Origin of the sequence: Streptomyces sp. NPDC056987 (assembly GCF_042673865.1) — a bacterium.
Lineage (GTDB): Bacteria > Actinomycetota > Actinomycetes > Streptomycetales > Streptomycetaceae > Streptomyces.
The window spans coordinates 1-55,889 of record NZ_JBHURV010000053.1; the positions used below are offsets into that span (position 1 = coordinate 1).

Here is a 55,889-nt window from a genome sequence, read left to right on the forward strand (position 1 = left end):
CCGCAGCGACCTCATAGACGGCTGCCTCGCCGAGACCGGCCTGACCATCAGACCCACCTGAGCAACCCAGCGACATCACGAGTTCAACCTCAGTAGCCACCTGGACCGGGACCTGCCCCACCTGCCGACAACCCACACCATGACAGCCCTACGACACCACCTAACAAAGCCCTACTAGCCGACTGCTGCCCGGGGTTACTCCTGAGAGGCGTTCGGGTCGCGCAGCGGGCGCACGGGCCGTCGCCTTGCGCCTGCGCCCCCCTTTCGGGAGCCGTGGGCGCCTGCGAGTCCTCTTGCGACCGGCTACTGCTACTGCCCGTTGAGCCCCAAAAGGATCCGGGCGTACTGTTCACGGTCGATTTCTGTGATGAACGTGGGGTGGCGGGTCGCCGTGCCCAGATCGCGCCAGATCCTCTGGGCCGGGCTGGATTCAGCGAACCGGCTCGCGCCGCCGACGTCGAGCAGTTTGTCGACGGCGTGACGGATGTGTCGTGCGGCGATGCCGGCGTCGATACGGATGCGGGCGACGGCGAGGGAGCTCATCTGCGCTCCCGTGCGGGTGGCCAGGTCGACGGCACGGGCAGACCGCGCCGCGTGGAGGACCGCGCTGTCGATGAGCAGGGCGGCGTCGGCGATGTTCGCCTGAACGCCCGGGGCGTCGATCGCCCGCGCGTGCAGTTTCACCGAAGAGGCCAGAGGCCTGCCCTCAGCCAGTTTCGCCACGACGTGGTCGTACACCGCCATGCCCATCCCCAGCACCGGTGCGGCCAGCGCGCCGGCCAGGCCCTGCGGCCTGGGCACGGGTGCCAGCGCCTGAGTGTTGTCCCGGGCCGCGGTTGCGGCCTGGGACATCAGCACAACCTGTTCCTTGGGTACGAAGACCTCCTCGGCACGGATCGTGTCGCTGCCCGTGCCGCGCATCCCCGTCATGTGCCAAGTGTCCTCAACCGACAGCTCACTCATCGGGACCAGTGCGACACCGCGGTCCGGGGCGGGCCCCTCCGCCTGGGCTACGACGTCGAGGATCGCCCACGTGGCATGGTGCGCGCCCGAAGCCCAGCCCCAACGACCGGTGAGCACGTACCCGCCGTCAGTCTCACGCACGGGTACGGCGCCGGTGGACGAGCCGCACACGGTCGCGTCGGGGTCCTGGCTCCAGACGCGGTGCCGCACCTCGTCGGGGTAAAGCCACAGGGCGATGGCCGCGCTGTAGTACACCACCAGCACCCAGGAGGTCGACGGGCAGCCTCGGCCCACTTCCGCGGCGATGGCAGTCGCCGCACGCGCGCCCACCTGGTGGCCTCCGTAAGCCTGGGGCGTGGCGAGGCGTAGGAGACCCGCATTGCGCAGGGCATCGATGTTGTCCTCGGGAAGCCTGCCCATGGCATCCGCCTTCTCCGCGTTGGCGCTCAGGGCAGGTATCAGCGACGTCGCCGCCGAGACGAGTCGCGCCTCCTCGGCCGTGAGGTCGAAGACAAGCGGGTCCAGCCGATCGTTGAGGGCGGCGGAGTGACCTGTCGTCTCCCCTTGCCCGAGCGTGCTGTTGGCCATGGTGAGCCCTTCCAGTACGTACTACTGACGATGTTCTGTGCACAGCTGTCCAGATGGCGTCGGAACGACGGCATCGAGAAACTGCATCCCGTTTCTGGAACTCGGTTCCGTGATCGGAGTGTAGTACCGTTGGGGTATGGCTGGGCAAGCGGTACAGGACGGGCACCGGCCCGGGGCGCGTGAGCTCGCACGGCGAGCCCTGAAGGCACAGGTGCGCGAGATGGCACTGGACCTGTTTTTGGAGAACGGCTACGAGCAGACCACGATTGATGACATCTGCGCCGTCGCCGGCATTTCGCGCAGCACCTTCTTCCGCTCCTTTCCGTCCAAGGAAGACGTCTTCGTGAGCACCACCTCGGCCGCCCCCGAGGAGCTACTGGATGCCCTGCGGCAACGGCCCGACGACGAGACTCCGTGGACCGCACTGCGCCATGCGATGGATCCGCTCATCGCGCACTACGCCGCCCAGTCCGAACGCGCGCGGCAGCTGGCCGAGATCGCCAGAACCGTTCCCGCACTCGCGACGCTCCATCAGCACAAGCTGAAGAGACTGCAGCAAGTGCTGGCACCCGAGGTCGCCCGGCGCCTTGGCGCGGATCCGGACGACGCAACCGACCCCCGGCCCCACGCTCTGATCGCGTCCGCTTACGCCTGCCTCGAAACCGCCGTCGAAGTCTGGATCGCCGGCCGTGGCACACACCAACTGGCGCCACTCCTCCACCGTGCGATGGCTGCCGTCGACTGACACTCCGTAATCCTTCAGTCGGTACAGCACGGCCCCCTGCAGTCGGCTCCAGACTCCTGGCTTCGAGCAGATCAGGAACCGGCGGTGAGCCGTCGACTTCGATGTCCCGAAGCCCGGCGGAGGTTGGTGCCAGGCACACGCGCTCACCGGGACGTAGACGATCGCCACATACAGGGTCTTATCAGGTGTGTCCTGTGTTCCGCCGCCGTGCGACCGCGCCCTGGACGGAGGGATCAGCGGCTTCGTGATTTCCGACGGCCCGTCCGGAACGATCCAACTCCAACCCCTCAGAGCCCTGTTGATGCCAACATCCGCCTCACCACGTAGGACACGGTCTGGCACGAGTACGGCAGCCTTCAAGCGGCGCTTGGAGGCGCTCGCCCGGCAGGTCAACACGCTCTCGCCGTCCGGTCCTGGCCACGACCTGTCACGGACTCAGATACTGCGATGAAGGCTTGTACGAGGGGATGGTTGTCTCCTCGGCGGGTTGCCATGAAGATCAGGCTCATTGTGGGAGGTCCGTCGAGTTCAAGACGTCGGGCGCCTGCGGGAAGCAGCGTCGTGACGCTGTAGGGGGCGACGGTGACACCAAGGCCAGCAGCGACGAACATGATGATGGTGTGCCAGTTCGAGCACTCTTGCGCGACCTCGACGTCGATGCCGGCGTCCCGTAACGGCTGTGTGTTCACGTCGAACGCCTGGGCTCCTGCTGAACGCGGGAACAGGATCAGCGGGTCAGCGGCCAGCGCCGTTGCTTCCACATGATCAGCCCTTGCGGCGGGGTGATCTGTGGGGATGAAGCTTCCCCGTGATCTTGGACACTCGATGGTTATGCCGCGAGGGTGTGTCGGTGCCGTTGCCGGGTTTCGGTCGGGGTGAGGTAGCCGAAGACCTTGTGTCTGCGCAGTCGGCGGCGGTTGTAGAACGTCTCGATGAAGTCGAAGACGTCGGCACGGGCGGTGGCCCGGTCGGGCCAGATTCGGGTGCCGATCTCTTCTTTGAGTAGGGCCCAGAAGCTCTCCGCGGCGGCGTTGTCGAAGCAGGATCCGGTACGTCCGCAGCTCTGGCGAAGGCTCAACTCGGTTATTCGGTACCGGAATCGGGTCGAGGTGTACTCGCTGCCGCAGTCGCTGTGGATCACGCAGCCGGGTTGCAGCGCACCGCGGCCGTGGGCCATGTCGAGTGCATCGACGACGAGCTCGGCGCGGTGGTGGTCGGCCATCGAGTAGCCGACGACCTCGCGGGTGGCCAGGTCCAGCCGGCAGGCGAGGTAGAGCCAGCCCTCGCCAGTCGGCAGCGCGGTGATGTCGCCGACCAGCTTCGTGCCGGGCACCTCGGCGTGGAAGTCGCGGCCGATCAGGTCCGGGGCCGGCCTGGCCTTCCTGTCCGGCCTTGTCAGCGAACGGCCCTTGCGGCGGGTCACGCCCTGGATGCCGTGCTCGCTCATGAGGCGGGCGACCCGTTTGCGGTTCACCCGCTGTCCCAGCCGCCGCAGTTCGGCATGGACGCGCGGGACGCCATAGGTCTGGCGCGAGCCGACGTGGATCACGGTGATCTCGTGCACCAGGGTCTGGTCGGCGGCCCGGCGTGCGGCCCGGTTCTTCGCCGTGGCGAGCCAGGCGTAGAACGAGGAACGGGCCACCTTGAGCAGGCGGCAGAGGAAAGCGACGCCGTGGGTGGTCTTCTCCGCCTCGATGAACGCGTACGTCTCGTTCACCGATCGCTCTCCTGCGCGAAGAAGACCGCGGCTTTTCGCAGGACCTCGATCGTCTTGGCCTGTTCGGCGTTCTGCCGTCGCAGCCGCTTGAGCTCCTCGCGCCCGGCGGTCGTGAGCTCTCCCGGGGCGCCCTCGCCACGGTCCGCCCTGGCCTGGCGGTACCAGCCGCGCAGGGACTCCGAGCTGATGCCGAGCTCCCGGGCGACGGCGGGGACCGTCTTGCCCGTGGAGTCGACGAGCGCGATGGCGTCCCTCTTGAACTCCGCGGTGTACCGCTTCGTGTACTTGCTTCCCACCTGGTGCTACTTCCTCTGGAACCTCAGGTCCCAGTCTCCAGGTGTCCACGATCAAGGGGAAGGTTCAGACAGGCTAGCGGCCTGCAACGCGGCAACGGGTCCCAAGCGCATCGGTCAGCCGGGCCGCCGTCCGCAACTCCATATTCCTGAGCGTCTGGTTCGTCAGCCCCTCCCGTGCTCGTAGCCTCACCATCAGAACGTCAAGAACCGGGCAAGTCGCCCTCGCGCATCAGCGGTCCCCGAGCCCAGACAAATTAAGCAACAGAGTCGGCCTCGGCACCAAAGGCACCTGAGTACTCAAGGCCCTCCAGGACAGCTGGTGTTCACCCGGCCGATTCACGCGTTTGCCCAGGAACTGGTGCTCACGTAATCGTGGAACCCGCCGTTCGGGAGTGCGGCCGCCGTAGGCAGCCGCACTCTCCGGATCAAGTCGTGCCGTCAGGCGCGGTTTGTCGGAACTGTAGACATCACTACTGAACTCCCTGTGACGGGTTGGTGATCTGGGCTTCGAGGTCGGCCATGCGGCGATCCTGGAAGCGCAGGTTCGAGCGGGCAGCCTTGAGTCGCTCGTCGAGGGTGCGGTTATCGGTGGTGAGCTGGCGGACTCGCTGTTTGAGGGTGGTGTTCTCGGTGGTGATCCGCTGGATGGCACCCTCGGTCCATTCGGCCTCCAAGTCGTAGACCTCATCCACCATCGCGGCCGAGGCCCAGCCGCCGGCGTCCCGGGCGATGAGCAGGTTGCCGTCGGCGGCGTCGAGAACCGCGGACGTGAACGAGTGCCGGAAGGCATGGGGCTTGACCGGCCCCAGTCCGGCGCGTTTCCCGGCCCTGCCGAGCATCCGCCGGGCCCCGACCGGCACCCACGGCCGCCCGGTATCGGCGCCGTACAGCTGGACCAGGAGCATGCCGTACCCGGCGCCGCCCAGGTACTCGGTGGTGACGTACTCGAAGTAGGTGTGCACCATCGCCGGGCTGACCCGCTTGATCAGCCCGCCGGTCACCGTGCCCCGCTCGATCTGCCACCGGTGCTTGGTCTTGGCCTCGGCCCGGTTCGGATTACCGGGCCGGTGGCAGACATTCAAGTGAGGAGCACGGCACTCGCCGCAAGCCGCGTTCTCCCGCAGGTGCAGGTCAACCAGGTGAAGTCCGCAGAGCTCGCCGATGCGAAGCCCCCCGTCGGCGAGCCAGGTGACCACCAACCGGTCCCGGGCGGCGTTCACCGTCTCCAGCAACCTCTCCCGGGCGCCGTCCGGAAGCATCTTCGGATGCCGGCGGTGCGGCCCCTTCGGCGCCAGCGGGTTGGTGGGCAGCAACGACTTCACATGCCCGAGGAACAAACGGCGCCGGTCCACCCGCGACGGCAGCCGGGACGTGCCGAGCTTCTTACCGAGCTCCCCGTTCACACCGACGGAGGACTGGTGCAGGTAGAAGCCCTTCAGGCAAGCCGCCGCGGTCGACAGCGCCGGAGCGGCTGTAGGGGCGCCTGCCGACCCGCCACGGCTCGCCCAGCAGCATGCGGACTCTGCACCCACCAGGCCCATGTACCGTTCCAGGTCTCGCAGTTGGACTGCGGCGAAGGCCAGACACACCCGCTCCAGCCACCGCAGATGGTCCACCAGCAGATACGCGCACGTCCTCTGCGTTCCCGAACTTTGAGGTCGGGGATGCCGGGGATCGGTTCACCCCCGCTCGAGCGGAGGTCACCCGTGACAGTGAGCAGACCTACACGAGGTTCCGTCTGACAGCCAATCACCCACTGCGGGCATCGCCTGGCAAGAAAAGCCACGACCAAGCCAACGCGACGATCACTGGCGTCCAGGCCCCAGGTGACCGGCCCCAAGGTTTACCAGGTCAGCCGCACCCAGTGCCCCTTTGGTTCGGACCGCAAGGGTCGGGGGCCAAGTCGTGCGTCACCGCGGTCGCTGCCTCTCCCCCGGCTGCCAACCGAACAGTCACCGTACGACAGGGCACAACCCCACCAAGATCCGGACCATGCCCGGGCCACCCACCCATATTCAACCCAGCAGACCGGCATCCTTGCTGGCCAGAAGGGTGTACTGCCTGTACCACCAGCAGACGAAAAATCTGCTGGTGTCGTACTCGCCGAAGAAGCTGGGCCTCTTCTAAGGGCGCGAAAAAGGGCGCCTGCACAGGACAGTTACCCGTCAGGCGCCCTCTGCTCTGCCCGGCCCGGCGCGCACACTCTGCGGGGTCGACGCCGGAGGCCAACCAGAACGAGATGCCGGCGTGGCGCAGGTCGTATGGACGCTTCGCCAGGTTAAGAGCGTGTTCGTCAAGCGTTAGCCTTGGGACTCATCTGATCGCCAGTGCTCATAAGTCCGCGACCTCGCTGCCGATAGCGCCCCTGAACGTTCAAGGGAGCTCACCTCGAAGATATGGGGAGACACCGGGGCTCCCCGTTCCCTTGAAAACCGTTCGTGGGGGCTTGCTTCACGCCTGGAACGCCGGGCGCCGCCGCGGCATCCGTGGCGGCCCCCGGGTGTACGGGCGGGAGGCTCAGCCGTTGTCGGGGTTCTTGCCCACCAGTTGGCTCAGGAGCTCAATGATCTGGGCCTGGTTCCGGTCGATCTTCTGATCCCTGCGTTCCAGCCGCTCGTCCAGGCGGGCAACGTGCTCGCTGACGTTCCCGACCTTCTGATCGAGGTTGCCGACCTGGAGGCGGACCGCGGTCAGGTCGCTCTTGACGATGCCGAACTCACGGTCGTTCTTCTGCGCCGCGTCTTCGGAGCGGCGGGTCAGCGCGGCAATCTCGCTCTGAGCGATGGGGCCTTCAGGCACGGTCTCGGCTCCCGGAAGTCGTGTAGCGGCCAAGCCGCACACCGATTGCCGCAGAGCCCGCAGACCAGCGGTAGCCACTCCAAAATCACCCGGCCGTGGCCGGTGGCCTTACGACTGAGGACGGAGAAACAGCTCTGCCCCGGCAGCCGCTGTGCCATGGTCCGGGGGCGTACCATCCGCGCGTGGCGAAAGAGCAGAGACCCGAGGTGCCCGCGCATCTGATCGAACTCCGGCGTGCGTCGAACTCTGCGCGCCGGACAGCGACGCGTGAGGCGTACACCCCGGAGGGCTGACGGCCGTGGCGAGACGCGGCAGACAAGGTTCAGGTGGCCGTGACCGAGCACGCCGCGGAGGCCAAGGTGTCGCGGTACGAGCTGGAGATGGAGACGAAGCGGCTCGCCCGGCAGACCGACGAAGCGAGCCACATGTAGACGACGCGGGTCGGCGATCACGGAGGCGCCGGTCGTCACGACCCGGCAGCGAGGCGAGGAACTCCTCACGGATCGGTGTGATGATGGAGGCAGGCACGACGGACACGAACCCTCCCGATGAGCACAGAGTGCAGACAACTTCATGATCATCCGTGGCCGCCGTGCCGTCCGTCTCGACGTGTCATCGCCCAGGGGTGGACGCTCGAAGGAGATGGCCGCGGAGGTCAGCCCGCGTATACGGTGCCGCGCTCGACGAAGCACAGCGGGTTGCCCCAGGGGTCATCGGCGTAGAACGACCGCTCGCCCCACGGGCGGACGACGATGGCCCCGGCGCTCTGGTCGTGGACGAGGTCCGTGGCCAGGCAGCCGAGGACCTTGGCGCGGGCGAAGACGGCTTCGAGATCCTCGACGGTGAAGTACAGGGCCTTCGCCGCGGTGTGCGGAGTTCCATTGGCCGAGACATCCATGACTGACAGGGTGACGGGCCCGCAGTCGAAGTAGGAGCGAGCTCCGGCCTGCCGGTGGCCTTTGATGCCGAACAGCTCGCTGTAGAAGGCGATGGCCTGATCGAGGTCGCCGACCTCGACGCTGAGGCGGAAGAGCTGAGGAGTGTCGGGCCGGGTGACCGGTGCGGTGGCAGCTGCCATGTCAGGGGGTTTCCTTCGTAGGGTCGGGCGTGATGGAGAAGTGCGCGAGCCAGTCGCGTACGAGGTCCAGGCGCTTGCGTTCGAGGTGGTAGATCCGCATGCGGCCGTCGCGTGCGCTGCTGAGCAGGCCAGCGGCTTCGAGGATCTGCAGGTGGCGGGTGGTCGTCTGCCAGGCGTGTGAGAACACCGCGGCGATCTCGCCGGCGGCCATCGATCCGCCGTTGAAGTAGATGGTGAGCAGCACCCGTCGGCGCGCCGGGTGTGCCAGCGCACTGAACACCGCCTCGTACGCATCCGCATGGCGGCCGGACTCATCGGCCATCTCCCACCCATCCCGCTGAATGTTCAGAAACCAATATTCAGCGTACATGCTGAATATTTGGGTCGTCAAAGGCGGGCGGAGAGCACAGCAAGCGCCTCCCGTATCCGATAACCCCAACTCACCGCCTACTGGCGGACGCTCTAAGCTCACGTTCCTCCGAGGTGAGCCGGACAGATGCAGAGGTGTACCACGTCGCCTTCCTCACCCTGTCGCAGGCGGGGACGATGGCCGATGGTCGACGGCTTGCCCGGGCCGCCCTCGACGTCTTCGCCGACGACCCGACGTGGTGCTCGGACGTCATCCGCTCCCGGGGACGATCTCCCTTCACCTACGACACCGCCGCCGGCCTCACCGGCCCCGGCGTGCCGACCGCCGTAGCCGCCAGAAGCGCCGCTCGCGCGATGGCCCGTGCGGCCGCCGTCCCGCACCGTGGTGACGAGGAGTGGTACGGGGCGGCAGGGATCATGGTCGAGGTGATCTGGCATGCGGGCAGGGCCGCCGGGGTGCCGCCGCTGGAGGGCCGCCAAACCTGTCAGGACCACCTTCGGGACTTTCATGGACGGTGAGATCCCCCAGGCCACAGGCGCGGTTCCTCACAGGGTGACCGCTGTCGCTGTCAGTGGCCGGCGCTCTGGCCACCGTCCACATGCAGGATCTCGCCCGTGACGAAGGATGCCTGCTCCAGATACCGGATGGCCTGGACGACGTCGTCGACTTCTTCCATCCGCCCGAGCGGGTGGCGGGCGGCGAGCTCGGGCGTCGCGTCGGGGTTCATCGGGGTGCGCACCACGCCCAGCGAGACGGTGTTGACCCGGATGCCGTGCGCCGCGTACTCGATCGCCAGTTCCCTGGTGACGGCGTTCAGCCCGCCTTTGGTGAGTGATGCCAGCGCGCAGGGTACCCGCGAATTCGGCTGGTCGACCAGAGAGGTGGAGATGTTCACCAGGTGACCGCCTCCCTCGCGGCGGGAGAGCATGGCGCCGAGGGCGCTGCGCGAGACGCTGAAGAAGCCGCGTAGGTTCACGCCGACCATCAGGTCGAAATCCGCGTCGGTGTACTCGGTGAACGGCTTGCCGATGTAGACGCCGGCGCTGTTGACCACGGTGTCGATCCGGCCGAACCCGTCCATCGCCGCCGCCACGATCCGCGCGCCGGCGCCGGACTCGGCCAGATCGTCGTTGAAGGCGAGCACCTGCGGGTCCTCGGACTGCGGCATGGAACGGCTGGTGGCCACGACCGCGTACCCGAGGTCGCGGTAGGCAGTGACGACGGCAGAGCCGATGCCCCCGTCGGCACCGGTGATGATCGCGACCTTCTGGGCGGTGCCCGCACCCGTCGTGTCCTTCATGCTTCACTTCCTTCACCTGACCAGCGGGAATCAGGCCGGTGACGGTTCTGGTACCCCCCGGGACCCGCCGGCCCCTCGGCGATGGCTCACTCGGCAGGTGACCTGACCCCGTCCCACCCCGCCCCGGGACGGGGTCACTTGAGGATTTCCAGCATCCGCTCTCCCAGGACCGCGGCCGAAGCCGGGTTCTGCCCGGTGACCAGGTTGCGGTCCTGGACGATGTACGGCTCCCACATCGGGCCGCGGCTGAAGTTGACCCCGACCTTCTCCTGGACGTCGGTCTCCAGCAGCCACGTCACCCTGGAGGCCAGCCCCACGCCCTCTTCTTCCTCGTTGGTGAAGCAGGTGATGTTGTAGTCCTTGAACGGCGACTCGCCATGGATCCTGGTGGCCAGCAACGAGGCAGGGCCGTGGCAGACGATGAACAGCGGGTTGCCCGAGGTCAGCTGCCACGTCAACAGCCGCCCCATGTCGGCGTCGAACGCCAGGTCCGACATGGGACCGTGACCGCCCGGTACGTACACCGCGTCGTAGTCCTCCAGGCGCACGTCCGAAAGCTGCAGTGGCCGGCGCATCACCTCCGCGGAACGGATGATGGCCTCCAGCTCAAGGGCGCTGTCGTTGCCGCCGACCATCTCGGGGCGCAGGCTCATCATGTCGACGGTCGGGGTTACACCTTTCGGCGTCGCGACGGTTACGGCGTGACCCGCGTCCGTGAGGATCTTGTACGGGTTCGCGAACTCCTCGGCCCAATATCCCGTCGCGTACCTCGTGCCGTCCTTCAGTACCCAGTAGGTGGCTCCGCTGACGAGAAACAGTACTTTCGCCATGGCAAGGATTTCCTCTCGGATGACATGAGACCGGTCCACTCCGCGGAATTTCCCCCTTCTGCAACCTTATGCACGTCTGCCTGCCCGCCGCCCCCGGACGCTCTGCGAGGCGATCCGGTCACATGTCCAGGACCACGTCGGCAGGTGGCGTCGAACAGCAGATGAGGGCGCTTCCCTCGGCCGGGAGGTCCACGGGCTCCGGGGAGTAGTCGACATCGCTCAGGCCCAAGAGCGCGCCGGGCGGGGCGAGGCCACCATCCTGCGAGGGAAGGTCATCGCGGAGCTGAGCTTCGGCTTCTGGCGCTTCCTGCTGGCGCGCCGGTACAAGACCCGCCTGTGGCCCGACCTCGCGGGCGCCTTCCCCTCACGCCCCCACCGTGCCCTGCCCACGGTGGAAGACCCGGTCAAGAGGCTGCACAAGTTCCGCAACCGCATCGCCCACCACGAAGGCATCTGGCTCCTGCCGCTCGAAGCACGCCGGGACGACATCCAGGCCGTGCTGGGCTTCATAGCACCGGCCGCCGCGACGCGGGTCGCCGACGCCTCCCGCATCGACGACGTCCTCACCCGCCGCCCCTGACGCCTAGCCTGTTCTTTGTCTACCAAGATCTTCCGGGCTTGCCGATGGCCTTGAGGGTTTCGGGGCGTTTGGCGGTCTTGCCGACGTCGTAGCGGGGTGCCCGGTGTTTGTTCTTGGCGCCGGGTGGCCGTCCGGGGCCAGCGCCTCGGGGTGTGGGAACGCGGGCCGGGCAGGCGAGGTGAGCGCGGATGTTCCTGAACCCCCGGCGGACCTGGGCCGGGGTGAGCCGGTCAGGTGCGGTGGGTCGCTCCCAGGGTCTGCGGAGGTCCGCGGCGAGCGGGCGGGCGAGCCGGAGCTGGGTGTGAGCGACGATCAAAATCCAGGTCCAGCGGTCCGCTGCCTCGGGCGTGCGGAGTTTCGGGGTGGTCCAGCCCAGGGTCTGCTTCGCGAACCGGAAGGTGTATTCCCGGCTTCGGCAGCCGCATCACACGGTCGGAGCGGACCCGGCCGACCAGCTCGACCAGCAGGTCGCGCAGGACCCAGGCCAGGCGGGTGACGTCGTAGCCGGCATCGCTCACGATCACGATGCCCGGATCCCCGGCCTGCCACTGACCGCAGGTGATGAGCCGTTCGACGACACCACGGAGCTGTGCGGCTGTGACCGCGGTCGCGTCGTCCACCGGGCCGAGCCGCACCGCGTCCAGGATCGCGGTCCAGGACGTGGCACCCGGCTCCAAAACGGCGACGAAGGAACAGGGCCAGCCCTGGATGACCTGCGACGCCGTCTTCGCGCGCCCGTAGACGTGACAGATCAGCCGGTCGGCCGAGCACGGCGCGTCCGAGCGGAGCCACGGTGACACGTCGACCGCCAGGACCGGGCGCCCGGCGTCGAACCGCGGCAGTGGCAGCCCGGCCAGCACTGCCCGCAGCCGACCGACGTCGAGCCGACCGTGGTTCAAGCCTCCGTGCATCGCTCCGTGCCCACGACGATGCTCGGGCAACAGCGTCAGGTCCACCGGGGACTTCACCGCACCGTCCGCACACAGCACCGCGTCGGTGAGTTCGAACAACTCGTCACGCCGGGCGGTCAGACACTCGTAGAAGCTCGCCCCGGAAGCGTGACGCTTCCGCGAACGCTTCCCTCCGGACAGCATCAGGCAGCAGACTCACCCTCACGGCCTTCGTCGTGATCACGTGCACCTTGGTCGGAGCACATGATCAGACGAAGGCCGCCCCCACGTCCGGCGAACCCCCAGGTGAGCTATCCCGTTCGAAGCTACGGCGAAACCGGCTTCACCGGCGAGCTCACCTCCGTCGCCACGCGGGAGACGGTCCCGAAGGCGATGCTGCGGCGCCGTCTGCTGCTGGTGCTGTTCGCGCCGGGCACGAGCATGCATCCAGCGGGTCGCGGCCACCGGCGGACACGGCGAGAGCGAGGCCGTCCCCGGCTCCAGGGTGGTCACGGTGGTCGCGAGCCGGCTGACGACGGAGACCTGCGCGTCGACCGAAGAACCGCCTTACCACCCGCGCCCTGCGAGACGGACGCACCTACGATCGATCTGGCATATGAGTTCCAGAACAGTGATCGGGGAAACAGATGGAGCTGCGGCATCTCAAGTACTTCGTCTCGGTGGCGGAGAGCCTGAACTTCACCAGGGCAGCGGCGCGGAACTTCGTGGCGCAGTCCGCGCTCAGCGGGCAGATCGCGGGGCTGGAGCGGGAGCTGGGTGTGCCGCTCTTCCACCGCAATTCGCGTTCGGTCTCGCTGACCGAGGCGGGCCGGGTGCTGCTGCCGCTGGCGCAGCGGATCCTCGCGGACGTCGACATCGCGCGTATGGAAGTAGAGGCCCTGGCGGGTCTGCGCCGTGGAACGCTGCGGCTCGGGCTGATCCAGACGCCGGCGACATCCGTCGACGTCATCGATGTCATGGGAGAGTTCCACCGCCGTCATCCCGGTATCGAATTCGCGATCAGCGATGCGCCGTCCGGCCGCATGGTGGCTGCGGTCGCTGCCGGGACCCTGGATGTCGCCGTGGTGGGGATGGAAGCATCCGAGCTTCCGCAGGGTGTGGAGAGCCTGCCTCTGGCGGTCGAGCCGCTGGTGGCTGTCGTCGCGGCGGACAGCCCGCTGGCCGGACGTGGGCTGGTTGGCATTCCGGAACTGGTCGACGGCGTTCAGTTCATCCACTTCGCCCGCGAGTCCGGGCTGCGCCGCCGGGTCGAGGCCGCCTTCGCGCGCGCCGGGATTCCTCCGGTCGGCTCGTTCGAGATGGGGCAGATCCACGACATGATCCGGCTCGCGGCGCGCGGCGTAGCCGTCACGATCGTTCCGCATACGGACGCGCTTGAGGCGGAGCGGACCGGGGACACGCCGTTCTCGGTGGTACCGCTCGCGGACCACGATGCGGTCCACCCTGTCAGCCTCGTGTACATGCCGGCCCGCCTGTCCTCCGCGGCCGCGGCGTTCGTCGAGGAGTTCCGCATCCGTCCGCTCCCGACCCCTTCGTGAATCCGGGCTCGGCAATCGGTTGAACCGATCGATGCGAACGATTACACATCTTGGACATATTGATGGCCGAGGAGAACACTCGAACATGCCGAACGAGCGGCACCCCGCCCCCGGATCGCGCGGGGCCACGCACCACAGGCGTTACCTCCTCCGACCCGGGGACGGCACGCCACGAAAGGAATCACCATGGCCGTCCGCCGTATCGAGAACCGCGATCTGCTGGCCACCGTCTGGACCTGGTCCGGAGACGCCGCCCCCGCACGCGTCGAATCGAGCCCCGTGGACATCCGCACCCGCTTGGACGCCGTGCAGGCCGCGGGCTGGAAGGGCGTGGGATTCGTCCACGCCGACCTCATGAAGATCGTCGACCGCATCGGCCTCGGCGCGCTGAAGAACCTCCTCGACGACCACGGCATCGAGACCGTCGAGCTTGAGTTCATCAGCGATTGGTGGGCAGAGGGCGCACCGCGACAGGCGTCCGATGCGGTCCGCAAGGATCTCTTCGCCGCCGCCGCGGTGCTGGGGACCAAGACCATCAAGGTCGGCGCCGAGCTCGACGATTTCCGTTCCGTCCCGGGCGGGGTCTCCCGTGAGCGGTTCATGGGGTCGCTCGACGCCCTGGCGAGCGACGCGGGGCGCCACGGCCTGCGCGTGGCGCTGGAGCCCATGCCCATGGCGAACGTGCGCACCATCGAGGACGGCGCGCAGATGATGCGCGAGATCGGCAACCCGCACGCGGGTCTCGTCGTGGACGCCTGGCACGTCGCCCGCGCCGGCAGCTCTTATCAGGGCATGGTCGACGTCCTGCCCATGGAGCACGTCTTCGTCGTGGAACTCGACGACGCCGACGCACAGGTCGTCGGCACGCTGTGGGAGGACACCATCGACCGGCGCCGGATGCCCGGCGACGGGGCCCTGGACACGGCCGCCTTCATCGCAGCCATGCACGACGCCGGCTGGCGGGGCCACTGGGGCGTGGAGATCATCTCCGAGGAGTTGCGGAGGACGCCCGTCGCCGAAGGGGTCCGTGAGGTCTTCGGCAAGACCGCCGCAGCCTTCGATGCCGCCGAGGACGTCCCGGCTTTCCGCACCTCCCGCAACGCGTAAGGACCCACCTCATGATCACCACCTATCGCGTGGGCTACATAGTCGGCAGCCTCTCGTCCGTCTCGATCAACCGCCGTCTGGCGCTCGCCCTGGAGAAGCTCGCGCCCGAGGCGGGCCTCGTACTGCACGAGATCTCCATCGCCGAGCTGCCGTTCTACAGCCAGGACTACGAGGCACCCGACGCCGAATTCCCCGGCGCCGCGGCCGAGTACCGGGATGCCGTCACCAAAGCGGACGGCATCCTCATCGTCACTCCCGAGTACAACCGGTCGATCCCCGGAGTGCTCAAGAACGCGCTCGACTGGGCGAGCCGGCCGAAGGGGAGGGCCCCGCTGAGCGGCAAACCGTCCTATGCCGTCGGCGCTTCCATCGGCGCGATCGGCACCGCCGTCGCTCAACAGCATCTCCGCTCAATCCTGTCGTTCCTCGCCTCCCCGGAGCTCGCCCAGCCCGAGGTGTATCTGCACGCGAAGCCGGGCCTCATCGCCGAGGACGGGACCATCACGGTCGAGGCGACACGGGACTTCCTCCTGCACGCGCTCATGGCATTCCGTCAGCACATCGCTCACACCCTGCACGACCACTGAATCAACAATCCCCTGCCCGTGCCCGAATCCGCTGTTCAGACAGCCGGGACACCTTCAGCCCCGACCTGGCGGCTGGCAGCCGACAACGACGACCGCCAGGCGCACAAAGCGCGCAGAACAGGTCACGCCTGCGGGCAAGCCGGAAGGATCCGCAGTGCGTCCGGGAGGTCGTGGAACGGATTCCCGCTCGGCTTGTCCATCCCGGAGAGGACCCTGATGGCAGTGAGCTACTTCGCATCGTTCGGCGGAGGTCTTTTGATCGGCGCACTGTACGCAGCTGCCCGGCTCCCTTCACCCGCGCCGCCCCTGACCGCCCTCGCCGGACTGTTCGCGATGGGCACCGCCTACTCGCTCCTGGAGATGCTCGCATGACAGGTCCACGCCCAGCGGCCTGGCGACAGCAAGTCATCCCCCTCCTCACCGCACTCCTGGCCGGTGGCCTGACGGGGAGCGTCTACTGGCTTATCCACGTCGAAACACCTGCACCGCCATGGATCGCGCTCACCGGACTCCTCGGGATGATCACGGGGGAAACAGCCATCAAGGCCGCACGACGCACAGTTCGGAGCGATACAACACCTACGGGGAACGCACAGCACAGCGACAAGGTCTTCTGACGCGGCAGGCGTAGCCGAAGCCCCTCACGCTGAACACGACATCCGCGCCGGGGAACGGTCAAAGGCCTCAGAGGCAGTGGCAGCCCGTTGCGTAGAGGAGGAGAAAGAGGGCGGATATGCCGGTCAGAGTGAAGCTGGCAATGGTCAGGGCGGCGAGGCCCCGACGGCGCCCCTTCGCAGGTGTGCGGAAGTCTGCCAGGCACCGCGGGCGGGAACGAGGCTGAGCAGGCCGGCCCCCGCGATGGTCAATGGGGGCTCCGGGGTGCTGGATGCATCCCGAGCTGTTGCGGGGGCGGGAGAGTTCCGGGCGATGACGAAGGCCGCGTAGCTCAGCCTCCCGGCTGGTCACGCCACGCCGAAGCGCTGCATCGTCAGGAAGAGGGGGTCTACGGCTGCCCTTCGGATGAGGGGCGGAGCTCGCGGCGGCGAGTGAGCTCCTTGGCCAGCTCGATCCGGGAACGGTGCGGGCCCCCCCGGGGGCGGTGCACCGGGCATCGACGGGCTGAGCGCAGTCGAGGCATGTGACCTCGTACACCCGCCACGGCCGCTACGCGCGCTGCCGCTCTTTACGCTCCTCGATGATCGGCCGCATCCGCTCGTCGTGGGGCACGCCCTGTACCTCATCGGCAGTGGTGTCCACGAGGCACGGCAGCCAGTTGCCGGCACCACAGCGGGGACAGCCCTGGTCTGGTCCGGCTGGGACACCGGAGCGTTTCCTCCAGGCTTCGACCTGCGCCCGCCGCTGCGGACTGATGGCGTCGACCGTGCGCGCTGCGTGAAGGAGTTCAAGAACCTTTGCATAGAAAAGGTCCGGGTCCATGTACTGAGGGGAGCCGTCGAGGTCGTCGAGGAGGGTGTTCAGGTGTTTCTTCCTGGCCGTCGCGACGGTGGTGAGGTAATCGGTGGCTGCCGTGATCACATGGTTCACTGACTCGGAACTGTCATCCTTGGTAGCCGCCTTGGCCAGTTGCAGGAGCCTGCGGACCTTTCCGTGATGCTGGTCGGCCACGGCCCGTTCCAGGCTGGCGAACAACTGCTGCCGGTCGGCAATCTGCTTCTCGGCCCAGAGACGCCCAGAGCGCACGGCGGCATCCATCTTTTCCTGTACGCGCGGGCTTACCCAGGTGAGGCTGGTGGCCTCGTTGCACACCGACTCTGCTAAGGCGATGGAATCGGTCCGGCGAGCGTAGAGCAGCTTGCGGATCAGTTCCTGCGCCCGCGTGTCCTGCGCCGAATCCTGCTTCTTGCCTGGCGTCCACTTCGGTACCGGGGGCGCGCTGCGAGCATGAATGAGCCGTTGGACCGCTGGTGTCGACAGGCCACGGCTGGTGATCTCGCAGTCCTCCAGGCCGAACCATTCGGTGGGCCGGGCGAACGCCTCGGTTCCGATTCGGACCGTCGAGGAGCGAGAGGGCACCGGAGTAGTCCGGTGTCTGAAGCGCGGGCAGCCGCTGGCTGTTCCACCTCAGCCGGGAACTGCACCGCGCGCCTGGTCACCGTCACGGAGAACTCCGGCGCGCCCTCACCGACCTGTGGTGACCTCCACCGGTGGGTGAGCCAGGCCGGCTTGCTGCCGTAGGTTCTGCTCCCAGCAGGTTTCACGGCGTCACCGTACGGCGGTCCGGCGTTCCCAGCCGTGGGGTCCGTACCGCCAGCCGAGGACGGCAGCGAGCGTTACGAGGGCGTTGTGGAAGTGGCGGCCACCGTGTTCCCAGCGCCAGACCCGGCGCCGCTGCCGACCGGTGAGCGGGGCGGGCGGAGCTGTGCCGAGATCCAGTACGCGCAGGGGACCAGTCGGCGGCGCGCTGGGGGCATATCCGGGCCGGCTCATCAGTCCTCCTTGCCCACGACCGGAATCGCGCAGGTCGGTGGCGATGTCGCTGTACGAGGCGCTGCGGCTGCGCCTTCTGGCAGCCGCCGATCTTCCGGCATTTCGCCGTAGCGGGCGATGCGGATGGGAAAACGGAGAGTCGGTGTCCCGCGAGGAGCGGACACGGCGCGCTCCTCGCCGCGTTAGCGAACCGGTTAGCGGAACTCAAGTTTCAGGCTGTGTGCCCTGTAGTCGACACCGAGATCACGGCAGTCACCCCGGGTTGTCTGACCGACACGGACCCACTCTGTGTACATACCCGGGTCAGGGCTCCACGGATGATCGCAGCGAGCCGACAACCGATACTCGCCCGTGCCACTGGTGCACTTGCCGTTGGCGAAACGGTCGTTGTTGCCGTCTGTCCACGTACTGCAGTTACCAGGAGCTGCCTGTGCTGCGCCGCCCGAGGTGAATACCAGACCGCTCGCGAGCATCGTTGCACTCGCGAGCATCGCAATCTTCTTCATCTGTATCCTTTTCTAGGGTCCGTTGCCGTTGAAGGGTCGTCCTTCCCATTTGCCCTTCGATTGCAATGCGGCACGTCGCCGACTATTCGATTTCGCACTCTGCTCTGTCTCAACATAGGGAGTGCTTGATACACCGCCGTGGCAACCTGGATGGAATCACCCATACGGTCTACCCCTGATGTAGGCCCGCGGCAGCACCACACCCCGGGCCCGAAGTTTGGGCCCCGCAGTTTGACGAGTATTGAACTACGACCATTTCTGAGCCCGGCGCCCGCTGAACCACACGGTTTCGAGGCCGTCCTCGCCTCTGCCGCTCTCGACGCCCGAGGCCATCGGCGCCGTGGCCCCAGCACCAGGGCTAGGTGTATTGACCCGCGGGGTTGTTGACGCGGGTGATGGCTGCGGTGGTGTGAGGTCCCCCCGAGATGCGGAGTGCGTTGACAGAGAGTCAGATGGTTCTCATGAGAGGAACATCGACCATGGCCGCTCCCAGAAGGTACTCGCTGGAGTTGCGTGAGCGTGCGGTGCGGATGTACCGCACCTCCGGCCCGAAGCCGCAGATCAAGAAGCTTGCTGTCGATCTCGGCGTGCATCCGGAGGCCCTGCGCGGCTGGATCCGTCAGGCCGAGGCGGACGCCGGAGAGCGGGATGACCGGCTGACCACCGATGAACGCGCCGAACTCGCCGCGCTGCGCGAGGAGAACGTCCAGCTCAAGCGGGCGAACGAAGTCCTGCGGACGGATTCGGCGTTTTTCGCGGCGCAGCTCGACCCGACCCGGCCCAGGTGCGGGTGCTCGTCGACGAGCACCCGCACCTGGGAGTCGAGTGCGTACTCCGGGAACTCTCCATCGCCTCCTCGACGTACTACCGCTGGCGTCGTGCCGAGCGCGAGCCATGCGAACGCCGGCGCCAGGACGTGGAACTCACCGAGCAGATCAAGGAGATCCACGCCGACTCGGGCAAGATCTACGGCTCGCCGCGCGTGCACGCCGTGCTCAAGCGCGAGGGCGTCCACGTGGGGGCGCAAACGGGTCGAGCGCCTGATGTGCGAGGCCGGGATCGCGGGCATCAGCCCACGCCGAAGCGCCTCCACACGCCGCGATCCCAAGGCCACACTCGCCCCGGATCTGGTCGAGCCCGGCACACTCGTCCACCACGCCGACCACGGCTCTCAGTACACGTCTGTGAAGCTGACAACTCGCTTGGTGCGAGCAGGAGTTCACGCGTCCATGGGCTCAGTCGGGGACTCCTACGACAACGCCCTCGCGGAGAATCTGTGGATGCTGATCAAGACGGAGTGCATCCGCGGGCGCGCCTTCGCCGCCCGGGCCGAGGTGAACCTCGCGCTGTTCGAGTACATCGACGGCTTCTATAACTCCCGGCGCATCCAGAAGCGGCTCGGCTACCTCAGTCCGGTCGAGTTCGAGGAGAAACACTACGCCGACCGGGCATCGGCCGAACGAACCTGAAACCCCGTCAACCCGCCCTGACCAGCTGATCAGCAACTCCCGCACAACGGGGAACCTCAGTTCGCCAGGTCAGCCGCACCCAGTGCCCCTTTGGTTCGGTTCGCAAGGGGCCGGGGGCCAAGTCGTGCGTCTCCGCGGTCGCTGCCTCTCCCCCGGCTGCCAACCGAACAGTCACAGTACGACAGGCACAGCCCCACCAAGATCCGGACCATGCCCGGGCCACCCACCCGTATTCAACCCATCGGACCGGCATCCTTGCTGGCCAGATGGCCGTACTGCCTGTACCACCAGCAGATGAAAACCCCCTCGTGTCGTATGCGCCGAAGAAGCTGGGCCTCTTCTAGACGCCTGCGAAGAGGCGCCTGACCTGGGTTTCCACCCGTCAGGCGCCCTTCGCTGAGCCCGCTCACGACCGGTCCCGGCCTGCAAGCAGCCACTCGTTCATGGAATGCTCGGCGAGGCGGCGGTTCGCCTGCTTTCGAAGGCCGTCAAGGAACTTGGCGTAGGTGCGAAAGAGCGCCTCGATGCTCTGGCCGACGCGGCGGGCGCACTCGGTCGGGTCCACTCGGTCGGGTCCACTCCCGAGTAGAGCCAGAACGAGATCCCGGCGTGCCGGAGATCGTAAGGTCGCTCGGCCAGGCGGGAAGTGCGCGCAGGGGCTCTCCGTCCGAGAAGGGGGGCCTTGCTCTGTCGTTCCTGCGTCTCCTCGTACCACTCGGGTGGGTTCTCCTTGAATTTGCGGTGCGGTGGCATCACCACACGGCCTCCGGTCCGGGCTCCCGGCCTCTGGTAGCCGGCGCCGGCGAATCCCCTCACGGGTCCGTTGTCCAGCCCGACCCGGCCCAGCTGCCGGGCATGGGTGGTGTCCGCGCCGCCGGCCGACTCGGCCGACGGGTTTGGTCCAAGGCCCCACCTCGGGCCCTCGCTCGCGCTCCGGCCCCGCAAGCGGTTCCGCGAGAAAACCGTGCTGATCGCGGACAGCGCGCCCTGGCACCCACCCGGACCACAGCACACTCTTCGGCCGCGCCCGCTCCCGCCCATGACGGTGTTCCCCATGCACAGCACCGTTTCAGCGGTTCTTCAGCGCGTATTGGGAGCCTCTTCCACGCAGCCTGGCTCGGTGGTTTCACCCCTCGACGCCGGGCCGCTGCCCGGGCCTTCTGCCGTGCCCTATGCCGGCCGATCATTCGAACTCGGGTCTTGCCACCGCAGGGTCGTCACCACCGCCTGAAGGAGCACACCTTGGACGCGCCAGTTCCAGCCTCCCGCCGTACTCTGCTCGGACTCGCCGCCGCGGGTGCCGTGGGTGGCACACTCGCCGCCACTCCCCTGCCGGCGTTCGCGGTGTCCCGGTCCGCAGGCGGCCCGCTGCCGCGCACCCTCTCCGTCACCGCCCCGGGCGTGTACCCGGAGGGCGTCGCCTGGGATCCGCGGCGGAAGGCGTTCCTCGTCGGGTCGAGCGCGCAGGGCACGATCTCGGTGGTCAGGGCGGACGGTTCGGTGACTCTGCTGGTCGCCCCGTTCGCCCAGGCCTCGGTGCTCGGCATCACGGTGGACGCCGCCCGTAACCGGGTGCTGGCCGCCTACACCGACTACTTCTTCCGGCTGCTCGGCATGGTGGACCCTTCACGGCCCCCGGTGTCCGGGGTCGGTGTCTTCGACCTGGCCACCGGTGCCGTACAGCATCTGGTCGACCTGTCCGCCGGTCAGCCGGAGCCGCGCGCCAACGACGTCACCGTCGACGAGGACGGCACCATCTACGTCACCGACACCGGGGTCGACACGGTCAGCGTGGTGAGCCGCGACGGCCAGGTGATCCAGGTGATCCAGGACGACCGCTTCGTCACCTCCGACACGGGGCCGAACGGGATCGTCCACCACCCCGCGGGTTTCCTCCTCATGGGCAAGTACGACGGCGGCCGGCTCTTCCGCATCGACCGTCCCCGGTCGGCGCGGCCGGTGGTCGGCGAGGTCCGCCTCGACCGTGCGCCGCTCTCCCTCGACGGTCTCGCGCTGCGCCCGGACGGCTCGCTGGTCGGCGCGGTGAACGACCTGTCGCTGTCCGGTGGACGCGCGGGCCGGGACGCCGTCGTGGTGCTGCGGTCCACCGACAAGTGGCGTACCGCGCGCACGGTGGAGGACCGGTCCTGGCCCACCGAGGACCCCACGACCATCGCCGTGACCCCGTACGGCGACTACGTGGTCAGCGGCGGGCTCCGGGAGATCCTCACCGGAGTCCCCTCCACCACGCCGGGCCAGTTCCACCTGCGTCGCCGCTGACGGCCCGCCGACGCCCCGACCGGAGTCCGCGTGCACGGCTCTGCACGCGGTGCTCCGTACACACCGCTCCGTATCCATGGCACATACGGCCCTGCCCGCGGCGTTCGCCGCGTACGGCTCCGTACCCACCTCACCCGCTCAGACCTCCCGGGAGCTCCCCCCATGTCACCCGTTGCCCATGACGCCCCGCCGCCCGAAACGGCCCCGCCCCGCAGCCTGTTCACCGCCCTTGCCCGGCTGACCGGGGCCCGGGCCCGGCTGCTGCTCGTCCTCACCGTGATCCTCCTGGCCGGGGCCGTCGTCCTGGGCAGCGGGGTGGCCGACCGGCTGCGCAGCGGTGGCAGCGGCGGCGTCGTCGACCCCGCCTCGGAGTCCTCGCACGCCGCGGACATCCTGGAGGGGGAGTTCCCCGGCGCCCGCCCCAACCTCGTCCTGCTGGCCCGGGCGGGCAGCGGGGTCGACGACGTCGGCACAGCACGTCAGGGAAGGGAACTCGCCGCCCGCCTCGCCGACGAGAAGGGCATCACCGGGGTCACCTCCTACTGGGACACCGGGGCACCGGCGCTGCGCTCCGAGGACGGCCACGAGGCCCTGGTGGTGGCCCGGCTCACCGGGGACGAACTGGAGGCCGAGCGCACGCTGGAGGAGCGGATCACCGGGCACTTCGACGGACGGCAGGGCGACCTCACCGTCCGGATCGGGGGCAGCGTCGCCGTCCAGCACGAGCAGCAGACCCTCATCGGCGAGGACCTGCTGCGTGCCGAGGCCATCGCGCTGCCGATCACGCTGATCATCCTCATGATCGTGTTCGGCAGCGCCGTCGCCGCCCTGCTCCCGCTGGGCATCGGCATCATCGCGATCCTCGGCACCAACGCGGTGCTGCGCGTCCTGACGTCCTTCACCGACGTCTCCGTCTTCGCCACCAACCTCACCACCGCACTGGGCCTCGGCCTCGCCATCGACTACGCGCTGCTGATCGTGCGCCGCTACCGGGAGGAACTCGGACATGGCCGGGACATGCCCGGCGCGCTCGCTGTCACCCTCAACACCGCGGGGCGGACCGTGCTGTTCTCGGCCGCCACGGTCGCCGTCTCGCTCGCCGCGATGCTGGTCTTCCCGCTGTACTTCCTGCGCTCCCTCGCGTACGCGGGGATCAGCGTGGTGGTCCTGGCGGCCGTGGCGGCCCTGGTCGTCCTGCCCGCGCTGCTCGCCGTCCTGGGCCGCCGGATCGACGCGCTGGACGTCCGCAAGCTGTTCCGGCGCCGCTCCCGCGAGCAGCGGCGGCCCACCGAGGCCGGGGCGGGCTGGGCCCGGCTGGCGCGGTGGGTGATGCGGCGCGCGCCCCTGGTGGCCACCGGCACCCTCGCCGGCCTGCTGCTGCTCGGCGCGCCCTTCCTGAACGTCGACTTCGGCACCGCCGACTACCGCCAGCTCCCCTCGTCGGCCGAGCCCCGGGTGGTGCAGCAGCACATCAAGGACGGCTTCCAGGGCAACCCCACCGGAGTGATCGAGGTCGTCACCGAGCAGGCGGCCTCCGCTGAACTCGGCGGATACGCAGAGGAGTTGTCCCGGCTTCCCGGGGTGCTGCGGGTGGACGCCCCGACGGGCCGCTACACCGGGGGCAAGGCCTCCGGGCCCGCGCAGCCCGGCCGTACCTCCGGCGCCGTCTCGTACCTCACGGTGGTGCCCGCCGCGGAGGCGGTCTCCGACCAGGGCAAGGACCTGGTACGGGACGTACGGGCGGTGGACGCGGCGTTCCCCACGTACACCTCCGGGACGACCGCGGCCATGATCGACAGCCAGGCGGCCATCGGACGAGGCCTGCCCTGGGCCCTCGGCATCATCGTGCTCGCCACGCTGGTGCTGGTGTTCCTGCTCACCGGCAGTGTGCTGGTGCCGGTCCAGGCGGTGCTGCTCAACGCGCTCAGCCTGACCGCGATGCTGGGGGCCGTGGTGTGGGTCTTCCAGGACGGGAACCTGTCGGGGCTGCTGGGCTTCACCCCGACCGGGAGCATCGAGACGGCGCTGCCTGTGCTGATGTTCTGCCTCGCCTTCGGACTCTCCATGGACTACGGGGTCTTCCTGCTCTCCCGGATCAAGGAGGAACACGAGCGCGTACTCGACCACAAGGCCGCCGTGGTGGAGGGCATCCGCAGCACCGGGGGCGTCATCACCGCCGCCGCGCTCGTCCTCTCCGTCGTCATGGTGGCCATCGGCACATCCCGGATCACCAACACGAAGATGCTCGGACTAGGGGTCGCCCTGGCGATCCTCATGGACGCGATGGTGATCCGCACACTGCTCGTGCCCGCGGTACTGACGCTCACCGGCCGGGCGACCTGGTGGGCACCCGGGCCGCTGCGCCGACTGCACGCGCGGTTCGGCATCAGCGAGGGCGGCTCGGAGCACCCTGCGCCTGTGGCGGACGCGACCGGCACGCCGGACGCGGCAGCGGCGAAGCGGGAGGAACCCGCGCCCGCGGTCGGCGCGGTGCGCGGGAAGGCAGCCGACTGACGGCTGCGGCAAGGCCAGTTCGGGATGCGGGAGGACCCCAACAGGTCCTCCCGCACCTGCTTCGGCGGGTGCACTCGTCCTGGCGGGGAGCAGCGGCTTTGGTACGGCGCAAGTCCTCGTCGTTAGCGTCCGGAGCACCACGTCAGGCGGACGCCGGAGCAACCCGGAGCACCTCTGGGCAAGGGGGGTTCGATGACAGCCAATCAACCGTTCAGGCCACGGTCGCGGTCGGTACGCCGCGTCGTGCCGGGAGAAGGGAACGACATGGCCTTCGACACGATCGTCGTCGACTACGGGGGCGTGCTGACGAACCCCCTCGTGGACACCTTCGTCGCTTTCGCCGAACTGGCCGGGATCGACGCGGGCGACCTCGCCCAGGCACTCCTGGCGTCGACGGAACGCCACGGGGAGACACCGATGGCGGCACTGGAGACCGGCGCGATCACGGAGCGCCGGATGGCGGACCGCATCCTGGCCGAACTCCCCGAGGACGCGGGCCGCATCCTGGCGGACGGGCGGAGCTTCGGCGAGCTGTGGTTCCGCGGCCGGCGCCCCAACGAGCCGTTCCTGGAGTTCCTGCGCGGCCTGCGCGGCGACGGGTACCGGCTCGCCCTGCTCACCAACAACGTCCGCGAGTGGGAACCGCTGTGGCGCGCCCAGCTCCCCGTCGACGAGCTCTTCGACGTCGTCGTGGACTCACACCGGGAAGGCGTACGCAAGCCCGACCCGGCCATCTACCGGATCCTGCTCGAACGGCTCGGCACCACCCCGCAGCGCTGCCTGTTCGTCGACGACACGGAGGAGAACTGCGTGGCCGCGGCGGAACTCGGCATCCGCTCGGTGCGGTTCGCCGACACCGACAGCGCCGTCCGCGAGATCTCCGCGTTGCTCGACCGTCCCCCGGTCAGACCCGCCGAGGCCGCCAGAGGTGAGCTGAATTGACCGTTCCTGTTCTGGTGGTCGGCGCCGGGCCCACCGGGCTCACCGCCGCCGCCGTGTTGCGGGACCTCGGCGTGCCCTGCCGTGTCGTCGACCGGCGCCCGGGCCCCGGCACCGCCCCCAAGGGGCTGGTGCTGTGGAGTGGCGCCCTGGAGTGCCTGCACCGCCTCGGCGTCGCCGAGAGGATCGCCGCGACGGCGCTGCCGCTGACCGGGGCGTCGTACTGGTCGAACGGCCGGCGCCTCGCCGGGGCGCGCTTCGGCGGGCTGACGGGTACCGCCTTCCCCGGCCCCCTCTGCGTACCGCAGCCGGTGACCGAGCGGGCGCTGCACGCCCGGCTGACGGAGCTGGGCGGCACCGTCGAGTGGGAGACCGAGGTCACGGCGGTCACCGTGAACCGTGGCGGCCCCGCGGAGTCGGCGACAGTGACGCTGCGCTCGGCCCGTGGCGAGGAGACTCTCACGGTGTCCTGGCTGATCGCCGCCGACGGCGCCCGCAGCCTGGTGCGCGACAGCGTCGGCATCCCCTTCGAGGGTCACACCTTCGACCGTATGTTCCTGATCGGGGACGGCCGGCTGGAGGGGGTGCCCGCCGAGGCCGAGGTGCAGCACCACGTCGCACCGGACGGCGTACTGGTCATCGTCCCCCAGCCCGACGGCCACCGCGTCTTCTTCGACATGGAGCCGGACGGGCAGACGGAACCGCCCTCCGAGGAGTTGCTGCAGCGGCTCCTCGACGCACGCGGTCCCGGCGGGCTGCGCCTGCACGGCACCTGGTGGGCCAGCCGCTTCCTTGTGCACGCCAAGGTCGCCCCGCGGTTCCGGGAGGGCCCGGTGCTGCTGGCGGGCGACGCGGTGCACGCCCACACCACCGCGGGCGGCCAGGGACTCAACACGGGTGTCCAGGACGGCTACGACGTGGGCTGGAAACTCGCGAGCGTCGTACGCGGCACTGATCCGGCGCTGCTCGACAGCTTCGAGGCGGAACGCCGCCCGGCGTCCGTCAGGGCGGTCGCGAACGGTGATCAGCAGACCCGGATGTGGCTGCTGCGCAATCCGGCGGCGCGGCTCCTGCGGAACACGGTGCTGCGAGTGCTGTCCGCCACCGGCCTGCTGGAGAAGAAGGTGATCCCCCTGCTCGCCCAGCTCGACCTGGACCACTCCGGGAGCCCGGCGGTGACCGATCTCGACGGTGCCCCGTCCGTGCCGCGCGCACTGCGGCTCGGCCGACGCGCCCCCGACCTGGCGCTCGCCCCGGTGCACGGCACTGAGGCGGAGTCGCTCCACGCCCACCTGTCGGCCGGCCGGCACACCGTGCTGGTCCACGGCGGTCTGGCCGCCGGGGAACTCGCCGCGCGAGCCGCGGCGATCGTGGGAAAACGGGGTGCCGGGGACGTCGTGCGGGTGCTGTGGATCCAGCCTGCCGACACGGCCCCCATCGATCTCCCGCAGGACGGCACCGGGTTCGCCGTGGCGCGGGAGACGGGCGACGCGCTGGGCGGAGCCGGTGCCCCGTGGTGCGCGTATCTGCGGCCCGACGGGGTCGTCGCGGCCCGCTCGGGCCCGGCCGGCCTCGACGCGCTCCTCTCCCGGCTCCCGTCCCGGCCGCCTCGCATCACCCCGGTACCGGCCGTAGGGCCGTGACGAGTTCAGCACACCGCTCGTGCTACCTCCCCTGGAAGGATCGACCCCGACCATGACCATCCCCATGTCCGCGTCCCCGTCCCTTTCCTCGCCTGCGCCCACGCCGCTCCCCATGGCCGTACCCGCTCCCACCCCCGCGTCCGCGACGGCCCCCGTGCCACCCGGGAACGACCACGTGAAGCTGAGCTACGACGCGACCGTTCCACGCGCCCTGGTCCACAGAGCCTCGATAGCCGAGGTGTTCGTCACCGACTCGACCGAGACGGGCGAGGACACCTTCGTCGTCGCCGCACAGCTCCCGCGCGCCCATATGATCGGGGAGAGCTTCCCGCTGTACGACTTCAGCCTGATGGTCGAAGTGGTGCGTCAGGCCGGGGTCCTGATCGCCCACCGCCATCTGGAAGTGCAACTGGGCTCCGCGTTCATCTTCCGGAACCTGACACTCCGTACCACCGCCTTCGAATCACTGCGCATCGGCTCGCGACCCGCCGACGCGCGGATCAACGTGAGCGTGCGGACCCGGCGCAACAAGGCAGGCCGCCTGCAGGGGTTCAGCTTCATCGGGGACATCGAGGTCGACGGACGGCCCGCGATGCAGGGAGAGGGCGGGCTGCTGATCCTGTCCAAGGCCGCCTACCAGGCCATGCGCGGCAGACGGCTGTCGCCCGACCGCCCCGGCTTCCTGCTGCCGCGGTTCACGGCGGCCGAGCCCTCCCATGTGGGACGGCGAGACTCCCGGAACGTGTTCGTCACCGAGCCCGTCGCCGACGCGGGACGGTTCAGCTGCCAGTTGGTGGTGGACACCAGCCACCCGCATGTCTTCGACCATCCGCTGGACCATGTGCCGGGCCATCTACAGATGGAGGCCGCGCGTCAGCTGGCCGTCGCCGCCGTCGCCCGGCTGCACGCCCTGGACCCCTACAGCCTGTCGGTCGCCTCCCTCACCTCCGACTTCGCCGACTACGCGGAGCTCGACCGCATCACCAGGTTGCGAGCGACCGTCGACGGATTCCGCTGGGACGAAGACCTGTGCACCTTCACCACTCCCGTCGTGGTGGAGGCCGTTCAGGACGACACCATCACCACGGCCATGCGGCTCGACGTGGCACAGTGGGTCTGAATCACTCGGACGCTGGAACCTCGGGTGAGTGTCCGGGGCTGTTCCGGCCTGCGGCGATGCTGTCCGGCCGGTGTCCCGGGATCGGGTAGACCGATCTTGTGCCCGTGATGTCACGTTGTTCCCCGTCCGAGGGCGGTGCTGGTCAGGGGCGCACGGCGGCCGACGTGCCGGGGACCGCGGGCCCGGGGACCGTGGGTTCCTCCTCTCGGTGCCCGGCGGGCTGGTCAGGTGGGGCAGGGCGAGGACGCGGGCGAAGGCCCGCGCGATCGCTGCCGACGCGGGGCGACGGCCCCCGGGCCGGGGGTGTGCGCGGCGAGTGAGCAGTGTGAGTGCGCATGAGGTCCCCCGGGAGCTGCGCCTGTCACGACTGCCGGTTCGAAAACTCCTCACAGAATGATCTCCGAGCTGATTGATCTCTCCGGAACTGACGATCCGGGTGTGTGAGGTGGTTCGACCGAGGCCGTGGGATGTCGATGACGAGTTGTGGGCGGTGCTCGCACCGCTGCTGCCGAAGGCGGAGCGTCGGACTCGCCATCCGGGACGGAAACGGCACTCGAACCGGCTGGTGTTCCAGGGCATCCTGTTCGTACTGCATACCGGGATCGTCTGGGAACACCTACCGCAGGAACTCGGCTTCGGCTCCGGCGTTCGGACCAGTCTCCCACCGCACCCGCGGCCCATCACCCGCGCAGTGCGCACACAGCCTGCCGACCACCGCCACGTCCAGCGACACCTGCAGCACGCCCACCTCGACCATTCTCAACGGTTCAGGCATCCCAGGTCACAGCCCCGAATGGCAACCACACCACAGTGCCCCACCCACATCGAGGCGACACACGGCTGAAGGCGTGTCTCCGTCCCTGTCGGCCGGGCACTTCCTGTGGTGTCGGCGCGGTGCCGTCAGCCGGCGTTCGTCGTGGTCGTCTCGGGCCGCGGGGCGGGCGGGGCGGATTCGGGGCCGGAGCCCGATTCGGAGTCGGAGCCGGAGCCGGAGTCGACCGGGTCCGGTTGGTCCAGGGAGCCGGCGACGAGGAGAATGCCCAGGATGAGCAGCAGCGGCACGCACATGGCCGCCCGGTAGGAGACGGCTGCCCCGACGGCCCCGACCAGGGGCGGACCGATCAGGAAGCCCACGTAGTTGAAGAGGTTGACGCGGGCCACGGCGGTGTCCACCGCCCCAGGCAGCCGCTGCGCACCGACGACGAAGAGCTGGGGCAGGATCACGGACAGCCCCGCGCCGAGGACGGCGAAACCGAACGCGCCGGTCAGGGGTTCCGGCGCGGCGGCGATGAGGGCGAACCCCATGGCGGAGAGCAGGGCGCCCGCCCGCACCACGGCCACCGCTCCCCAGCGCTGCACCCAGCCGTCCCCGAGACTGCGGCCCAGGAGGGTGGCCGCCATGTAGAGGGCGTACGGTACGGTCGCCATCGCCTCCGAGCTGTGCAGCGTGTCCTCAAGGAACTTGGCGCTCCAGTTGCTGGCGGTGGAGTCGGCGATGACTGCCACGGTCATGATCAGGCAGAGCGGCAGCAGCGGCTTCCACGGAACGCCTCGCGGGCGAGCGGGCCGTGGGGAGGAGGACTGCGCGGACGAAGGCTCCGTGGACGGGAGTTGCGCGACCGGTTCGGCTGCGGCGCCGCCGCCGGTCACCGTGCCCGGCCCGTCCGGCTTCCGGGTCAGGCGCGGGCCGACCGACACCGTGAGCGGCAGCAGCAGGGTGACCGAACCGGCGAAGAGGGTGAGCAGGGAGAGGTGCCAGTTGGCCCCGGCCCAGGCGAGCAGGGCACCGAGGATGCCGCCGAGGCTGGCGGCACCGTGGAAGCCCAGCATGATGCTGCGGCCGTAGCCGCGCTGGATCCCGACGCCCGCCATGTTCAGGCTTGCCTCCATGGCGCCGACCAGCAGCCCGAAGGCGCCCAGGCAGGCCACAAGCTGCCAGACGGACTCGCCCGCCCCGACCCCGACCAGGCACAGACAGATCAGGGGCTGGAGCACGCGGATCACCACGGAGGCGGGAACCTTGCGCACCACACGCGAGACGGTGACGCTGCCGACGCCGGCCAGAATCGGCACGGCGGCGAGAAACATCGGGAGCACGGCGTCGCTGAGCCCGTACCGGTCCTGGATCGCCGGGATGCGCGTGACCAGCAGGGCGAAGACCGCACCGTGGACGAGAAAGACGAGGAACAGCGCGGACCGGGCCTGTCGCAGCCTTACCGGGATCTCCATGGCGCCCCTTCAGTGTTCGCCGCCACTCACCCGAGGGCAACTCCGGGCGCGACCGTACGGGGCGATGCTGAAGCGTGGCTTAAGCGACGGGCAGGACGACGGTTCCCCGCTCCACGATCCGCACCACCGAGCGCACCGACCACCGCCGGTCGACCACGCGACCGGCAGCGGGCCGCCCGGTCCCCCTTCACTGCCCTCGGGAAACAGCGCGGGCACCGCAGACCGGCCGACGGTCCGGTATCCGATCCATGTGGGCGTATCCCCATTCGCACAGCGGGCGCAGTGCTTCAGCCAGACTTGAGCCGAACGGTGTCAGGGAGTATTCGACGTGAGGGGGAAGCTCCTGGAAGTCCTTGCGGACGACAATGCAGTCTGCCTCAAGGTCTTTGAGCGCACCGATCAGCACTTTCTCGGTAACGCCGTCGACAAGGCGGCGCAGCTGGCCGAACCGCTGGGGACCGTGTACGGCGAGCTGCCACAGCACCAGAAACTTCCACCTGCCCCCTACGACGGACAGTGCGGCGTCCAATCCGCAGTAGAACCCACGCTCAGTCATCTGGACATACCTTCCGTCCACCACCGCCTGGAGGCACTTACCCCAAAGTAGGTACTTGCTGGCGGGAGGGGACTTGTTGTTGGCCGATCATCAGAGTGAGCCACCGGACCGCAGTCAGCGCAGGGTGGCGACCTGGTCGACGGTGAACGGGATCAGCGCCTCCGTGTCTCCGGTGAGGACCTTGCGGGCCCACTCCGGGTCGGCGATCAGGGCGCGGCCGATCGCGATGAGGTCGAACTCGTCCCGCTCCAGCCGGTCCAGCAGGTTCTCGATGCCCGCCACCCCGGTCCGGCTCCCGTTCCGGAACCCCGGTTCGAACACCTTGTCCAGGCCGACGGAGCCGACGCTGATGGTGGCCTTGCCGGTGAGCTTCTTGGTCCAGCCCGCGAGATTCAGGTCCGAGCCCTCGAACTCCGGCATCCAGTACCGGCGGGTGGAGGAGTGGAAGGCGTCCACCCCGGCCTCCGCGATCGGGGTGAGGACCGCCTCCAGCTCCTGCGGGGTGGTGGCCAGCCGCGCGTCGTAGTGCTTCACCTTCCACTGCGAGGTGCGGAAGACGATCGGGAAGCCGGCGGAGACGGCCTTCCGGCAGGCGGCCACGATCTCGGCGGCGAACCGGGTACGGGCGACCGGGTCACCGCCGTAGCCGTCGGTGCGGCGGTTGGTGCGCTCCCACAGGAACTGGTCGATCAGAAGGCCATGGGCGCCGTGCAGTTCGACGCCGTCGAAGCCGGTGCGCTCGGCTGCGGCGGCGGCCTCGGCGAAGGCGGCGATCACCGTGTCCAGGTCGTCCTGGGTCATGGCCTTACCGGCCGGGGCGCCGTCCAGCCCGAGACCCGACGGGCCGACCGTCGGGGCGCCGGGGACCGGGCCCGCGCCCTCGGGGCGCTGCACCCCGACGTGGCAGATCTGCGCCAAGATCCGGCCGCCCGCGCGGTGCACCTCCGCCACCACGTACTTCCAGCCCGTCAGGGCGTCCTCGCCGTGGAACAGCGGCGCCCGGACGCTGTCCCCCGCCGAGTCGTGACGGACGTACGTTCCCTCGGTGACGATCAGCCCCACCCCGCCGGCCGCCCGGCGTGCGTAGTACCGCGCCACATCGGCACCGGGGACGCCGCCCGGCGAGAAGTCGCGCGTCATCGGCGCCATGACGATCCGGTTCGGGACGGTGAGCCCGCGCAGGGTGAACGGGCGGGACAGGGCCTGAGCCGCACGGTCGGCGGCAGCGCTGCCGGCAGGCACGTGAATGCTCCTCGAAGCAGGACGACGTTCCGCGGAGGGCCGGCTCTCGGAGGCGGCGGCGATGTCGGTGGTGCTGGACGTGTCGGGCATGATCGATGTGCCTTTCGTGCACTCGGTTGGTTTGGTCTGCCCCCCGACACCGAGGCTCGTACGCCCGAACCCGGGACGGGGCTTGACGGCCAGGCCGGTTGCCTACGCCAGAACCGAGGAAACATGCCGTGCCTTTCCATGGGCAAGTACCTACTTTTTTGTCAGTGCCTCCAGCGTGGGTGTTCTCGTAAAACAGGAGCCACGATGAGAACCGATCGCCAGTACTGCTGTGGGCTCGACGCAGCGCTATCGGTGGTTGGCGGCCGGTGGAAGTACCTGGTCGTGCGGCAGCTCGCCTCGGAAGGGCCTCGCCGGTTCGGGCAATTGCGACGCCTCGTCAACAGCGTGACCGAGAAAGTTCTTATCGGTGCAATCACATGGGTCGCGATCAGTCGCCCTCCCCCGAGGTTCAACGTGACCGACCGTCAGCAGTTCCCGAGCGGCCAGGTTTTCAGCCATCGAATGGCGGCAAGCTAACTGCCGTAGCCGTAAGCTCTGGAACTCACCGATGCTACGAACGATACGAACGAGCGGAGCAATCCCGCGCCAAAAGCGCGGAAAAAGCTCATGCCCAGTTCCGCTCCGGCCGAAGCGGGCTATACCTGAGCCATACCGCCGTCGATGCAGAGTTCTGCACCTGTCATGAAACTGCCCTCGTCCGAGGCGAGAAACAGCGCGCCATTGGCGATCTCCTCGGGAAGCCCGAGGCGGCCCATCGGGACAAGGGTACTCAAATGGGCCCGGAGAGCTACTGGATCTTGACCGAAGTGCTCGGCCTGTCGGTGAACAGTGTGCCGCGGGCATTGAGGTCGAATGTGCGGTCGAAGTGTTCCTCGGTCACGTCCCCGAAGTTCATCCACTCGAAGTTCATCCGCTCAATGCTTCCAGCGTTCGCGACGATCACATCGAGGTGCCCGCGGTGACATGCCCCTCAATGGAAGCCTTCGCGGCTTCGAGCGCCTCCTTCCGTCGCCCCGTTATGCAGACGTGGGCGCCTTCACTTCCGAATCTCTGGGCAATCGCGAGACCAAGGCCCGCGCGGGCTTTCCTCGCGGAGGCGAAGATCGCGACGACCGCATCCCGGCGTGCCATCACGGCCGCCCGCGCCGCCAACGGGGAACTGGCAGGCGAACTCGTCATCGCTGTCCACATGGGCCTGGGAGCACGCCAACTGCCCCAGGCATTGGGGCAGCTGCGCAACCGCCACCCGAAGCTGCAGGTGACTCTCCACGAGGAGCCCGATCCCGTGGACATGGAACGACTGGTCCGCCAGGGAACCCTCGACATGGTCCTCGTGCACCGCATCCCCGCCGGGTGCACCTTCGACATTCACCCTCTGGGCGAGGAAGCCTACGTCGCCGTCCGGCCTCGGCCATCCCCGAAGGCTTCGAAGAACTGGCCTGCCCGCTACTGCCCTCCCTGACCGAGCCCGTCCTCGTCGGCGTGCGGCGCAATCCGGGTTCCATCCGGTCGACGCGGCACGGTCTTGCTCCGGAGAATCAGCGCATGAGCCTCAATGTGGATACCTACGTATACGAAGCCAACGGCGAGTGGACCCTTCTGGAAGATCCCGACGACGACTACAGCAAGACCATGGCCGGATTCGAGAGATCGCGCAGCAAGCTGTGGGGCTCCGAAGCGGTTCGGGCGCTGGGGGCTCGCTTCTTTCCCCGGCTCGACGGCGGCAACCTCCAGGTCGAGCCGGGGGAGATCGACGACTTCCTGGCCGAGTGCGAAGCGATACGCCCTCACATCGATCACCTTGGTGAAGTCAGCGGCTACGGCACGGAGTACGTCACCCGATGCTTCGACAACATCGTTGACGCTTCCGTGCGAGCCAAGGCCGAGGGCGGCGGTGTCATCATCTGGTGAGCTTGATCTTTACCCTCGGGCGGGGCAGAGCAGGTGGGCTCACCAGGAGCCGGGGCCAGCGGTCCGCCGCCTCGGGCGTACGGATCTTCGAGGTGGTCCAGCCGAGCGTCTGTTGGGTGAACCTGAAGGTGTGTTCACCAAGAACACTTGCCGGCAGCGGTCCACGTCGGCCGGGGTGGCTCTGGTCTTGGAGGACCACAGCCATACCGGCGGTACTTCCCGGTCCTGGGAGAGGTCCTCGACTTTGAGGCGGACCAGGATGCCTTCGACGACGGGAAGTTCACCGTCGGGCTCCAGGCAGGCCGAGCGGTGGGTCAGCCGCGGGTGGACCCGGTCCCACGCCTGGGCTTCGGCCTTTCCGTAGTGGGTGGTGTCGGTCGCCGTGGTGATCGTCGGTTCGGGCCAGGGCTCGGGCTTGTTGAAGCGGAACTCCGGCCCGTGCTTGGGCGGGTGGCCGCCGCGGGGATGGGCGCGATGAAACTCCTCGCGCGAGGGCGCCGGACAACGCATCACCCGTTCGTCGCGGATCCGCCCGACCAGTTCGACGGGCAGATCCCGCAGGACCCAGGCCAGGCGGGCGACGTCATAGCCGACGTCCATGACGATGGTGAGGCCCGGTCGCCGGGCGCCCACTGGCCGGCCGCGACGAGCCGCTCGACCACGGCTCTCAGCTGGGCGGCGGTGATGGCGGTCGCGTCGTCCACGGGTCCGAGCCGGACCACATCCAGGATCCCTGTCCACGAGGTGACCCGGGCTCCAGGACGGCGACGAAGGAAGATGCGTGGGTCGCCCCGTCGGAGAAGACTTCCGGGTGATTCCGGGCCGAACGCCCTGGGCCGGTGCACCCCCGCCCGAGAAAGGGGCGCCTGACCTGTGAATATACCCGTCAGGCCCCCCTTCACAAGCCTTGTTCCGGCAGCAAGGGGCAACGGCCCACGCCACACCAAGCCCCTGCCGCCCTCGACCGCCCGAGCAGCAACTCCACCCTGGAATGTCCAGAACCCCCACCGCCCCGGGTCGTCGCCGTCCGTATCAAGATCCGGGCCCTGTGCGGGCCGACACCCCGTGCGGCCGCACTGCGTCGGCTCATGCCGCAGTGGCTCGGCGCCGAGCGCTCGGGACGTGGCCGAAGAAGGTATTGGCACACCTCGGCCACAACTCTCCCTTGAGCCACATTCCGCGCGGCGCTCACCCTGGTCACTGACTCCCGCTCACCAACACACGGGAGCGTTCAGCGTTCAGGGGAGGAAGTCCACACATGCGCAGACTCCAGGCCCTCTGGGCCGCGGCCGGAACGGCCGGACTGCTCGCGGCGGCCGTCACCCCCGCGATGGCCGGCCCCGAGTCCCCGGTCACCACGTCGCGGGCCACGAGTACGCCAAGTCTCACCGGATCGGGTGCCCCCCGCACCCAGACCGTCACCCTCATCACCGGCGACACCGTGTCATTCACCGCCGGGCCGGACGGCAGGTACGCCGTCGACGTCCGGCGCGGTAAGGGCCGCGAGGCCGCCACCTTCGTGTCCAGCGAGCGGAACGGCGAGATCAGCGTCCTCCCGGCGGACGCGATCCCGCTGGTACAGGCGGGCCGTCTCGACCCGGCCCTGTTCAATGTCAGCCAGCTGGTGAAACAGGGCTACGCGGACGCGAAGACCGGCGCCAACCCGGTGATCGTGACGTACGCGAAGGGCGCCGCGACCCCCGACGGGGCGCGCCGGACCCTCGCGCTGCCCGGCATCGGCGGCGCCGCGCTCAGCGTGAAGAAGTCGCCCTCCTTCTGGGCGGACGTCGCCCCGGCCCTCGGCACCGAGGGCACCACGCGGGCCGCGAAACAGCTCGGCGACGGCATCGAGAAGATCTGGCTGGACGCCACGGTGGAGGCGTCCCTCGACGTCAGCGTCCCGCAGATCGGCGCGCCCGAGGTGTGGCGGTCCGGCTACGACGGCAAGGGCGTCAAGGTCGCCGTCCTGGACACCGGCGTGGACGCCGGCCACCCGGACCTCGCGGGGAAGATCGCCGGGGCGACGAGTTTCGTGCCCGACGAGAAGGTGCAGGACGGCCACGGGCACGGCACCCACGTAGCCTCCACCATCGTCGGCTCGGGCGCGGCCTCGGACGGCAGGCGCAAGGGGGTGGCGCCGGGCGCGGAGCTGCTGGTCGGGAAGGTGCTGGGCAACGACGGTCGCGGTCAGACCTCCTGGATCCTTGAGGGCATGGAGTGGGCGGCGAAATCCGGCGCGAAGATCGTTTCCATGTCCCTGGGCGGCACCGCCTCGGGTCCCTCGGACGTGCTGAGTGAGACCGTCGACGCGCTGTCCGCGTCCACGGGCGCCCTCTTCGTGGTCGCGGCGGGCAACGCGGGACCGGGCGAGCAGACCGTGGGGACCCCGGGTATCGCCAACTCGGCGCTGACGGTGGGCGCGGTCGACAAGTCCGACAAGCTGGCCTCGTTCTCCAGCCGCGGACCGCGCCTCGGCGACTCCGCGGTGAAGCCGGAGATCACCGCACCGGGCGCGGGCATCACGGCGGCACGCGCCTCCGGCACCACGATGGGCACCCCCGTCGACGACAACTACACGACGGCGAACGGGACCTCCATGGCGACCCCGCATGTCGCGGGCGCCGCGGCACTGGTCGCACAGGCGCATCCGGACTGGACGGGCGAGCAGCTCAAGGCGGATCTGGCGAGCACCGCCAGGACCATGCCGGACGCCACCGTCTTCGAGCAGGGAGACGGCCGGGTCGATGCCCGACGGGCGGTGGAGCAGGGCGTCTTCGCGACCCCCGCGCTGAGTTTCGGAACATTCGAGGACGGCGACGAAGGGTTCGCCACCAAGGACATCGTGTTCACCAACTCCACGGATAAGACAGTTGAGTTGAAGATCTCCTCGACCCTCACCGATGCCGCCCTGAGCGCGGACACCGTGACCGTCCCGGCGAAGGGCACCGCCACGGTCGGGGTGACGGTCGACCCGGCCGCGGGGGCGACGGGCCGGTACACGGGCCACATCACGGCGAGCGCGGACAACATCCAGGTCACCACCGCCATCGGCTTCGAGAAGCTGCCGAAGACCTACGACCTGAAGGTCTCGCTGCTGAACCGCGACGGAAACCCGTCCACCGGCGCGTCACTGTTCGTACTCCAGGAGCTGAACGGAGCGTATCCGGACACCCATGGGTACCTGGGCAAGGGCTCGACCTTCAAGGTGCCGGCCGGTACGTACTCGATGGCCTCGTGGATCCCGGATGTGGACACGGCCGGGCTGGCCGTCGGCACGTCGGTCGTCGGCGATCCCGAGGTCAAGGTCGCCGGAGACACGGAGGTCGTCCTTGATGCCCGCAAGGCGGTGGAGATCAAGCTGAAGACCAAGGAGGACTCGGAGTTCCAGGGTTTCAGCACCAACTGGCACCGGGAAGGGCCGGGCAGCGCCTTTGGGCTGACCTACAGCCAGGGCTTCTGGACGGACCATATCTATGTCGCTCCGACCGAGAAGGTCACCGAGGGCACGTTCGAGTTCTCCGCCAAGTTCCGGCTGTACGAGAAGGAGCTGACGGCGAGCGTCACCAGCCCCGAGAAGTACCCGCTGCCCCTCGACTACACGCAGACGTACACCGGTTTCCCGGCGAAATTCAGCGGTAAGCGCACCGTGCGGGCGGTGGACGCGGGCAGCGGAACCGCGGCCGACTTCGAGGGACTCGACGTCAAGGGCAACGTGGCGGTGGTCCGTGTGGCCGCCGGGAAGAGGGCGGACGAGGCCCTGGCCAACGCGAGTGCGGCCGGTGCCGGTTACGTCATCGCCTACCAGGACGCGCCCGGATACTGGATCGCCGCCGTGGACAGCACGCCCATCCCGCTGATGATCGCCACCGGGGAGAACGGCGTGAAGCTGGGCGCCCTGCTGAAGAGCGGGAAAAAGGTCATGCTGAAGCTGGACTCCACCCCGGTCAGTCCGTATGTGTACAGCGTGATGTTCCCGCAGTCGGGCGCCGTCTCGGCCCACCAGACGTACAGCCTCAACAGCTCCAACACGGCGAAGCAGAAGGTTCGCTACCACGGAGCCCAGGCCGGCCGGATCGGCAGGGACGCCGTGTACCGGTACCGTCCCTGGCAGAAGATCGACATCGCGACCAGCAATGATGTGCGGCTCGGCACGGAGCGCACCGAGTACTACAACGTCTCCGACAATCGGATCTGGCACGCCGTCTATCCGGACGGGGAGGCGAACAATCCGCAGTGGGACTCCCTGGAGACCTTCGACAAGGCGGGCAAACTGCCCACCGAGGATTGGCTGCGCCAGGTCGTCCGTCCGGCGACAAGTGAGCAGTTCGGCGTCTCCCAGCGCACCGGTGACAGACTCACCTTCAGGATCCCGGAGTTGAGCGACGCCACGCCGGGCCACTACGGGGCCGTGGACAACGTCAAGGACACCGCGAAGGGCAAGCTGTACGCGGACGGACAACTGATCGGCGACACCACACTCGGCGGGTACGGCATCTTCGACGTCCCGGCGGCGAAGGTGCCGTACCGCCTCGTGCTCGACGCCCGGCGCACGGCCGACTGGGCCGAGTACTCCACCGACACCCACACCGAATGGTCCTTCGCCTCGGCGCACACGGACCAGTCGACGGCGCTGCCGCTGCTCTCCGTCGACTACGACCTGGATGGGCTCGACCTCCTCAACCGTGCCGAAGCGGGGCACACGTCGGAGCTGGGACTCTCCCTCCGGAATCAGGCGGCAGGCGTCACGGCCGGTGACCTGAACGTCTGGGTCTCCTACGACGACGGCGTGTCCTGGAAGAAGGTGAAGGTGAAGCACGGCACGGCAGAGCTCAAGCACCCGAAGGGCGCCGAGTTCGCGTCACTGCGCGTGGCGGCCACCGACCGGGAGGGCAACAAGGTCGACCAGACCGTGCTGCGGGCGTTCGGCCTGAAGTAGACAGGGTGTTCGGCTTGAACTGAACGACGGCCCGGGGCGGTGCGTAGCCCCTTAACAAAGATCCTCTACCGTGCCGGGCCATGGCGAACACGGCATACGACCCCGACCTGCAGCACACGGAACGACCGACCCCTGCCGCGAGCCCCTGGGCCGCGGTAGGGGTTTCCGCCCTCGATGAGCAGGTGTACCGGGCAGTCCTCCATCAGCCCGACGCCGGAGCGGACGGCTGGGCGCTGCTCACGGGTGCCTCCCCGGCGCGAGTGCGCGAGGCCTGCAACCGGCTGCTCGCGCTCGGGCTGGTCCAGCCGCCGGACTCCATGGGCGGGTTACGCGCGATCGACCCCCGGGTGGCGGTCCGCGCGCTGATCCGGCGGCGCGAGACGGAGTCCGATCTCCTCGCCTCCACTGCCGAGGAGATCGCCACCGCGTACGAGGCCGGGCTGCTGCGCGAGGAGCCGGCGCGGCTGATCGAGGTCGCCTCCGGCGAAGGTGCCATCGCGGCACGCCTCGAAGAGCTGTACGCGCGCGCCGAGCACGAGGTGTGCCTGTTCGACACACCGCCGTATCTCGCCCCGCCCGCCCCGCAGGCGGATCTCCAGGCCGATCTGCTCAGGCGCGGGATCGTGTCCCGCGGAATCTACTCGGCGGCCGGCCTGGAAGACCCGAACGTCCTGTCCCGCACCTGGAAGATGGTGGAACTCGGCGAGCAGGCACGGGTGTTGCCGTCCGTACCGCTCAAGCTGCTGGTGGTCGACGGGTGTCGGGCGATGCTCCCGCTGACCACCTCCGCGGCGGGCGGCTACTGCGCCGTCGTGGTGTGGCACTCGGCGGTGACCGAGGCCCTGCAGAAGCTCTTCGAGCTGGCGTGGCAGCAGGCGACACCGCTCGGCCGGGCCGCCGGTGACGGTGAACTCTCCGACGGTGAAAGGACATTGATCCGGCTGCTGGCGGCCGGGATGAAGGACGAGGCGGTGGCCCGCCATCTGGGAGTGAGCCTCAGGACTCTGCGACGGCGGGTGAGCGAGCTGCAGGAGAGACTGGGCGCGGCAAGCCGGTTCCAGTTGGGGGTGCGGGCCGCTCAGCGGGACTGGGTGTAGCACGCGGAGGGGCCGCACCCCCGTCACTGGGGATGCGGCCCCGCCGCACCTGCCGGGAGTCTGCCGAACCATGACCGGCGGACTCCACGAAACCCGGTTCGGCTCAGGCATCTGCGGGACGGCGGCCGCGTCCGTGGCCTTCTTTCCGACGGGCTGCCCGGCCCCACCGGTGGCCTCGGCCGGCCGGGTTCAAAGCCCTACTGGCCGGCGCTCCGGATCTGTTCGATCCTGGCGTTACGGATCAAGAATTTGCCCGGCTCGCGGACCTGTTCGAACGCCTCGTCGTTCAGCAGGGCGCAGCTGCCCGACGTCGAAGTGACCTGTACCGTCGTGGACTTGTCGTTGTCGAGGTTGGTGACGCGGAGCGTGGTACCGACGGGGAACTGATTGCTGGAGGCAGCCGGGGCACCCGCCTCTCCGGAAAGGGTGACAGTAGATCCGGCGCACACGACATCGCCTTCAGCGCTTCCGCCGGCGTTCCCGGCGTCCCCGGTGTTCCCGGCACCTGCTGCGCCGCCCGCTTCCGCTCCATTGCCCGCGTCCGCCTCGCCGCCCGGTTGCGCCCCTCCTCCCGCCGGTGCGCCAGAACTCGCCTCATCGTCGGCACCGGCACCGCCCTCGCCGACCTCGCAGTTGGACGCCGCCTGTTTCCGCTCGATCTCCTCGATGACGGCGACGCGGTTCGCGATCCGCGCCTCGGACAGCGCGTCCGGGGCGGCGCGCTGCGCGGCGATGAAGCTCTCGTTGTTGCCCAAGGCGGTGGCCAGCCCGTCGCAGACCACCGAAGCCTGACTCGTACCGGTCATCGCCACCGCCGTACCGCCCACCAGCGCTGCCGCGCCGACCAGCAGGGAAATCGCCTTCTTACGGCTCAGGGTCTTCTTACGGGACACGTGTGGGGCTCCTGTCCCCGGCCGCGAAGGAACGGGGCCGGCTGGGTTTCCGTGTGCCGTCACATACGAGGGATTCATCCATCCCACTCACCCGCCACAGAGATAACTTCGGCCACACCAAGATGAGTTCATCCACGGCGGCGGCCCAGCCGGGCAGCCCTCCGGCTTACAGGTGGTCCGAGTAGAAGTCGGCGAGCCGATCGACGGCGGCATCGACGTGCTGGGGCTCGTCGTACATCTCGTAATGGCCGGCGCCTTCGATCACCATGAGATCGACCGGGTTGGGTGCCAGCTTCCACAGGTGCATGCCGGACTCGTAGGAGCCGGTGTTGCCGATGCGTCCGGCAAGGATGACCTGCAGCGGCTGGGTCATGAGCGGATCGACCAGGTGATACGCGTCGTAGCCCAGGAGCAGCGAGTCGCCACGCGCAAGGCGGCGGTTCGTCGAGTGCCTGCTCCTGCCCCGCTCGGTGCGGTAGAAGGTGATGGCCTGGGTCGTGTCGATATCGGTCAGACCGGCCGCGGCGGCATCCTCCAAGGTGTCGGGCAGCCAGTTCACGCGGGCCGGCTCACCGGTGCGGGTTTCCTCGATGCGTGCATCGGCCATGGCGTCGAGCGCGGACACCGGGCCGTCCGGCTGGAAGCCGCGGAACGATGTGCCCATGTTGCCGGGAACGACCGTGCCGACCGCCTTGATGCGATGGTCCGTGCGGGCGGTGTGCACCGCGTAGCCACCACCGGCGCAGATACCGAGGACACCGATGCGATCGGGGTCGATGCCGGGGACCACACTGAGCGCGTCAATCGCGTAGGAGATGTCCTCACCGCGGCGGTACGGGTCTTCGAGGTCGCGGGGCTCGCCGCCGCTCTGCCCCTGGTGGGCCGGGTCGAACACGAGCGCCGCGATGCCCCGGGCGGCGAGGCGGGACGCGTACTGTGCGCCGATCTGCTCCTTCACGCTGCTGCCGGGCGTCGAGAGCACCACGGCATGCAGCGGCGCGGCTTCCTCGACGCCGTCAGGCAGGTGGAGGTCGGCCGCGAGTTCGATCGGCCCGCGCGGGATCGTGATGTGCTGAAGCACCTGATGACACCTTTCGCGTAGAGTTTGTTCGATTGCTGTACCAGTTCGAAGTAAATGATAGTACGATACTGAACTAGTTCGGTACTGTACCAACTGGAGAAGGGGCTCGCGTGTCGGTTGACGGCGCACAGCTGTGGACGCTGAACCATCGCCTGCTGACGGTCGTGCTGGACGCCTGCAGCGCCGAGCTGGCCGAGCTGGGGCTGGAGGCGAAGGAGTTCTTCGTGCTCGCCGAGGTTGCCGAGTCGCCGTATCCCGCCGAGCTGGCGGCGAGGCTGGTGATTCCCAAGGCGAGTGTGACGGTCTACGTGCGCAACCTTGTCGCCAAGGGGTTCATGCGACGCGAGATCGACGACGCGGACCTGCGGCGGCACCGGCTCGTACTCACGGACGAGGGCGAGGCGGCGCGGGACCGCGCGATCGCTGCGCTCGCGGCGTCGTTCGACCGCAGATTGGCGACGATCGCGCCTCGCGATCGCGCCGAGCTGCACCGGATTCTCCTGGCCATGGTCGAGCCCGCCCCGTAGGGGGCCTCATGAGCAGCCAGGCGCCGTCGGCGGCGCTCGATACCGTCGGCGCGAACGTGTCCGGAGTCACGGGCCGACCGGTCAGTGCCTGTTCCGCCGGCGGTGAGCCCGCCTCGTCGTTGCTCATCCTTCGGTCGGTCATCATCGGCAGGAGGTGCACCTGGAGGCCGTGGACGGCGACCCCGACCAGGCCCGGCCCGAGTGCGATGCCCCAGAACTGCCGGGCGCGGACCGTCTCACGGAGCGTCAGGGGAGCCACCCGACGAAGAAGCACGGGACGAGATGGACCCACTCGACCGGCGGCACCAGCCCGATCAGCGCCATCGACACCGCGAACAGCACGAACAGGCCGATGGTGGCCAGGTACATCTGGGGGCCGACGGCATTCGCGGTTCTCGGAGTGGGGAGGTCAGGAGGTCGGGAAGGCGGTCTTCGTCAATTCCTCGGAGATTCGCCAGACGCGTGCGGCGTCGTCGCTGCTGCGCAGCGGTGGGTAGAGCTTCTGCTCGGCGGGCGGGCCGCCGAGGTTGCCGGGTCCGCTGGGGCCGTAGAGGGCGCCGGGTTTGGCGTCGGGGCCGGTTGCCGCCAGGAGGGCGGGCAGCTTGGCCGTCTCGACGGTGCCCGCCAGGATGCCGTGGGCCGAGAGCCTGCGGATCAGGCGGACTCCGGTCGTGTCCTGGCTGCGGCCGAGCTCGGGGCGGGCGGCCAGAAGGCTGGTGGGGGCGACTCCGGGGTGGGAGAGATTGCTGGTGATGCCCCACCTGTGGGCCTTGCTGCGCCGGTCCAGCTCCAGACCGAACAGCCCGAACGCGATCTTCGACTGGCCGTACGCGCGCATCCCGTCGTAGCCGCGCTCCCAGTTCAGGTCGTCCCAGTTGATGGCGCCGCGGCGGGCGGCGATGCTGATCTGCGAGGTCACCCGGGCGCGGCCGTCGCGCAGCAGCGGCAGGACGTGGGCGACCAGAGCGAAGTGGCCCAGGTGGTTGGTGCCGAACTGCAGCTCGAACCCGTCGGCGGTGGTCTGTTGGTGCGGCGGCCTCATCACGCCGGCGTTGTTGATCAGGAGGTGGATGGGGCGGCCCTCCTCGCGCAGGGTGTCGCCCAGGGCCGCGACGGACTCCAGCGAGGACAGGTCGAGGCTGCGCAGCGAGACCTGCGCGCCCGGAACGGCCTGCCTGATCGTGGCGATCGCGGCGTCTCCCTTGCGCGGGTTGCGGACGGGCATGATCACCTCCGCGCCGGCCGCGGCCAGGCGTGTGGCCATGCCCAGGCCCATGCCGTCGCTCGCTCCGGTGACGACGGCGCGCTTTCCGGACAGGGAGGGGAGGGTGATGTCGATTCGTGGGCGTGACATGGGTTCTGCTCCTGTGCGGTGGCGGTGGGGTGGGCGTGGGGTCGCGCCCGCTTCGGGCCCGCTCGGGCCCTGGCGTCGATCCTCGGCGGACCGTCCGGGCGTATCCAGGGCCTTCCGATCACCGGCTCGCCGGGCCGCCGTTCCGCTCCGACGGTCCGACGGTCCGACGGGGGGATCGGCAGGCCGTGGATACCTCCGCCCGCGGGCGGTAGAAACGAGGCAGTAATCGAGAAGGAGGAGCGTCGTGATCGATCGCCCCGGGCTGGCGGAGTTCCTCCGCAACCGCCGAGAGGCACTGCAACCCGAGGACGTCGGCCTGCCGCGCGGGCCGCGGCGCAGGACCAACGGGTTACGGCGCGAGGAGGTCGCGTCGCTGTGCCACATGTCGGCCGACTACTACGCGCGCCTGGAGCGGGAACGCGGCCCGCAGCCGTCGCACATGATGCTCGCCTCGATCGCCCAGGGGCTGCACATGTCGCTCGACGAACGCGACCACCTCTTCCGCCTCGCCGGGCACAACCCACCGGCCAGGGGTGCGTCCACCGATCACATCAGCCCCGGTCTCCTGCGGGTGCTCGACCGCCTGGACGACACACCCGCCGAGATCGTCACCGAACTCGGCGAGACCCTGCGGCAGACTCCGATGGGCGTCGCACTCACCGGCGACACGACGCACTACACCGGGCCCGCCCGCAGCACGGGATACCGGTGGTTCACCGACCCGGCCGCCCGGCAGATCCACGCACCGGAAGAACATGCCTTCCTCACCCGGATGTACGCCTCGGGACTCCGCGAGATCGCCACCCTCCGCGGTCCCGGCTCCCGGGCCGCGTACCTGGTCGAGCTGCTGCTGGACCGCAGCGAGGAGTTCCGACGGGTGTGGGACGACCACGAGATCGGGATACGCCCCCACGAGGTCAAGCACTTCAACCACCCCGAGGTCGGCGCGCTGGAGCTGACCTGCCAGCGACTGATCGACCCGGGCCAGGCCCACTCACTGCTCGTCTACACCGCCCTGCCCGGAACCGAAAGCCACGAGAAGCTGCGTCTGCTCTCCGCCATCGGAGCGCAGACGCTCCGCTGAGTCCTGGGGACACCCGCACACAGCGTCGACGGGCGTGGTCGGCTGGAAACACACCACCAGCGGCAACGGGCCGTCTTGGCAGCGCGTGCCGGGATGCGGTCCCTGCCCGATCTCGTGGTCGACCGGTCCGCGCTTGATCCCGGCGCGGTGGTCTACGGCCGGGCCGGGCGGCGCACGCTGTGCTTGAACAACGGTCTGCTGCACACCCGTCGTGTGGACACGGCCCGCTTCGAGGCCGTGGTCCTGCACGAACTGGCCCACATCCGCCACCGGGACGTGGACATCGCCTACGCGGTGACCGCGCTGTGGCGCGTCTTCCTGGCGCTGGTCGTCGTCCCCTACACGCTCCTGATCGGCGGAAGCCTCGTCTCGGCACAGTTTTTCGGCGTGTTCTGGGGCGCCGACGAGGTCTTCTGGCCTGCCGGCCGGCCGGCCACGGTCAAGGCCATCGGCGTCGCCGCGTTCCTGTTCGTGCTGGTCGTCCTGGCTCGCGCCGACACTCTGCGCCACCGCGAGCTGTACGCCGACCGGAGCGCGGTCGCCCTGGGCGCCGACCCGGCTGTCTGGCAGCCGCGGTCGGAGGGGCACGCACCAGGCCGGACGGTGCTGCGCGCGGTTGCCGCGCTGTGGCGCAGCCACCCCTCCTGGTCCGAGCGCCGGCGATCACTGCGCGACCCGGCGGGGCTGTTCACACTGACGGACATGCCGCTGTTCCTGCTCGGTGTCGTCACGCTCGTCACCGGAAACAGCCTGAGCTCGGCGTGGGACAGAGGCATCGCCGCCTGGGTCGTCGGATGCCTGGCCGCGTGCGTCGTGACGGTCGCGGTCTGGCGGGCAGTCCTGTACGCCGCCCACAGCAAGACGGCCGGCCCCAGGTGTATCCGGGCGGGGCTCGCCCTCGGGTTCGGTCTCGTCTGCGGGGAGTTGCTGTCCGGGCCGACCGCAGCGCCCGACTGGACACCCGAACACGGGGAGCCGCTCGTCGTACTGCTCCTCGGCTCCGTCGTCTACGTCACCTGGCTCGCCCAGTGCGCCCAACTCCACCTGCGGACCACACCGGGCAAGCGTGCCGTGCCACGTCGGGCCGTCCTCGCCGCGGCCGCTGCGGGCTCCGTGGTGGCGGCGGCCGGACTGAACTGGTAGTTGCGCGACGGACAGCTGTGGATGACAGGGAACTTCCTCAGAGCCGGCGGTATTTCCGATCTCGTCCGGCAATCCTTCCCCGGCCCCTGGAGCAGTCTTCCCCCGTACGAGTCCGTACTGCCCTGGATCGGCTCGGTCCTGATCAACCTGGCCGTCGCGGGCACGTACCTGACGACCGTCGCCGGCGCGGTCGTTCTGTGGGCATACCCGACGCTGCTGCTGTTGTGGCGGCCCAGGACGGCAGGGCTGCGCTCCACCGCGCTGGACGAGCTGACCTCCGCCTTCCAGGTGGTCTTCCTGTGGTGGCTGACAGTTGCCCTGTGGGCCGGGGTAGTGGGCACGGCGGCCGTGGTCGCCGCGACCGTGTTGTCCCGATGGCCCCGCGCTAATGGCGCGTCGTTGCCCGCGGGCTCTGTACGACGCTCCTGGCCGGACCGGGCCGTCGTAGCCGCCACGGCGATGGCCGGACTTGTTCTCACGGCCGCGGTTGTCGACTCGCAGCGGGACAGCGGCAGCCCGTTCTCGGCCGTGCCGGTGCGACCCGAACCGGTCGACACCGACGACAAGGTACGCGACTTCCAGCTCCTGGCCTGGTTCAAGGTGAGCGGCCAGGCGGACATCGTGGCACTGTCCGGCCGGTACGTCGAACTCGCGCTGTGGGTGCAGAACTTGAACGCCGAGAACGGAACCGGCGACGCCGATACGCTCCGCCCTGTCTGCGCCGGGCTCGCCCGTGACACGGCTACCGCCCGCCGCCATCTGCGGGTGCCCGACCCCGACCTGGATCAGAAGTGGTCCACTCTGCTGAACCGCAGCAGGAGCGCGGCAGCAGAGTGCAAGGCGGTACTCAACAGACACCCCGGCGGGGACGCTGTTCTTTCGGGCACCGGGCGAACGAATGCGCCTGGGAAAGTATTCCTCGCCGGCTCACCCTGGTCATCCGGTGCCATCGTATGAACTTGCTGGTGAGAGGCGTATGAGCTTGTAAGACACATGAGGCAAGTTCGGGCGGCGGCGGTTCATGAGGACCGGTGTGGCCCCGGCGCCAGGAGCGTTCGGCTCCCATCGCGGCCCCGGGTGCGGGTACTTCGGAACGGTGGAGCCAGGGTGCACCTCTGCGCCGGAGACGTCGAGCTTGGCCTGGAACAGATGGAATCTCCACCTCATATGTCCGATCCTTCCCTAAGGAGAGCCTTCGAGCTCCGAACGACAATCAAGCCTTTGCGTTGCCAGAGGCAAGGCTGAACGAGGCAGGTATGCGTTGTGACGGCCGGTCGACACGGCATTCCCTCGACAGCAATGAAGAGGGGCCCGGAGGTCACACAGGCGAGCACTACGACGCGGTGGTGCTGGCGGGAGGGCGCGCCCGGCGTTTAGGTGGAGCGGACAAGCCGATGGTGTCCGTCGGCGGCATGTCGTTGCTCGATCGGTCGATCGAGGCATGCGTCGGGGCCGGGAGGACGATTGTGGTGGGCCCGCACCGGGCCACCGTCCACCAGGTACAGCACGTACGCGAGGAGCCGTCGCATGCCGGGCCGCTCGCGGCGCTGGCTGCGGGAGTGCCCTGGGTACGCGCGCCGTTCGTGGTGGTCCTGGCGGCGGATCTTCCCTTCGTGCGGCAGGAAACAGTCGCGGAGTTGCTGCGTCAGACGGCCGGTTCTGCGATTGAGGGCGCAGTCATGCTGGAGACACAAGGCCGGGAGAATCCGTTGTTCGCCGCATATCGGACTGCGGCTGTGCGACGGGGCCTTGCGCTAGCCCTGGCTCAGCACGGACTGTTGGCGGGACTGCCCATCCGTGTACTGACTCGTTCTCTTGCCCTGCGGCATGTGCCTGATGTCGGCGGAGTGTCGTTCGACTGCGACACCTGGGAAGCGGTAGCTCTTGCCCGGGCCTGCCTGAAGTCGAATCGAAGCCCTCGGTGACCCGGGACGCAACCTATGAGGCATGACCGTCGTCGGCACTGACGGGAAGGGGTCGACCTGCGCGTTCGAACGCATCTGCATCAACGGTGAGCCCGTCTCTTCGCTCGCATGTCACCGCGCCTTCAGAAAGGTTGACGACGCCCTCAGGAGTGGCTGGTCTTGTCATCAAACGCAGGAAGGGTGCATGCGGCCGCAGCGGTGGTTCATTTTGCGTTCTCCCGTAATCGCCGGTCACGCGTTGCCAAACGCCTTCATGCCGGCTTGGGGGCAGCCGGGGGCGTCACTGGATCTCTGTGCGCAGGTCCCGGATGTACCAGTCGAGACGGGTCCCGTCCTCGCTGTGGGTGTGCTTGCCGGGGATGAACCCCGCCCGCTGGGCTACTGCGGCAGATGTGGCGTTCTCCGGTTCCACCCGGATCACCGCCTCCGTCGCGCCCTCACTTGCCGCGTACCGGGAGACCAGGAGGACCGCGCGGGTGGCCAGGCCGCGCCCCCTCCAGGACGGGTAGAGGCCGTAGGCGACATTCACCTGGCCGGGAGCCAAGCCCTCTGCCACGAACCGCAGGTCGATCGTCCCCGCGAGCGCCTCGTCGGCGCCTACCCGGATGCCGAATGCGCGGAGCGACCCAGCGGTCTCCCACTGTTGCCGGCAGTGCCGCATGTAGGCTTTGACGCCCTCGCGTGTGCTGGGACCGCCGCTGAGCCAGCGGACCAACGCCTCGTCCTCCCCCGCGAGGTGTGCCTCCGCATCGTCCGAGCGCAGCGGGGACAGAGCAATGATTCCGTCGGACAGCTTCACTTCATGCATCCGGCGATTCTGGACGCCTGAGCTGCGTCGCGCCATCAAATTCCGCGGAATATCGCGCAGAGCCGGCACCACGGAGATGATCTTGATGTGGCTGGTGTGATCACGGCTTCGGAGCCGTCCTGGTGAGCCCCGTTCGCCGGGCTGAGCCCACGTCAGCTCGACGAGCTGGTGCCACATCAGGCCACGTACGCCTTGTAGTTGGCGGCGCGCGCCGGCTGATTTTTGAACGCAGCCGGGACCGTGTGTCCGTATACGTCGAGTCATGCAGCCAGTTGTGCGCGAATGAGCGTGTCGAGTCGCTGCCATGCCGGAGACAAGGCGTTGACCGTGCCCTGGATAAGGGCGGGGATCTTGGAGGCTGCGTGCAGTTCGGGCAGTTCGTCCGATCCGTAGCGTTGCCGGGTCGCCTCGACGATCCGGGAGGCGAGGTCGTCGAGGCAGGGATCATCGGCGTCGACATCGTGCGCGTGGTCGTAGGCGAGGAAGAGCTGCCGTAGCGCCGGGTCGGCAAGGATCTCGGCCTGTTCGTGAAACAGTGTGATCGCACGGTCGGGGCGAGTGGCGAACACAAGGATCCACAGGTCGCGTTGCAGGGACACCCATCGAGACGTGAATCCCCAGTGGGCCAGGTGTTCGAGATAGGCGCCGACCTCGGTGGGCAGCGGCGCCAGCTGTCCGGCGGCGAGCTGACGCAGACGGCCTTGCGTTGCCCGCAGGCCACCGATGCGGGCGGTGAGCTCGTCGTCGATCTCGTGAAGCGCCCGCTGGAACTCCTCGTCGGTCGCCGCTCTCAGGTCCCGGATACGGGCCAGGGGGACGCCGGCTTCGGCGAGCGTCCGGATCTTGATCAGTTCGATGGCGTCGTTCGCACTGTAGCGCCGGTAACCGGACGCATCACGATCGGGCTCAGGGAGCAGTCCCTTGTCGTGATAGACACGGATGGTCTTGATCGACACTCCCGCGTACCTGGCCAGCTTCCCGATGGTGATCACCGGGTCATCGTCCCACTTGACCTTTCCCCTGGGGCAGGGTTGCAGCATGGCGTCATGGCGAACACGAGTATCGATCGAGAGACCCTGCGAGAGTTGGCCGATGAGGGCAACGAGACCGCTTTGGACCGGCTGGCCGACCTCGCCGACGCGGTCGGCGACCTCGGAGAGCTGAGCGAGCTGTTGGACGAGGGGTCCATGCGCGCAGGGTTCCTGCTCACTCGGCATGCGGTGGCGGCCGGCGACCTGCGCGAGTTGCAACGGATCTCCGACGCCGGGTACGACGAGGCCGGGAACGAGCTGGACCGGCTGCTGAAGGCACCGGCCGACGGGCACCGGGATTGAGGATCCGACCGGCCGCCGCAGCCGCGCTCCGGGCGGCGGTCATCGAGTTCAGCTCGCGGCCGGCATGTTCGGGCCGGAGCGTGCGGTGTGGCCGAACCCGTGCGTGTGCGCGAGACAGCCACCTCAGGGCTTTAACTCGTCAAGCTCGGGCGCTCAGGCCGCTATGTAATCTGGCGATCTGTTCGAACGGGAGGGCGGGACGTGGCCAAGCTGGTGGAGAGGGCCGTGATGGAGGTGCTTCGTGGCGGGGGCGGCGAGACGATCCGCCTGTACGTCGCCGCCTGCACCGAACGCATGGCACCACTGTTCGTGGGCTTGCGGGCGAACACACCGGGGCGGGAATCCGACCTGGACTTCTACGCGGAGTCCGTACGGCGACCTCTGGCATGCCGACCGGCCGCTCGCCGACGCCGCCGAGCGCGTACGCCTGCTGGAGGAGTTCCCGGAGCTTCAGCCGAACGAGGAGGGGATCACCGATGTCGCCGACACCTACGCCTTCTTCGCTGTCCTCACCTTGCGGTATGCCCTGCCGGCGCATGGCACGGGAGACCCTGATGGCGCGGTGTCCTGCGGCCATGTGGCGCTCACCGCGATGGGGATGCTGGACCAGAACGTGGCGGGGGCCGGCCTTCTCGCCGAGGAGCAACGGCTCCAGTCCTTGTCGCTGACCAGTGGCGCAGAAGGTCTGTGGGACGCGAGCGTCACAGCAGGTCGGGAGAGGTTCCGCGCCGTACTGGGCCGCCTGCCCCGCTGAGGGTTGTCCCGTAAACGATCTTTGAGCGGCCTCGGGCTTGGTGGAGTGGCGTACGGACTGCTTCCGGTCGGGCAACTCCCCGCCCCTGCGGCGCCGGTGGGGGGCATCACGAGCCCGGTGTCAGGACAGCCGCCGTCGGCGATGGTCATGGTCGTGCCGACGGCGGCCTTCGCACCGGACTCCTCCCACGCCTTGCGATCATTGCGGTTGCCGGGCAGGGGCCGGCCTGGCACCACACCATGGCAGGTGTCGGCGTCGACGACGACCTGATGGTCAGTGGAGTACCGGTAGTTCGTCGACCAGAGGCCGCGTCGCGGTGCGGGTGGCGCGGGCGAGTGGCCCTCGGGGCACCACGGCCATGGCCGTCCGCGATCGCGTCGACGGGGTGTGGCGCGACATCGCCGGTACGGCGGTCGAGGACGGTTCGAGGGCCGGCTCCCGTGCGGGCGCCCCGGCTGGCGCCGTCCCCGCGTGGCGACCGGAACCCTCGCACGGACCGGAACCCTCGCACGGACCGGATCGGAGTCTGCCGCGAGTGGATAGGCCGCCGGTGCCCGGTGGACGACGCTGTTCGGCATGAATCGCTTCACCACCCCGCTGAAACATGCAGCTGCCGACGCGATCACCCCCGAGGTCCTGCGCGCCACGATGGGCGCGTTCTGTTCGGGTGTTGTCGTCGTCACCGCGCTGGGCGACCAGGCCGACGCCGAGCCCGTGGGCTTCACCTGCCAGTCGTTCGTTTCGCTCTCGCTCCAGCCGCCGCTGATCTCCATCAGTCCCGCTCGCACCTCCACGACCTGGCCCCGCATCCGAGAGGTGGGCCGGTTCGCCGTCAACGTCCTCGCCGACGACCACGCCGAGCTGTCGAACAGGTTCGCCCGGTCCGGGACCGACAAGTTCACCGGCGTCGACTGGAAGCCGTCGCCCAACGGTTCGCCCGTCCTGGACGGGGTCACCGCCTGGGTCGAGTGCGATCTGTGGCGCGAGTACGACGGCGGCGACCACACGGTCGTCATCGGTCAGGTCACCGCACTCGACCACAACATCGGGCGGAACCCCCTGCTCTACTACCGCGGCTCCTACCCGCGGGCCTACTGGGCGGCCTGATGGGCGACGCCGGGGACACCGCCGGATTGCCCCACTCGCCGCTGCGTGCCGCTCGTCAGGTCCACGGGGCCAGTCGTGAGCCGGAGCCGGGTGCGACCCCGGCCCCGCCATCCTCGAACCAGTACGGAGAACGCGGATATGTCTACGACCGTCGAACTTGTCGAGGTCGGCCCACGCGACGGCCTCCAGAATGAGAGGAGGCCGCTCGACGTCGGCACCCGGGTGGAGCTCATCAGGCGTCTGGTCGGCCACGGAGCGTGCCGTATCGAGGCGGTCAGCTTCGTCCGGCCCGACCTCGTCCCGCAGATGGCCGGCGCCGAGGAGGTCATGTCCAAGGTGCCGCAGGACCCTGGAGTGTCCTACATCGGCCTCGTCCTCAACCGCCGCGGTGCCGAACGGGCCGCACAGACCCCGTGCGCCGAGGTCAACATCGTCATCCCCGTCACCGATGCCTTCTCCACCAGGAACCAGAACCTCACCGTCGACGCGATGCTCGACCACGCCGCCGCGGCCGCGCAGGTCGCCCGCGGCGCCGGCATGCGCGTCAGCCTGACCCTCGCGGTCGCGTTCGGCTGCCCGTTCTCCGGGCCGGTCCCCACCGGACAGGTCGCGGACGTGCTGCTCCGTGCGGCCGAGATCGAACCGGACGAGATCGCGTTCGCGGACACCATCGGCGTCGGGGTCCCCCGCCAGGTCCGTGAACTGGCCGCGCTGGCGGTCGGCGACGACCGTATCCGCAAGCTCCGATTCCACTTCCACAACACCCGGAACACCGGCTACGCGAACGCCGTCGCCGCCGCACACCTCGATACGGCCGTAGGGGACCTCCCCGGCGGGGTCATCGCGCTGGACGCGTCCGTCGGCGGGTTCGGCGGCTGCCCGTTCGCGCCCGCCGCCACCGGCAACATCGCGACCGAGGACCTCATCTACCTTCTCCGCGGGGAGGGCGTCCCGCCGGCCGGCACCGGCTACTGCGACATCGACGCCCTCGCCCAGGTCGGGACCTGGCTGGGTGACCAGCTCGACAGCCCACCCCAGGGCTTGCTCGTCCGGGCCGGCGACTTCACCCCGGCCGTTCCCGCGCCCGACAAGGAAGGCACCGTGCAGTGAGCCGCGCAGCCCACGATCCCGACTCTCCCCATGCCCTGACCGACGCGCTGCCCCTGGCGGGCATCCGTGTCATCGAGCTGGGCAACTTCATCGCCGCCCCCACTGCGGGCCGTCTGCTGGCCGACTTCGGCGCCGAGGTCATCAAGATCGAGCGGCCCCGTACCGGGGACGAACTCCGCAACTGGCGCCTGTTCGCGGGCGACACCTCGATGCTGTACCGCACCATCAACCGGAACAAGAAGTCGGTCGAGCTCGACCTGCGGACCGGCGAGGGGCGGGCGACGGTCCTCGAACTGGTCTCCTGCTCCGACGTCCTCATCGAGAACTTCCGTCCCGGCACCCTCGACAAGTGGGGACTGACCGCGCAGGCGCTCACCGACGCGAACCCCGAACTCGTCGTCGCTCGGGTCTCCGCCTTCGGTCAGACCGGTCCGCTCGCCCGTCGGCCCGGGTTCGCCGCCGTCGCGGAGGCGTTCGGCGGCATGCGGGAACTCGTCGGCGAGAGCGACCGGCCGCCGTCCCGGGTCGGTGTGTCCATCGGGGACTCCATCGCCGGCCTCTACGCGGCGTTCGGGGTCGTCATGTCGCTGCTGGACCGCGCCCGGCGCGGGAACGACGGCCTGCGGCCCTGGACGCCCATGGAACGGCACATCGACGTGGCACTCCACGAGGCCGTGTTCTCGATGATGGAGTCCCTTGTCCCCGACTACTCCGCCCATGGCGTCCTCCGGGAACGCACCGGCGGCCGGATGCAGGGGATCGCCCCCTCCAACGCCTACGTCTGCGGCAGCGGCGACTCCGTCGTCATCGCCGGAAACGGCGACTCCATCTTCGGCCGCTACATGGAGGCCATCGGGCGCTCCGACCTGCGCGACGACCCCGGTCTCGCGACCAACGCCGGCCGCTGGGCCCGACGCGACGAGCTCGACCAGGCCATCGGGTCCTGGACCAGCAAGTACCCCCGCGACGAGGTCCTCTCCGTCCTGGAGGCGGCCGGTGTGCCCGCCGGGCCGATCCACACCGCGAAGGACATCGTCGTCGACGAGCAGTTCGCCGCCCGCGACATGGTGCAGACACTGCCGGTCGACGTCGCCGGGGAGACCCGCCAGGTCGCCTTCCCCGGCATCGTGCCCGTGCTGGACCAGCGGTCCGTCCCGGTCTCCCATCCGGGCCCGGACCTCGGTGAACACACCCACGAGATCGTCTCCGAGCTGCTCGCGCGTCCGTGCAACTGCCGGGCGTGCCTGGAGGCGATGGCCGAACTCGGCGACGGCGCCGAGCAGAACACCGACGTGGGAGAGGCGCCTGTTCTCTGACCTCCACGTGCTCCCGATCCCACCCGCCACCGAGAGGCAGCAGCGCACCCATGACACCTCCCCCACCGGCCGCCACCACGCCGAAGACCGTGCCGGACCAGTCCATCGGCGGAGCCGATGTCGCCGCTCTGCGTGACATCTCCCGACGAGTGCTGTGGCTCTCCGCCGCCATCGTCGACTCCGCCAACCGCGGGCGCCCGAACGAGACCGGTATCAAGGTCGGCGGGCACCAGGCGTCGTCCGCCTCCATGGTCGACATCATGGTGGCCCTGTGGTTCCACCACCTGACCGACCTGGACCGGGTGTCGGTCAAGCCGCACGCGTCGCCGGTCCTGCACGCCATCAACTACCTGCTCGGCGACCTCGACCCGAAGTACCTGACGACGCTCCGGGCACGAGGCGGTCTTCAGTCCTATCCGTCACGCGTCAAGGATCCCGACACGGTCGACTTCTCCACCGGGTCGGTCGGTATCGGTGCGACGGCAGCCCTGTGGGCGGCCGTCGCGCATCGCTACCTCGCATCCCAGTTTCCCGGCACGCCGCCCGCGGGCCGGTTCGTGAGCCTGCTCGGCGACGCGGAACTCGACGAGGGCGCCATCTGGGAAGCAGTCGCGGACCCGCAGGTGGCGAAACTCGGGGAACTGCTGTGGGTCGTCGACCTGAACCGCCAGTCGCTGGACCGGATCGTGCCCGACATCCAGATCGCCCGGCTCCAGGGCATGTTCGCCGCAGCCGGCTGGCAGGTCGTCGTCCTGAAGTGGGGCCGCACCATCGGCGAGCTGTTCGCACGTCCCGGCGGAGAGGAGTTGCGGCGCCGTCTTGAGGAGATGCCCAACGAGGAGTACCAGAGGATCCTCCGCGTCGACTCCTCCGAGATCGCCGCACGCCTCGTCGGGGAGAACGGCACCGGCGAACTCCGGGCGCTGCTGGACTCCCTGACCGCGGCCCAGCTCTCGACTGCGGTGCGCGACCTCGGCGGGCACGATCTCGGGCTCCTGGTCGACACGTTCGACGGCGTCGACACGCACCGGCCCACGGTCGTGTTCGCCTACACCGTCAAGGGTCACGGGCTGCCCACCGAGGGACACCCGAACAACCACTCC

53 protein-coding genes and 8 pseudogenes (1 of these 61 running past the window's edge) are annotated in these 55,889 nt (G+C 69.0%); 33 read left to right on the plus strand and 28 right to left on the minus strand.

Features of this window, described 5'->3' with window-relative positions; genetic code table 11:
• Positions 1–309 precede the first annotated feature (309 nt).
• Positions 310–1,551 (minus strand): acyl-CoA dehydrogenase family protein, encoded by a 1,242-nt coding sequence (locus ACFTZC_RS37725; protein WP_382898063.1) that lies wholly within the window; start codon positions 1,549–1,551, stop codon positions 310–312.
• Between the two features lie 220 nt (positions 1,552–1,771).
• Here ACFTZC_RS37725 and ACFTZC_RS37730 point away from each other — a divergent pair, with 220 nt between their 5' ends.
• Positions 1,772–2,296 (plus strand): TetR/AcrR family transcriptional regulator, encoded by a 525-nt coding sequence (locus ACFTZC_RS37730; protein ID WP_382898065.1) that lies wholly within the window; start codon positions 1,772–1,774, stop codon positions 2,294–2,296.
• On the opposite strand, the pseudogene ACFTZC_RS37735 reads toward ACFTZC_RS37730, so the two are convergent.
• From ACFTZC_RS37735 to ACFTZC_RS37770, 8 genes and pseudogenes are all read right to left on the minus strand, one after another.
• Positions 2,297–2,587 (minus strand): annotated as a pseudogene (locus ACFTZC_RS37735) (transposase); the annotation flags it as partial.
• Between the two features lie 98 nt (positions 2,588–2,685).
• The gene (locus ACFTZC_RS37740; RefSeq protein WP_382898067.1) at positions 2,686–3,057 is read right to left on the minus strand and encodes a LysR substrate-binding domain-containing protein; all 372 of its coding nucleotides are present in this window, start codon (positions 3,055–3,057) and stop codon (positions 2,686–2,688) included.
• A 68-nt stretch (positions 3,058–3,125) separates the two neighbouring features.
• Positions 3,126–4,013, minus strand: coding sequence for an IS3 family transposase (locus ACFTZC_RS37745; RefSeq protein ID WP_382898069.1), 888 nt, complete (start codon positions 4,011–4,013; stop codon positions 3,126–3,128).
• A complete protein-coding gene (locus ACFTZC_RS37750) occupies positions 4,010–4,309 on the minus strand; it encodes a transposase (protein ID WP_382898070.1) in 300 nt (99 codons plus the stop codon). Before ACFTZC_RS37750 ends, ACFTZC_RS37745 begins: the two co-directional genes overlap by 4 nt.
• Before the next feature lie 470 nt (positions 4,310–4,779).
• Positions 4,780–5,661 (minus strand): hypothetical protein, encoded by an 882-nt coding sequence (locus ACFTZC_RS37755; protein ID WP_382898071.1) that lies wholly within the window; start codon positions 5,659–5,661, stop codon positions 4,780–4,782.
• Between the two features lie 1,165 nt (positions 5,662–6,826).
• Entirely contained in the window at positions 6,827–7,108 is a 282-nt protein-coding gene (locus ACFTZC_RS37760) for a hypothetical protein (RefSeq protein WP_382898073.1), read from the minus strand.
• 655 nt (positions 7,109–7,763) lie between these two features.
• The gene (locus ACFTZC_RS37765; RefSeq protein ID WP_382898074.1) at positions 7,764–8,186 is read right to left on the minus strand and encodes a VOC family protein; all 423 of its coding nucleotides are present in this window, start codon (positions 8,184–8,186) and stop codon (positions 7,764–7,766) included.
• 1 nt (position 8,187) lies between these two features.
• The gene (locus ACFTZC_RS37770; RefSeq protein WP_382898076.1) at positions 8,188–8,556 is read right to left on the minus strand and encodes an ArsR/SmtB family transcription factor; all 369 of its coding nucleotides are present in this window, start codon (positions 8,554–8,556) and stop codon (positions 8,188–8,190) included.
• Positions 8,557–8,669: 113 nt separating this feature from the next.
• On the opposite strand from ACFTZC_RS37770, the gene ACFTZC_RS37775 reads away from it, so the two are divergent.
• Positions 8,670–9,074: a hypothetical protein gene (locus tag ACFTZC_RS37775; RefSeq protein WP_382898078.1), complete on the plus strand. Its 405-nt coding sequence runs from the start codon at positions 8,670–8,672 to the stop codon at positions 9,072–9,074.
• Positions 9,075–9,124: 50 nt separating this feature from the next.
• On the opposite strand, the gene ACFTZC_RS37780 is transcribed toward ACFTZC_RS37775, so the two are convergent.
• On the minus strand, positions 9,125–9,856 hold the full coding sequence (locus ACFTZC_RS37780) for an SDR family NAD(P)-dependent oxidoreductase (RefSeq protein WP_382898080.1): 732 nt from the start codon (positions 9,854–9,856) through the stop codon (positions 9,125–9,127).
• A gap of 134 nt (positions 9,857–9,990) precedes the next feature.
• A complete protein-coding gene (locus ACFTZC_RS37785; protein WP_382898081.1) occupies positions 9,991–10,686 on the minus strand; it encodes a type 1 glutamine amidotransferase domain-containing protein in 696 nt (231 codons plus the stop codon).
• 391 nt (positions 10,687–11,077) lie between these two features.
• Between ACFTZC_RS37785 and ACFTZC_RS37790 the strand changes: the two genes are divergently transcribed.
• Positions 11,078–11,266 (plus strand): hypothetical protein, encoded by a 189-nt coding sequence (locus ACFTZC_RS37790; protein ID WP_382898083.1) that lies wholly within the window; start codon positions 11,078–11,080, stop codon positions 11,264–11,266.
• 19 nt (positions 11,267–11,285) lie between these two features.
• On the opposite strand, the pseudogene ACFTZC_RS37795 reads toward ACFTZC_RS37790, so the two are convergent.
• Positions 11,286–12,376: pseudogene (locus tag ACFTZC_RS37795) on the minus strand (transposase).
• A gap of 427 nt (positions 12,377–12,803) precedes the next feature.
• On the opposite strand from ACFTZC_RS37795, the gene ACFTZC_RS37800 reads away from it, so the two are divergent.
• From ACFTZC_RS37800 to ACFTZC_RS37820, 5 genes are all read left to right on the plus strand, one after another.
• Positions 12,804–13,715, plus strand: coding sequence for a LysR family transcriptional regulator (locus ACFTZC_RS37800; RefSeq protein ID WP_382898085.1), 912 nt, complete (start codon positions 12,804–12,806; stop codon positions 13,713–13,715).
• 186 nt (positions 13,716–13,901) lie between these two features.
• On the plus strand, positions 13,902–14,822 hold the full coding sequence (locus ACFTZC_RS37805; RefSeq protein WP_382898087.1) for a sugar phosphate isomerase/epimerase family protein: 921 nt from the start codon (positions 13,902–13,904) through the stop codon (positions 14,820–14,822).
• 11 nt (positions 14,823–14,833) lie between these two features.
• Positions 14,834–15,409: an NADPH-dependent FMN reductase gene (locus tag ACFTZC_RS37810; protein WP_382898089.1), complete on the plus strand. Its 576-nt coding sequence runs from the start codon at positions 14,834–14,836 to the stop codon at positions 15,407–15,409.
• 222 nt (positions 15,410–15,631) lie between these two features.
• Positions 15,632–15,781, plus strand: coding sequence for a DUF1427 family protein (locus ACFTZC_RS37815; protein ID WP_382898090.1), 150 nt, complete (start codon positions 15,632–15,634; stop codon positions 15,779–15,781).
• The gene (locus tag ACFTZC_RS37820; protein ID WP_382898092.1) at positions 15,778–16,026 is read left to right on the plus strand and encodes a DUF1427 family protein; all 249 of its coding nucleotides are present in this window, start codon (positions 15,778–15,780) and stop codon (positions 16,024–16,026) included. Before ACFTZC_RS37815 ends, ACFTZC_RS37820 begins: the two co-directional genes overlap by 4 nt.
• A gap of 547 nt (positions 16,027–16,573) precedes the next feature.
• Here ACFTZC_RS37820 and ACFTZC_RS37825 read toward each other — a convergent pair.
• The gene (locus tag ACFTZC_RS37825; RefSeq protein ID WP_382898094.1) at positions 16,574–17,443 is read right to left on the minus strand and encodes a hypothetical protein; all 870 of its coding nucleotides are present in this window, start codon (positions 17,441–17,443) and stop codon (positions 16,574–16,576) included.
• Between the two features lie 189 nt (positions 17,444–17,632).
• Positions 17,633–17,857: a hypothetical protein gene (locus ACFTZC_RS37830; RefSeq protein ID WP_382898095.1), complete on the minus strand. Its 225-nt coding sequence runs from the start codon at positions 17,855–17,857 to the stop codon at positions 17,633–17,635.
• A gap of 1,036 nt (positions 17,858–18,893) precedes the next feature.
• Between ACFTZC_RS37830 and ACFTZC_RS37835 the strand changes: the two are divergent.
• The 3 pseudogenes from ACFTZC_RS37835 to ACFTZC_RS37845 form a co-directional block, all read left to right on the plus strand.
• A pseudogene (locus ACFTZC_RS37835) lies at positions 18,894–19,028 on the plus strand (transposase); the annotation flags it as partial.
• A 251-nt stretch (positions 19,029–19,279) separates the two neighbouring features.
• Positions 19,280–19,333, plus strand: a pseudogene (locus ACFTZC_RS37840) (hypothetical protein); the annotation flags it as partial.
• A 256-nt stretch (positions 19,334–19,589) separates the two neighbouring features.
• Positions 19,590–19,832: pseudogene (locus tag ACFTZC_RS37845) on the plus strand (IS3 family transposase); the annotation flags it as partial.
• A gap of 406 nt (positions 19,833–20,238) precedes the next feature.
• Here the strand turns inward: ACFTZC_RS37845 and ACFTZC_RS37850 are convergent.
• Positions 20,239–20,397, minus strand: coding sequence for an integrase (locus ACFTZC_RS37850; RefSeq protein ID WP_382898097.1), 159 nt, complete (start codon positions 20,395–20,397; stop codon positions 20,239–20,241).
• Positions 20,398–21,074: 677 nt separating this feature from the next.
• Between ACFTZC_RS37850 and ACFTZC_RS37855 the strand changes: the two genes are divergently transcribed.
• The 6 genes and pseudogenes from ACFTZC_RS37855 to ACFTZC_RS37880 form a co-directional block, all read left to right on the plus strand.
• Positions 21,075–22,112, plus strand: a complete 1,038-nt coding sequence (locus ACFTZC_RS37855) for an SMP-30/gluconolactonase/LRE family protein (protein WP_382898099.1) — start codon at positions 21,075–21,077, stop codon at positions 22,110–22,112.
• Between the two features lie 162 nt (positions 22,113–22,274).
• Positions 22,275–24,626: an MMPL family transporter gene (locus tag ACFTZC_RS37860; RefSeq protein ID WP_382898100.1), complete on the plus strand. Its 2,352-nt coding sequence runs from the start codon at positions 22,275–22,277 to the stop codon at positions 24,624–24,626.
• Positions 24,627–24,890: 264 nt separating this feature from the next.
• Positions 24,891–25,568: an HAD family hydrolase gene (locus ACFTZC_RS37865; RefSeq protein WP_382898102.1), complete on the plus strand. Its 678-nt coding sequence runs from the start codon at positions 24,891–24,893 to the stop codon at positions 25,566–25,568.
• Positions 25,565–27,208 carry an FAD-dependent monooxygenase gene (locus ACFTZC_RS37870; RefSeq protein ID WP_382898104.1) on the plus strand — a complete coding sequence of 548 codons (1,644 nt, stop codon included), beginning with the start codon at positions 25,565–25,567 and terminating at the stop codon, positions 27,206–27,208. Before ACFTZC_RS37865 ends, ACFTZC_RS37870 begins: the two co-directional genes overlap by 4 nt.
• A 52-nt stretch (positions 27,209–27,260) precedes the next feature.
• A complete protein-coding gene (locus ACFTZC_RS37875; RefSeq protein WP_382898106.1) occupies positions 27,261–28,328 on the plus strand; it encodes a ScbA/BarX family gamma-butyrolactone biosynthesis protein in 1,068 nt (355 codons plus the stop codon).
• 445 nt (positions 28,329–28,773) lie between these two features.
• A pseudogene (locus tag ACFTZC_RS37880) lies at positions 28,774–28,974 on the plus strand (transposase); the annotation flags it as partial.
• 254 nt (positions 28,975–29,228) lie between these two features.
• Here ACFTZC_RS37880 and ACFTZC_RS37885 read toward each other — a convergent pair.
• The 3 genes from ACFTZC_RS37885 to ACFTZC_RS37895 form a co-directional block, all read right to left on the minus strand.
• Positions 29,229–30,557 carry an MFS transporter gene (locus ACFTZC_RS37885; RefSeq protein WP_382898108.1) on the minus strand — a complete coding sequence of 443 codons (1,329 nt, stop codon included), beginning with the start codon at positions 30,555–30,557 and terminating at the stop codon, positions 29,229–29,231.
• Positions 30,558–30,744: 187 nt separating this feature from the next.
• The gene (locus tag ACFTZC_RS37890; protein WP_382898110.1) at positions 30,745–31,113 is read right to left on the minus strand and encodes a winged helix-turn-helix transcriptional regulator; all 369 of its coding nucleotides are present in this window, start codon (positions 31,111–31,113) and stop codon (positions 30,745–30,747) included.
• Positions 31,114–31,227: 114 nt separating this feature from the next.
• On the minus strand, positions 31,228–32,355 hold the full coding sequence (locus tag ACFTZC_RS37895) for an NADH:flavin oxidoreductase (RefSeq protein ID WP_382898111.1): 1,128 nt from the start codon (positions 32,353–32,355) through the stop codon (positions 31,228–31,230).
• Between the two features lie 294 nt (positions 32,356–32,649).
• On the opposite strand from ACFTZC_RS37895, the gene ACFTZC_RS37900 reads away from it, so the two are divergent.
• Positions 32,650–32,922, plus strand: a complete 273-nt coding sequence (locus ACFTZC_RS37900) for a winged helix-turn-helix transcriptional regulator (RefSeq protein WP_382898113.1) — start codon at positions 32,650–32,652, stop codon at positions 32,920–32,922.
• A gap of 119 nt (positions 32,923–33,041) precedes the next feature.
• Here ACFTZC_RS37900 and ACFTZC_RS37905 read toward each other — a convergent pair whose 3' ends face one another.
• Positions 33,042–33,161, minus strand: coding sequence for an SDR family oxidoreductase (locus ACFTZC_RS37905; protein ID WP_382898115.1), 120 nt, complete (start codon positions 33,159–33,161; stop codon positions 33,042–33,044).
• 32 nt (positions 33,162–33,193) lie between these two features.
• Entirely contained in the window at positions 33,194–33,316 is a 123-nt protein-coding gene (locus tag ACFTZC_RS37910; protein WP_382898117.1) for a hypothetical protein, read from the minus strand.
• 63 nt (positions 33,317–33,379) lie between these two features.
• Between ACFTZC_RS37910 and ACFTZC_RS37915 the strand changes: the two genes are divergently transcribed.
• Positions 33,380–33,868, plus strand: coding sequence for a LysR family transcriptional regulator substrate-binding protein (locus ACFTZC_RS37915; RefSeq protein WP_382898119.1), 489 nt, complete (start codon positions 33,380–33,382; stop codon positions 33,866–33,868).
• A gap of 83 nt (positions 33,869–33,951) precedes the next feature.
• Entirely contained in the window at positions 33,952–34,317 is a 366-nt protein-coding gene (locus tag ACFTZC_RS37920; RefSeq protein ID WP_382898121.1) for a hypothetical protein, read from the plus strand.
• A gap of 40 nt (positions 34,318–34,357) precedes the next feature.
• On the opposite strand, the pseudogene ACFTZC_RS37925 reads toward ACFTZC_RS37920, so the two are convergent.
• A pseudogene (locus ACFTZC_RS37925) lies at positions 34,358–35,092 on the minus strand (transposase); the annotation flags it as partial.
• Positions 35,093–35,575: 483 nt separating this feature from the next.
• On the opposite strand from ACFTZC_RS37925, the gene ACFTZC_RS37930 reads away from it, so the two are divergent.
• On the plus strand, positions 35,576–39,253 hold the full coding sequence (locus ACFTZC_RS37930) for a S8 family serine peptidase (RefSeq protein WP_382898122.1): 3,678 nt from the start codon (positions 35,576–35,578) through the stop codon (positions 39,251–39,253).
• Between the two features lie 80 nt (positions 39,254–39,333).
• Positions 39,334–40,350: a LuxR C-terminal-related transcriptional regulator gene (locus tag ACFTZC_RS37935; protein ID WP_382898124.1), complete on the plus strand. Its 1,017-nt coding sequence runs from the start codon at positions 39,334–39,336 to the stop codon at positions 40,348–40,350.
• A 197-nt stretch (positions 40,351–40,547) separates the two neighbouring features.
• On the opposite strand, the gene ACFTZC_RS37940 is transcribed toward ACFTZC_RS37935, so the two are convergent.
• The gene (locus ACFTZC_RS37940; protein WP_382898125.1) at positions 40,548–41,243 is read right to left on the minus strand and encodes a hypothetical protein; all 696 of its coding nucleotides are present in this window, start codon (positions 41,241–41,243) and stop codon (positions 40,548–40,550) included.
• 166 nt (positions 41,244–41,409) lie between these two features.
• Entirely contained in the window at positions 41,410–42,324 is a 915-nt protein-coding gene (locus ACFTZC_RS37945) for an alpha/beta hydrolase (protein WP_382898127.1), read from the minus strand.
• A gap of 110 nt (positions 42,325–42,434) precedes the next feature.
• On the opposite strand from ACFTZC_RS37945, the gene ACFTZC_RS37950 reads away from it, so the two are divergent.
• A complete protein-coding gene (locus tag ACFTZC_RS37950; protein ID WP_382898129.1) occupies positions 42,435–42,851 on the plus strand; it encodes a MarR family winged helix-turn-helix transcriptional regulator in 417 nt (138 codons plus the stop codon).
• A 246-nt stretch (positions 42,852–43,097) separates the two neighbouring features.
• Here the strand turns inward: ACFTZC_RS37950 and ACFTZC_RS37955 are convergent, their stop codons facing one another.
• A complete protein-coding gene (locus tag ACFTZC_RS37955; protein ID WP_382898130.1) occupies positions 43,098–43,220 on the minus strand; it encodes a hypothetical protein in 123 nt (40 codons plus the stop codon).
• 40 nt (positions 43,221–43,260) lie between these two features.
• Positions 43,261–44,205 (minus strand): SDR family oxidoreductase, encoded by a 945-nt coding sequence (locus ACFTZC_RS37960; RefSeq protein ID WP_382898132.1) that lies wholly within the window; start codon positions 44,203–44,205, stop codon positions 43,261–43,263.
• A gap of 244 nt (positions 44,206–44,449) precedes the next feature.
• On the opposite strand from ACFTZC_RS37960, the gene ACFTZC_RS37965 reads away from it, so the two are divergent.
• The 4 genes from ACFTZC_RS37965 to ACFTZC_RS37980 all read left to right on the plus strand — a co-directional run bounded on the left by ACFTZC_RS37965 (position 44,450) and on the right by ACFTZC_RS37980 (position 48,357).
• Positions 44,450–45,289, plus strand: a complete 840-nt coding sequence (locus ACFTZC_RS37965) for a helix-turn-helix transcriptional regulator (RefSeq protein ID WP_382898134.1) — start codon at positions 44,450–44,452, stop codon at positions 45,287–45,289.
• A 42-nt stretch (positions 45,290–45,331) separates the two neighbouring features.
• Positions 45,332–46,432: a M48 family metallopeptidase gene (locus ACFTZC_RS37970; protein WP_382898160.1), complete on the plus strand. Its 1,101-nt coding sequence runs from the start codon at positions 45,332–45,334 to the stop codon at positions 46,430–46,432.
• 21 nt (positions 46,433–46,453) lie between these two features.
• On the plus strand, positions 46,454–47,389 hold the full coding sequence (locus tag ACFTZC_RS37975) for a hypothetical protein (RefSeq protein WP_382898136.1): 936 nt from the start codon (positions 46,454–46,456) through the stop codon (positions 47,387–47,389).
• Positions 47,390–47,778: 389 nt separating this feature from the next.
• Positions 47,779–48,357, plus strand: coding sequence for a molybdenum cofactor guanylyltransferase (locus tag ACFTZC_RS37980; protein ID WP_382898162.1), 579 nt, complete (start codon positions 47,779–47,781; stop codon positions 48,355–48,357).
• 280 nt (positions 48,358–48,637) lie between these two features.
• On the opposite strand, the gene ACFTZC_RS37985 is transcribed toward ACFTZC_RS37980, so the two are convergent.
• Positions 48,638–49,165, minus strand: coding sequence for a GNAT family N-acetyltransferase (locus tag ACFTZC_RS37985; RefSeq protein WP_382898138.1), 528 nt, complete (start codon positions 49,163–49,165; stop codon positions 48,638–48,640).
• A gap of 260 nt (positions 49,166–49,425) precedes the next feature.
• Positions 49,426–50,157, minus strand: a complete 732-nt coding sequence (locus ACFTZC_RS37990; RefSeq protein ID WP_382898139.1) for a MerR family transcriptional regulator — start codon at positions 50,155–50,157, stop codon at positions 49,426–49,428.
• A 54-nt stretch (positions 50,158–50,211) separates the two neighbouring features.
• Here ACFTZC_RS37990 and ACFTZC_RS37995 point away from each other — a divergent pair, with 54 nt between their 5' ends.
• Together ACFTZC_RS37995 and ACFTZC_RS38000 are read left to right on the plus strand one after the other, a co-directional pair.
• Positions 50,212–50,499 carry a hypothetical protein gene (locus ACFTZC_RS37995; protein WP_382898141.1) on the plus strand — a complete coding sequence of 96 codons (288 nt, stop codon included), beginning with the start codon at positions 50,212–50,214 and terminating at the stop codon, positions 50,497–50,499.
• A gap of 241 nt (positions 50,500–50,740) precedes the next feature.
• Complete coding sequence (locus ACFTZC_RS38000; protein ID WP_382898143.1) at positions 50,741–51,253, plus strand: hypothetical protein; 513 nt, start codon at positions 50,741–50,743, stop codon at positions 51,251–51,253.
• 21 nt (positions 51,254–51,274) lie between these two features.
• On the opposite strand, the pseudogene ACFTZC_RS38005 reads toward ACFTZC_RS38000, so the two are convergent.
• Positions 51,275–51,552: pseudogene (locus tag ACFTZC_RS38005) on the minus strand (IS5/IS1182 family transposase); the annotation flags it as partial.
• A 277-nt stretch (positions 51,553–51,829) separates the two neighbouring features.
• Between ACFTZC_RS38005 and ACFTZC_RS38010 the strand changes: the two are divergent.
• The 4 genes from ACFTZC_RS38010 to ACFTZC_RS38025 form a co-directional block, all read left to right on the plus strand.
• Positions 51,830–52,360, plus strand: a complete 531-nt coding sequence (locus ACFTZC_RS38010; protein WP_382898144.1) for a flavin reductase family protein — start codon at positions 51,830–51,832, stop codon at positions 52,358–52,360.
• Between the two features lie 138 nt (positions 52,361–52,498).
• Positions 52,499–53,470 carry a hydroxymethylglutaryl-CoA lyase gene (locus tag ACFTZC_RS38015; protein ID WP_382898146.1) on the plus strand — a complete coding sequence of 324 codons (972 nt, stop codon included), beginning with the start codon at positions 52,499–52,501 and terminating at the stop codon, positions 53,468–53,470.
• Positions 53,467–54,786: a CaiB/BaiF CoA transferase family protein gene (locus ACFTZC_RS38020; protein WP_382898147.1), complete on the plus strand. Its 1,320-nt coding sequence runs from the start codon at positions 53,467–53,469 to the stop codon at positions 54,784–54,786. Before ACFTZC_RS38015 ends, ACFTZC_RS38020 begins: the two co-directional genes overlap by 4 nt.
• Before the next feature lie 50 nt (positions 54,787–54,836).
• On the plus strand, positions 54,837–55,889 hold the beginning of the coding sequence (locus tag ACFTZC_RS38025; RefSeq protein WP_382898149.1) for a pyruvate dehydrogenase. It continues 1,311 nt past the right edge of the window; only the first 1,053 of its 2,364 coding nucleotides appear in the window; its start codon is at positions 54,837–54,839; the stop codon falls past the right edge of the window.

What these genes read in the sequence shown, in the direction of transcription:
- ACFTZC_RS37785 (WP_382898081.1), bottom strand. Translation starts at nt 10,686, where the DNA reads ATGGCGAAAGTACTGTTTCTCGTCAGCGGAGCCACCTACTGGGTACTG.
- ACFTZC_RS37865 (WP_382898102.1), top strand. Translation starts at nt 24,891, where the DNA reads ATGGCCTTCGACACGATCGTCGTCGACTACGGGGGCGTGCTGACGAAC.
- ACFTZC_RS37955 (WP_382898130.1), bottom strand. Translation starts at nt 43,220, where the DNA reads ATGTACCTGGCCACCATCGGCCTGTTCGTGCTGTTCGCGGTGTCGATG.
- ACFTZC_RS37905 (WP_382898115.1), bottom strand. Translation starts at nt 33,161, where the DNA reads ATGGGCCGCCTCGGGCTTCCCGAGGAGATCGCCAATGGCGCGCTGTTT.
- ACFTZC_RS38015 (WP_382898146.1), top strand. Translation starts at nt 52,499, where the DNA reads ATGTCTACGACCGTCGAACTTGTCGAGGTCGGCCCACGCGACGGCCTC.
- ACFTZC_RS37805 (WP_382898087.1), top strand. Translation starts at nt 13,902, where the DNA reads ATGGCCGTCCGCCGTATCGAGAACCGCGATCTGCTGGCCACCGTCTGG.
- ACFTZC_RS37935 (WP_382898124.1), top strand. Translation starts at nt 39,334, where the DNA reads ATGGCGAACACGGCATACGACCCCGACCTGCAGCACACGGAACGACCG.
- ACFTZC_RS37890 (WP_382898110.1), bottom strand. Translation starts at nt 31,113, where the DNA reads ATGACTGAGCGTGGGTTCTACTGCGGATTGGACGCCGCACTGTCCGTC.
- ACFTZC_RS38010 (WP_382898144.1), top strand. Translation starts at nt 51,830, where the DNA reads ATGAATCGCTTCACCACCCCGCTGAAACATGCAGCTGCCGACGCGATC.
- ACFTZC_RS37975 (WP_382898136.1), top strand. Translation starts at nt 46,454, where the DNA reads ATGACAGGGAACTTCCTCAGAGCCGGCGGTATTTCCGATCTCGTCCGG.
- ACFTZC_RS37930 (WP_382898122.1), top strand. Translation starts at nt 35,576, where the DNA reads ATGCGCAGACTCCAGGCCCTCTGGGCCGCGGCCGGAACGGCCGGACTG.
- ACFTZC_RS37915 (WP_382898119.1), top strand. Translation starts at nt 33,380, where the DNA reads ATGGAAGCCTTCGCGGCTTCGAGCGCCTCCTTCCGTCGCCCCGTTATG.
- ACFTZC_RS37810 (WP_382898089.1), top strand. Translation starts at nt 14,834, where the DNA reads ATGATCACCACCTATCGCGTGGGCTACATAGTCGGCAGCCTCTCGTCC.
- ACFTZC_RS37780 (WP_382898080.1), bottom strand. Translation starts at nt 9,856, where the DNA reads ATGAAGGACACGACGGGTGCGGGCACCGCCCAGAAGGTCGCGATCATC.
- ACFTZC_RS37960 (WP_382898132.1), bottom strand. Translation starts at nt 44,205, where the DNA reads ATGTCACGCCCACGAATCGACATCACCCTCCCCTCCCTGTCCGGAAAG.
- ACFTZC_RS37910 (WP_382898117.1), bottom strand. Translation starts at nt 33,316, where the DNA reads ATGAACTTCGAGTGGATGAACTTCGGGGACGTGACCGAGGAACACTTC.
- ACFTZC_RS37920 (WP_382898121.1), top strand. Translation starts at nt 33,952, where the DNA reads ATGAGCCTCAATGTGGATACCTACGTATACGAAGCCAACGGCGAGTGG.
- ACFTZC_RS37770 (WP_382898076.1), bottom strand. Translation starts at nt 8,556, where the DNA reads ATGTACGCTGAATATTGGTTTCTGAACATTCAGCGGGATGGGTGGGAG.
- ACFTZC_RS37765 (WP_382898074.1), bottom strand. Translation starts at nt 8,186, where the DNA reads ATGGCAGCTGCCACCGCACCGGTCACCCGGCCCGACACTCCTCAGCTC.
- ACFTZC_RS37830 (WP_382898095.1), bottom strand. Translation starts at nt 17,857, where the DNA reads ATGAGCCGGCCCGGATATGCCCCCAGCGCGCCGCCGACTGGTCCCCTG.
- ACFTZC_RS37900 (WP_382898113.1), top strand. Translation starts at nt 32,650, where the DNA reads ATGAGAACCGATCGCCAGTACTGCTGTGGGCTCGACGCAGCGCTATCG.
- ACFTZC_RS37860 (WP_382898100.1), top strand. Translation starts at nt 22,275, where the DNA reads ATGTCACCCGTTGCCCATGACGCCCCGCCGCCCGAAACGGCCCCGCCC.
- ACFTZC_RS37800 (WP_382898085.1), top strand. Translation starts at nt 12,804, where the DNA reads ATGGAGCTGCGGCATCTCAAGTACTTCGTCTCGGTGGCGGAGAGCCTG.
- ACFTZC_RS37730 (WP_382898065.1), top strand. Translation starts at nt 1,772, where the DNA reads ATGGCACTGGACCTGTTTTTGGAGAACGGCTACGAGCAGACCACGATT.
- ACFTZC_RS37875 (WP_382898106.1), top strand. Translation starts at nt 27,261, where the DNA reads ATGACCATCCCCATGTCCGCGTCCCCGTCCCTTTCCTCGCCTGCGCCC.
- ACFTZC_RS37995 (WP_382898141.1), top strand. Translation starts at nt 50,212, where the DNA reads ATGGCGAACACGAGTATCGATCGAGAGACCCTGCGAGAGTTGGCCGAT.
- ACFTZC_RS37820 (WP_382898092.1), top strand. Translation starts at nt 15,778, where the DNA reads ATGACAGGTCCACGCCCAGCGGCCTGGCGACAGCAAGTCATCCCCCTC.
- ACFTZC_RS37725 (WP_382898063.1), bottom strand. Translation starts at nt 1,551, where the DNA reads ATGGCCAACAGCACGCTCGGGCAAGGGGAGACGACAGGTCACTCCGCC.
- ACFTZC_RS37885 (WP_382898108.1), bottom strand. Translation starts at nt 30,557, where the DNA reads ATGGAGATCCCGGTAAGGCTGCGACAGGCCCGGTCCGCGCTGTTCCTC.
- ACFTZC_RS37985 (WP_382898138.1), bottom strand. Translation starts at nt 49,165, where the DNA reads ATGCATGAAGTGAAGCTGTCCGACGGAATCATTGCTCTGTCCCCGCTG.